Origin of the sequence: Mammaliicoccus sp. D-M19 (genome assembly GCF_022386695.1) — a bacterium.
GTDB classification, from domain to species: Bacteria; Bacillota; Bacilli; order Staphylococcales; family Staphylococcaceae; genus Mammaliicoccus; species Mammaliicoccus sciuri.
The window spans coordinates 1-57,671 of sequence record NZ_JAJNHW010000006.1 but is presented as its reverse complement, the minus strand read 5'-3'; the positions used below and the strand labels follow the sequence as shown (position 1 = coordinate 57,671).

The following is a 57,671-nucleotide window of genomic DNA, read 5'->3' as shown; positions in this document are numbered from 1 at the left end:
TATGTCGGTAAAGAATTAGCAGAAAAAATTTATAAACAAGACACAACATTAGAAGAATACTTTGATTACGGTAAATAGAAGTTGTGGTTGAGATTATATAGTCATGAAAGTGTGGAAGTTGTGGCTTAATGGGTGAATAAAGCCATGAGATAGCAGAAGTCATGGCTTAATGTATGAATAAAGCCAAGAGATCATCCAAATCGTGGCTTAAGTCCTGAGTAAAGCCAAGAGATAGCCCAACTCACACCTCACAACTTCACCTTAACCTTAACCGTATCTTAAACAATGTAAGAAGCGAAATTTTTCGCTTCTTTTTTTATGATAATTGTCCTATTTCATTTCGGAATTTAAACTTAAAAATGCTATAATTAATCTTATGATAATTAAAGGAGTTTAAGTATGTACGATATAAATTTGTGGAGTCACGTATTTAAATTAGATCCAGCGAAATCTATATCAGATGAGGACTTAATGAAAATATGTGAATCTGGTACGGATGCTATTATAATTGGTGGTACTGATAATGTTACGGAAGATAATGTATTAAATTTAATGAGCAGAATTAGACGTTATCCACTACCATGTGCACTTGAAATTTCTAATATTGAAAGTGTTGTGCCTGGTTTTGATTTTTATTTTGTACCGAGTGTTTTAAATAGTAATAATGTTGACTACCATAATGGTCTGCTTCAAAAAGCTATTAAGGAATATGGCTATATGATGGATTTTGATGAAATTTTCTTAGAAGGCTATGTTGTTATGAATGAAGACAGTAAAGTAGCGCAATTGACAGGTGCGAATACAGATTTAGATGAAGAAGATTTAATCAGTTATGCAAGAATGGTAGATAAACTATATCATTTACCTATATTTTATTTAGAATACAGTGGTAAATATGGAAAAGTGGAAGAGGTTAAAGCTGTTAAAGAACATTTAGAAAACGCCCAACTTATTTATGGTGGCGGTATAGATAATTTAGAAAAAGCAAAAGAAATGGCAGAATATGCTGACATAATTGTAGTCGGTAATGCCATTTATGAAGATTTGAAAAAAGCTTTACAAACTGTAAAAGTAAAACAATAAAGGAAGGTTTTTATGAACGCATTGTTAGATAGAATGAATGACGAACAGAAACAAGCAGTCAAAACAACTCAAGGGCCATTACTTATTATGGCAGGTGCAGGTAGTGGTAAAACGAGAGTATTAACGCACAGAATTGCGTATTTATTAGATGAGAAAGATGTTTCTCCTTATAATGTTTTGGCGATTACATTTACTAATAAAGCAGCTAAAGAGATGAAAGAAAGAATTAGCCATTTAGTTGGTCCTGAAGCTGAAAGTATTTGGATATCTACATTCCATTCAATGTGTGTAAGAATCTTAAGAAGAGACATTGACCGTATTGGAATTGAAAGAAACTTTACAATTATAGATCCGACTGACCAAAAATCAGTTATTAAAGAAATATTAAAGAAACAAAATATAGATAGTAAAAAATATGACCCAAGAACATTTATTGGTGCAATTTCTAATTTAAAAAATGAATTAAAAACAGCTGAAGATGCTGAAAAAGAAGCAAGTGATTTTTATGCCAATATGGTCGCTAGTGTATACAAAGGATACCAAGATAAATTACTTAGAAATCATGCATTAGACTTTGATGATTTAATCATGATGACGATTCAATTATTTAATAGAGTGCCTGAAGTATTGGAATACTATCAAAATAAATTCCAATATATTCATGTCGACGAATATCAAGATACTAACAAAGCACAATATACGCTCGTTAATTTATTAGCAAGTAAATTTGAAAATATATGTGTCGTAGGTGACTCTGACCAATCTATTTATGGTTGGAGAGGTGCAGATATTAAAAATATTTTATCATTTGAAGAAGACTATCCAAATGCACAAACAATCTTCTTGGAGCGCAACTATAGATCAACAAAGACTATTTTAACTGCAGCAAATGAAGTAATTCGTAATAATGCTGAACGTAAACCTAAAGCATTATGGACGGATAATAACTCAGGTGAAAAGATAAAATATTATGAAGCAACAACTGAAAGAGATGAAGCAGAATATGTCATTCGTCAAATATTAAAGAAAAAACAAGATGGCTATAAAAACCAAGACATAGCTGTGTTATATCGAACAAATGCTCAATCACGTGTACTTGAAGAAACGTTTTTGAAATCTAATATTCCTTATACAATGGTTGGTGGAACAAAGTTCTATGATAGAAAAGAAATTAAAGATATTTTGAGTTATTTAAGATTAATTTCAAATAGCAATGATGATATCAGTTTTGAAAGAATCATTAACGTACCTAAAAGAGGTATTGGGCCGACATCTGTTCAAAAAATTGCTCAATATGCAGCGATGAATCAATTGAGTTACTTTGATGCTTTAGGAGAAGTTGATTTTATCGGTTTATCTAAAAAAGTTACTGAAGAAGGCGCAGCATTTTATGAGATGATGAACAACTTTATGCAGCAACAAGAATTCTTATCTGTAACTGAAATTGTAGAACAAATATTAGAAAAATCTGGTTATAGACGTATGTTAGAGAACGAACAAACGATTGAATCGCAAAGTAGACTTGAGAATATTGATGAGTTCTTATCTGTACCAAGAGACTATGAAAAAAACACACCAGTTGAAGAACAATCATTGATGAACTTCTTAACAGATTTATCACTCGTTGCAGATGTTGATGATGCAGATTTAGAAGCGGGTGTAACATTGATGACAATGCACTCAGCGAAAGGTCTAGAGTTCAAAGTTGTATTTATCATTGGTATGGAGGAAAGTATTTTCCCACACTTTAGAAGTCTTCAATCAGGTGAAGAACATGAAATGGAAGAAGAACGCCGAATTGCGTATGTGGCTATTACGAGAGCCGAAGAAGAGTTACATTTATCTCACGCGACAACTCGTACATTGTTTGGTAGATCTCAAGCGAACTTAAAATCAAGATTTTTAAAAGAAATTCCAGAAGATTTACTAGATGGCGTGAAACCAAAAACATCATTTAAGCAAAAACAAACTTCCACACCTAAACGTAGTTTTGCAGGTCGTATGAATACGAAGCAGAAACCAGAAACATCATGGAATGTTGGGGATAAAGTAACCCATAAATCATGGGGTGAAGGTATGGTAAGTGCTGTAAATGATAAAAATGGTTCTGTTGAATTAGATATCATTTTCAAAAAAGAAGGACCAAAACGTCTATTAGCACAATTTGCACCAATTGAGAAGAAAGGGGAGTAAACTATGGAAGATTTAAAATCAAGAGTTAAAGAACTTCATCAATTGTTACATCGTTATAACCATGAATATCATGTGTTAGATAATCCAACTGTTCCTGACAGTGAATATGATCAATTATTGCATGAGTTAATCTCTATAGAAGAAAAGCACCCTGAACTAAAAACGGACGATTCACCAACTGTTAGAGTTGGTGGACCACCGTTATCTCAATTTGAAAAAATTAATCATGACACACCTATGTTGTCATTAGGTAATGCTTTTAACGAAGAAGATTTAAGAAAATTTGATCAAAGAGTTAGAGAAAAAGTAGACAGTGTTCGATACACATGTGAATTAAAAATTGATGGTTTAGCTGTATCGTTAAAGTATGTAAACGGACGATTTGTTCAAGGATTAACGCGTGGAGACGGTACAACAGGTGAGAATATCACTGAAAATTTAAAAACGATACATGCCATTCCTTTAACAATTAAAGAACCTCTTTCTATTGAAGTTCGTGGTGAAGCATACATGCCTAGAAAATCTTTTGTTTCTTTAAATGAACAAAAAGAACAAAACGGGGAACAACTATTTGCAAATCCTAGAAATGCCGCTGCAGGTTCATTGAGACAGCTTGATTCAAAATTAACTGCTAAAAGGAAGCTCGATATTTTCTTATATAGTGTTAATGACTTAACTGAAATAGAAGCGGATAGTCAATCAGAGGCATTAAACAATTTAGATGAACTAGGATTTAAGACAAACAAAGAAAGAGAAACTTTTGATGATATAGAAGGCGTATTATCTTTTATAAGTAAGTGGACTGAACAACGCAATAATTTATCATATGATATAGATGGCATTGTTATTAAAGTTGATGATTTAAGTCAGCAAGAAGAACTTGGTTTTACTCAGAAATCACCAAGATGGGCAATTGCGTACAAGTTCCCAGCTGAAGAAGTCTTAACAACATTAACAGATATAGAATTAAGTATAGGTAGAACTGGTGTTGTGACACCAACTGCGATATTAGAGCCTGTTAAAGTGGCAGGAACTACTGTTTCTAGAGCATCATTACATAACGAAGACTTAATCCATGAGAAAGATATCCGTATAGGAGATAAAGTTGTCATCAAAAAAGCAGGTGACATTATACCTGAAGTCGTTAAAAGTATTGCTGAAGAAAGAAGCGATGATAGTGAAATTTATCATATGCCAACACACTGTCCAAGTTGTGAGCATGAATTGGTTAGAATAGAAGGTGAAGTTGCATTAAGATGTATTAACCCTAAATGTTCTGCACAATTAGTAGAAGGTATGATTCATTTTGTATCACGACAAGCAATGAATATTGACGGTTTAGGAGATAAAATAATCGAACAACTTTATCAAAACGATAAAATTAAAGATGTTGCGGATTTATATTATTTAACGAAAGATGATTTATTACCATTGGAAAGAATGGGTGAGAAGAAAGTTAATAATTTATTAACAGCAATCGAAGCTTCTAAAGCAAAATCACTAGAGCATTTATTATTTGGTTTAGGTGTAAGACATTTAGGTACAAAAGCAAGTCGTGTAATAGCTGAAAAATATGAAACAATTGATCGCTTATTCGAAGTAACGATAGAAGGTTTAACTGAAATACCAGATGTTGGTCATAAGATGGCTCAATCACTTGTTACTTATATGGAAAATGATGATATAAAAGTATTAATCGATAAACTTAAACAGAAAAATGTTAACATGACTTATACAGGTATTAAGCAATCTGAAATTGAAGGTCATCCAGATTTTACTGGAAAAACATTCGTATTAACTGGTAAAATGACAGAGATGACAAGACCTGAAGCAACAAAAGTAATCCAATCATTAGGTGCAAAGGTAACAGGAAGTGTCACTAAAAATACAGATGTTGTTATTGCTGGTGAAGATGCTGGATCCAAACTTGAAAAAGCTGAAAAATTAAATATAGAAGTTTGGTCAGAAGAAGATTGGTTAAACAAATATCGTAATATCAATGAATAGAGGTTAAAGATATGAAAAAAGGATTTCTTATTTTAGCGTCTGTAATATTGCTTACAGCATGTTCATCAGATACTACCCAAAAAGATAATCAAGATAAATCAGATAAAGAAAAAGAGCAAACAAAGCAAATTTCTACAGGTATGCAAATTTCCAGTGATTATTATCGAACATTACTACCATTTAAAGTAAGTGCTGCAAGAGGATTAACGCAAGATAATATGATTTCTAGTTATAACAGTGAAGCATTTGAAAGTGGATTGTTAGATATAAGTAAACAAACATTTTCACCTGATGATTACTTATACAGAGATGGCCAGTTCTTAGATAAAGATACTGTGAGAGCATATTTAGCACCTAAATATACAAAAGCAGAAATTAAAGATATGAGTGATGATGAAAAAGAACAAAATAATGCAAGAGAAAACTTAGGTTTGAATCCAACTCATAAAGGAGAAACAGATCCTGAAAAAATAGCTGAGAATTCACCTACATATTTATCACATATCATCGAACAAGATTACTTCACAGAAAGTGATGCTAAAAAACAAAAGATTTCTGGTATGACGATTGGCTTAGCCATGAATAGTGAATATGTTTACCAAAAAGAAGAATACGGCGAAACATATACTAAGAAACTTGATAACAAAGAAGTAGAGAAAAAAGGTAAAGAGATGGCTGAAGAAATCCTTTCACGTCTTCGTGTAAGAGATGACCTTAAAAATATTCCGATTAACTTTGGCATATTCATACAGTCGGGAGAAGGTGACATCAAACCAGGTAAATTTGTTTATTATGCCTCTAGTGAAGGCGGTAAGCGTAACGTTAAAAGTTGGGAAAAAATGAATCAAAAATATGTCACAATCCCATCAAGTGATGCATCAGATTTAGATGAAAATTTAAATTCTAATTTTGAACAGTTTAATCAAGACTTACAAAAATACTTCCCTAACTTCACACAATCAGTAGGAACAGGTAAATTTGATGATGATAAACTGACAGAACTAGAAATAAAAGTACCACTTGATTATTATGGAAAAGCAGAAGTAATTGGTGTGACTCAATACGTAGCAGACCTATCTCAAAAATACTTTAAAGGTATAGATGATTTAGAAATCTCTATCGTAGACGGAGAAGAACCACAAGCATTAATTACGAAGACTAAAGACGATGACGAACCACAAATTCATATTTATAAATAGTTAAAAAGTGAGTCTGGAACAGAAATGTTCTAGACTCTTTTTCGTATTTTTAGAAATATAGGTCTGAACATTGCAAGTGAGGTATGACAAGCAATGTTCAGCACCTTGTATTTATCAAGACTAATGAAACAAGATAAATAGGAGCTGTGTATTTATCAAGACTGGTGAAACAAGATAAATAGGAGCTGTGTATTTATCAAGACTGGTGAAACAAGATAAATAGGAGCTGTGTATTTATCAAGACTGGTGAAACAAGATAAATAGGAGCTGTGTATTTATCAAGACTAGTGAAACAAGATAAATAGGAGCTGTGTATTTATCAAGACTAATGAAACAAGATAAATAGGAGCCCTCTATGTTGCAAGACACTCCAAACAAGCAACATAGAACTCACATATGTTGCAAGACTCCCCAAACAAGCCATATACCCCAAAAAAATTACAGCTATTTTTCCATATAAAAAAGACTGGCACATTTTATGTACCAGTCTCTTCCATATTAATCTTCATTTAAGATACGTTTCATACGATCTAAGTTATCAATAACTTCTTTGTCTGGCTTCTTAGTAAATGAACTTACAATAACTGTAACGACGATGTTTGTGAAGAATCCTGGGATAATTTCGTATAATTCGAAAATACCGCCATGACTTTTCATCATAATCCAGAATAGTACGACGATTGAAGACATCACCATACCTGCGATTGCACCGTTTTTCGTTAAACCTTTCCAGTATAATGACATTAATACAAGTGGTCCAAATGCTGCACCGAATCCTGCCCAAGCATTACCTACAAGATTAAGTATAGTGTCATTTGGAGTCCAAGCAAGTAATATTGCCATAATTGCTACAGCTAATACTGCAAATCTACCTACCATAACAAATTCTTTATCTCTATCTGGTTCATAACCACGTTTTTTAGTTATGATTTTATAAAAGTCTTGTGTTAAAGCACTTGATGTAACAAGTAATTGAGATGAAATTGTACTCATAATAGCCGCTAAAATTGCTGCTAAGAAGAACCCGCCAACTAATGGATGGAATAACACTTGACTCATTAAGATGAAGATTGTTTCTGGGTTATCAATTGTTTGGCTTGTATCATGAATGTATGCAATACCAGTTAAACCAACTAAACATGCACCTAATAATGAAATAGCCATCCAACCAATACCGAATCTTCTTGCTGTTGGTAATTGTTTATGTGATTTAATAGACATAAATCTTACAATAATATGTGGTTGTCCAAAATAACCAAGTCCCCATGCAATTAATCCTATGATACTTACAACTGAAGTTCCTTTAAACCAATCTAAGTTAGTTGGTTTAACTTCTGCTACAGTGTGGAAAGTATCTAACCCGTTTAAAGTTAATAATGCCGCGATAGGTACCATAACCATCGCTATTAACATGATCACACCTTGGAAGAAGTCTGTTAGTGAAACAGCTAAATATCCTCCGAAGAATGTATATAATACAACGATACCACCAGTTAAAATAATACCAAGACGATAATCCATACCGAATGCACTTTCGAATAAAGTACCACCTGAAACCATACCAACTGAAGTATATAGCGTAAAGAATACGACAATGATAATACCTGAAATAATTTTTAAAGCATGTGTATTATCTGCAACACGTTTCTCGAAGAAATCTGGAATCGTAATCGCGTTTCCAGTATGTTCAGTATATACACGTAATTTCGGTGCTACTAAAATGTAATTTAACCATGCACCTACTGTTAAACCGATAGCAAGCCAAGTTGCCGATAATCCAATACTGTAAACTTCACCAGGAAGTCCCATAATCATCCAACCACTCATATCGGATGCACCAGCGGATAATGCTGTTACATAAGGACCTATACTACGGCCACCTAACATGTACTCATCTAAATTGCTTGTTGATTGTTTATAAGCATAGTAACCAATTGCTAATAGAACAAGAAAATAGACTATAATCATGAAATAAGTTTGCCAGCCTGAAGCAACTCCAGCACTCGCATCAATTTGTCCTAAAATAAACATAATCCCGCTCCTTTATTTTATGTATTTTAAAGTTGCACGTTGACCATTATACACAAATGAAATAATAATCAAAGGGTAAAAAGTAAATTATCCGTATATTCAGTTTATCATTTATATAGAATGGTGTCACAATTTGTTCATATTTTGTGTTTGATAATATTGCTCTATGCCTTGCGGTGTAAATGTTTACAAAGGATATGATTATGACTTATTTTGCTCATAAAATGACGATGTAAACTTTTTTAAAAATTTTTAGCTTTTTAAAATTTGTTCCATGTCATCAAACTTTTTTAGGTCATTTTCAACAGGTGGTTTCGTCATTAAGCTCACAATAACTGTTACAATAATACTTGAAATAAATCCAGGTATGATTTCATAAAATTCAAAAATACCACCATGATTTTTCATGAGTATCCAGAAAATAACGACTAATGAACCAGTCAAAATTCCTGCAATCGCGCCGTATTTAGTTAGACGTTTCCAATATAGTGATAATAATACTAAAGGTCCAAATGCTGCGCCAAATCCAGCCCAAGCATTACCAACTAAATTTAAAATTGTATCATTTGGATTCCACGCGATGTACATTGCAACGATTGATACAAGTAAAACAGATAAGCGTCCTACAAGAACGAATTCCTTTTCATGACTTTTATCTTGTAATGTTTTTCTGCGCAATAACATGTAGAAGTCTTGCGTTAATGCACTAGATGTTACAAGAAGCTGTGAAGAAATTGTACTCATAATCGCAGCTAAAATTGCTGCTAAGAAGAACCCTGCAATGAGTGGATGGAATAAAATTTGACTCATTACGATAAAGATTGTTTCTGGGTTTTTAACTTCTATATTAGTATGTTCAACAAAAGCTATACCAATTAACCCAGTCACACAAGCACCTAATAAAGAAATCGCCATCCATGAAATACCAATTCTACGTGCTCTAGGCATTAGTTTATGTGTTTTAATAGACATAAAACGTACTATAATATGTGGTTGACCGAAGTATCCTAATCCCCAAGCTAGTAAACTGATGATACCAACTGTAGTTGTTCCTTTGAACCAATCTAAATTCGTAGGTTTTAAATCACCAACTTCACTAAACGTGTCGAGACCATTTAACTTTAACAACGCAACGATAGGCACTAATACCAATGCTAAGATCATAATGACACCTTGGAAGAAGTCTGTTAATGATACAGCTAAATAACCGCCGAAAAGTGTATACAAAATAACAATACTAGCGGCTATAAATAAACCAACATGATAATCTAGTCCAAATGCACTATTAAATAGTACGCCACCAGCTACCATTCCAGAATGTGTGTATAACGTAAAGAATACAACGATAACTAACCCTGAAATGACTTTAACGATTCTTGTATTATCTGATAATCTTTTTTCAAAAAAGTCAGGTAAAGTAATAGCGTTATCAGTCAGTTCAGTATAAATTCTTAAACGCGATGCTACGAGTATGTAATTAAGCCAAGCACCAATTGTAAGGCCAATGGCAATCCAAGTTGCTGATAGACCGATACTATATACAGATCCTGGTAACCCCATAATCATCCAACCACTCATGTCTGAAGCACCTGCTGATAGGGCAGTAACAAGTGCACCTAAATCTCTGCCGCCTAACATATATTCATCAAGCGTACTTGTCGAACGTTTGTAAGCATAAAATCCAATTGCTAATAAAATGGCAAAATAAATAGCAATCATGACGTATGTTTCCCAAGAAGTTTCGACTTTAACATTCTTAAAAGTATTTCCAAGAATAAACATGAAAAACCACCTCTCACTCATTGACATAAAATTCAGAAAAAATTCTGATAATTTATTATACACAATGTATGCGCTTTCATGTAGTTAATTTTTAATAACTTTAGATTTTTATATGAAAATTTGTTAAAATTATATGATGTTAGATTAACTAAGGAGGCGTCGCACATGACGAAGGTAACATCTGAACAAGTTGAACATGTTGCTAATTTAGCTAGACTTGAAGTTTCACAAGACGAAGTCAATGAATTCACACAATCTTTAGAGAAGATCTTAAACTTTGCAGGACAATTAGATGAAGTTGATACTGAAAATGTTGAACCAACATTCCACGTATTAGACTTACAAAATGTTCTAAGAGAAGATAAGAGTGAATCAGGAATTCCTCAAGAACAAGCATTACTTAATGCGAAAGAAAAAGAAGCGGGGCAATTTAAAGTTCCAGCAATTATGAACGAGGAGGACTAAAGCATGACAATTCGTTATGAAACAATTGAACGTTTATCAGAAATGATTAAAAATAATGAAATTAAGCCATCTGAAATTGTTAGAGATATTTTTGATGCGATAGAAGCAGACGACGCAAATATTAAAGCATTCTTAGCTTTAGATAAAGAACAAGCAATTAAAAAAGCTGAAGAACAAGATAAATTACAAGCTGAAGGTAAAATGGAAGGTAAGCTATTTGGTATTCCAATGGGTATCAAAGACAATATTATTACTGAAGGTGTAGAAACTACATGTGCAAGTAAAATGTTAGAAGGCTTTATTCCTATATATGAATCAACAGTTATGAATAAATTAAATGCTGAAAATGGTATTTTAGTTGGTAAACTTAACATGGATGAATTTGCTATGGGTGGTTCAAATGAGAACTCTTATTTCAAGACAACTGTTAATCCATTTGACCATAAAGCCGTACCAGGTGGTTCATCAGGTGGTTCAGCAGCAGCTGTTGCAGCAAGCTTAGTACCATTTGCATTAGGTTCAGATACTGGTGGTTCAATCCGTCAACCAGCATCATACTGTGGTGTTGTTGGTATGAAACCTACATATGGCCGTGTATCACGTTTTGGTCTAGTAGCATTTGCTTCTTCATTAGATCAAATTGGACCTATTACACGTAGTGTTAAAGATAACGCATTAATTTTAGAAACGATTTCTGGACATGATTCACAAGATTCAACAAGTGCACCGATCGAAGATGTAGACTTTACGTCTGAAATTGGTAAAGATATTAAAGGCTTAAAAGTAGCTGTACCAGAAGAATTCATTGGCTCTGGTGTATCTGAAGAAGTTAAGAACTCAGTTAATGAAGCTGTTAAAACTTTAGAATCTTTAGGTGCTACAGTTGATCGCGTATCATTACCAAATACTAAGTATGGTGTAGCAAGTTACTATATTATTGCATCTTCTGAAGCATCAGCTAACTTAGCTAGATTTGATGGTATCCGTTATGGTTATCATTCAAAATCAGCAAATACACTAGAAGAACTATACAAAAAATCTCGTGGTGAAGGTTTTGGAGACGAAGTTAAACGTCGTATTATGCTTGGAACATTCGCATTAAGTTCAGGTTATTACGATGCTTACTACAAAAAAGCTCAAAAAGTTCGTACATTAATAAAACAAGACTTCGAAAAAGTATTTGAAGACTATGATGTTATCGTAGGACCAACTGCACCAACGACAGCATTCAATATTGGTGAACAAATTGATGATCCATTAACAATGTACGCTAATGATATTTTAACTATTCCAGTTAACTTAGCAGGTGTACCATCAATCTCTATTCCTTGTGGTAAATCAAATGGTCGTCCAATTGGTTTACAAATTGTTGGTAAACCATTCGATGAAAAAACGATATACAAAGTTGCTTATCAATATGAAACACAATATAACTTACATGATGACTATAAAACTTTACAAGGAGTGTGAAACTGAATGCATTTTGAAACAATTATCGGCTTAGAAGTTCACGTCGAATTAAAAACAGAATCAAAAATGTTTTCACCATCACCCGCTCATTTTGGTGCGGAACCTAATACAAATACAAACGTTATTGACTTAGCATACCCAGGCGTATTACCAGTTGTAAACAAGACAGCTGTTGATTGGGCTATGCGTGCAGCAATGGCATTAAATATGGATATTGCGAAAGAATCTAAATTTGATAGAAAAAACTATTTCTACCCAGATAATCCAAAAGCTTATCAAATTTCTCAATTCGATCAACCAATTGGTGAAAATGGTTGGATTGATATTGAAGTAGATGGAGAAACTAAACGTATTGGTATCACTCGTTTACACATGGAAGAAGATGCAGGGAAATTAACACATAAAGATGGGTATTCTTTAGTTGATTTAAACCGTCAAGGAACACCATTAATTGAAATCGTTTCTGAACCTGATATTCGATCTCCTAAAGAAGCGTATGCATACTTAGAAAAATTACGTGCAATTATTCAATATACAGGCGTATCAGATTGTAAAATGGAAGAAGGTTCATTACGTTGTGATGCCAACATTTCATTACGTCCATATGGTCAAGAAGAATTCGGTACAAAAGCAGAGCTTAAAAACTTAAACTCATTTAACTATGTCCGTAAAGGTCTTGAACATGAAGAAAAACGCCAAGCAGAAGTATTATTAGCTGGTGGAGAAATTTTACAAGAAACACGTCGTTTCAACGAATCAACAGGCGAAACAATTTTAATGCGTGTTAAAGAAGGTTCAGATGACTATCGTTACTTCCCAGAACCAGACTTAGTACCATTATATGTTGATGATGAGTGGAAAGAACGTGTACGTCAAACAATCCCAGATTTACCAGACGTACGTAAAGAACGTTATGTTAATGAATTAGGATTACCAGCTTATGATGCACATGTATTAACATTAACTAAAGAAATGTCAGATTTCTTTGAAGCAGCAATTGAACATGGTGCAGACGTTAAATTAACATCTAACTGGTTAATGGGTGGCGTTAATGAATACTTAAATAAAAATCAAATCGAATTACAAGATACTGCATTAACACCAGAAAACTTAGCAGGTATGATTAAACTTATTGAAGATGGCACAATGAGTAGTAAAATTGCTAAGAAAGTATTCCCTGAATTAGCTGAAAATGGTGGAGACGCACATCAAATTATGAAAGACAAAGGTCTTGTACAAATATCTGATGAAGCAACACTATTAGGATTTGTTACAGAAGCATTAGATAACAATCCACAATCAGTAGAAGACTTTAAAAATGGTAAAGGCAAAGCGATGGGCTTCTTAGTAGGTCAAATTATGAAAATTTCAAAAGGCCAAGCAAACCCACAAATCGTGAACCAATTACTAAAATCAGAATTAGAGAAAAGATAATAAATATAATGAAAATCTCGTCACAGAGTGAAGTACTCGTGACGAGATTTTTTTGTAAAAGAAGGTGGCGTATCGTTAGGGACAGAATTCTGAGAAATGTCCACCAAATGAGCGCCTTCCTAATTGCCAGAATTCGGAATAATGGAAGTTACACCACAGTTAATTCTTGATCTTATTAAATTGCAAATTCTATATCTAATTACTTGCATGGTTGGTGTGTTGAAGTACAATAGTATTAAATCTTAATGACGATGGAGGCGTAACTACATATGACGCAAATTAAAATAGCTAAAAATGAAAATGAAATTAATTTAGAGTTAGGTCAAGCTAATAGACATGGTTTGATTGCTGGTGCTACTGGTACTGGTAAAACAATCACTTTAAAAGTATTGGCTGAACAATTTTCTAAAGCTGGTGTTCCGGTCTTTATGTCAGATGTTAAAGGGGATATCTCAAGTATTGCTGAGGCTGGCTCTATCAATGATAAGATTCAAGAACGTATTGATATGATGAAAATTGATGATTATGAAAATAATGCTTTCCCTGTAACGTTATTTGATGTATTTCAAAAAACGGGTGTACCTGTTCGTACAACAATTACAGAAATGGGTCCGCTATTAATTGGTAAGTTATTAGATTTAAATAATACTCAATTAGGTGTGTTAGATATTGTATTTAAAGTTGCTGATGAAAGTGGTCTGCTTCTGATTGATATGAAAGATTTTAAAGCACTTTTAAAAGAAATTAATGAAAATAGAGCGGAGTATGCTGAGAAGTATGGAAATATTTCCTCTGCATCAATTGGTGCTATTCAACGTGCATTATTAAGATTAGAAACTGAAGGTGCTGAAACGTTCTTCGGAGAACCTGCATTACAATTAGAAGATTTTATTAAGTTTGATGATTCAGGCAGAGGTATGATCAATGTACTTGATGCATCTGTTTTATATCAAAAGCCTAAATTATATGCAACGTTCTTATTATGGTTATTATCTGAACTATTTGAGAGTCTTCCAGAAGTAGGAGATCCCGAAAAACCAAAAATTGTATTCTTCTTTGATGAAGCCCACCTTTTATTTAATGACAGCTCTAAAGAGTTAATTGAAAAAGTTGAACAAGTTGTACGTTTAATTCGTTCTAAAGGTGTAGGTATTTATTTCGTAACTCAAAATCCAATTGATATTCCAGAGTCAGTTCTCGGACAACTAGGAAATAGAGTACAACATGCACTTAGAAGTTATACACCTAAAGATAAAAAAGCGATTAAAAGCGCTGCACAAACTTTCCGTCAAAATGAAAGCTTTGACACTGCTCAAGTAATCGGAGAATTGAAAACTGGGGAAGCGTTGATTTCATTCTTAAATGATGAAGGGCAACCGAATGTTGTTGAACGTGCATTTATTCGTCCACCTGAAAGTAAAATTGGTGTAATCGATGAATCTGTTAAAAAAGATTTAATTGAAAATGCGTCATTAAATGAAACGTATAAAGAAACATTTGATCGTGAAAGTGCATATGAAATGTTACAAAATAAAATTGAAAAGCAACCTGAAGAAGAACAAAAAACTAAGAAATTACAGTCAACTAAGAAAGAAACAACATCTAAGAAGAAAGAAAAACCTTCACAATTCCAAAAAGAAACGTCTAAATTCTTATCAACAGTTGGAAGACAAATTGGTAGAGAAATCGTACGTAATATATTTGGAACGAAAAGACGCTAATTATTTTTTGCTTTCTTATATTTAGTATATGCTTTAATATAAAGATATAAGAATATACAAGAGGGATCATAATGAAGAAAAAAGCTAGAATCATTTACAACCCTACATCAGGAAGAGAGTTATTTAAAAGAGCATTACCTGATGTATTAATTAAGTTAGAACAGGCTGGTTATGAGACAAGTGCTCATGCTACAACAAGTGCTGGAGATGCGACACATGCTGCTAGGGAAGCTCTAAAATATGATTATGATGTTATCATTGCTGCTGGTGGAGACGGTACTTTAAATGAAGTTATCAATGGTATTGCAGAAGCAAAGAAACGACCTAAACTAGGGCTAATTCCTATGGGGACAGTTAACGATTTTGGTAGAGCACTTCTTATTCCAAACAATATAATGGAAGCTGTAGATACAATCATTAAAGGTGATCTTGTACCAGTAGATGTTGGTAAAATGAACAATCGCTATTTTATTAATATTGCTGGTGGTGGTAAAATAACAGAAGTTTCTTATGAAGCGCCAAGTAAATTGAAAACAATGGTTGGACCACTCGCTTATTACATTAAAGGCTTAGAGATGTTACCACAAATTAAAGCGACTGATATACGTATCGAATATGATGGTAATGTATTCCAAGGCGAAGCGATGATGTTCTTAATTGGCTTAACGAATTCAATAGGTGGCTTTGAAAAGCTAGTACCAGATGCTGATATTAATGATGGTAATTTTACTTTGCTTATATTAGAGAAAGTGAATATAGCTGAGCTTGGTCACATTATGACATTGGCTTCTAGAGGTGATCATATCAATCATCCGAAAGTTCATTACACTAAAGCTAAAACAATTAATGTCTCATCATTTGAGCAAATTCAATTAAATGTTGATGGTGAATTTGGTGGTGTATTACCTGCTAATTTCTTAAACTTAAAACAACATATACAAGTCTTTTCTAAACTTGAGAGGGTTAAGAGAGAGCACGGAATTGAAACAGTAGAAAGAGAACGAGAAAGACTACACGAAGAACAAACAGAAGAATAAATACATAGGGACATTATTTTGTCCCTTTTTTCTATGTTTATCGTGAAAGAGGGAGTTAATATGGCAAGAGTCGTAAATAAGAATGAAATATATACTGGAGAGGTTATCGATTTTACACATGAAGGGCATGGTGTAGTTAAATTCGATCGTTATCCAATTTTCGTACCAAATGCAATTAAAGATGAAACCATTTCATTTAAAGTTATCAAAGTGAAAAAACAATTTGCTATTGGTAAGTTAATCTCCATTGAAGAAGCATCAAAGAACAGAATTGAACCACCTTGTGAATATTATAAAGTTTGTGGTGGATGTCAACTTCAACATTTAAGCTACACAGCGCAATTAGAAATGAAAAAAGAACAAGTGATTAATCTATTCAAGAGAAAATCACATTTTGAAGATACAATTATTCACGATACAGTTGGAATGAAGAATCCTTGGCATTATCGTAATAAATCACAAATACCAGTCGGGAAAAATAAATCTGGTGAAATTGAACTAGGATTCTATAGACAAAGAAGTCACGATATCGTAAATATAGATCATTGTATGATTCAAGATGAAAAACATGATTTAATTATGAAGAAACTTAAACGACTTTTAGACGAAACAAACATCAGTATTTATAATGAACAAAAGCACAAAGGTGAATTAAGACATATCATCTTGAGAACTGGTTATTATACTGGAGAAACAATGGTTATATTCGTAACGAATAGTAAACAACTTAGCCATAAAAATAAAATAATTGATTTTATTCAAACTGAATTTGAAAATGTGGTCAGCATTAAACATAATATTAATCTAGAAAAATCAAATGTTATTATGGGACATACGTCATATACTTTATACGGGAAAGATACCATTACAGATAAACTTTCTGAATATGAATTTAAAATATCCGACACTTCTTTCTATCAAATCAACCCAACACAAACAGAAAAACTTTATCATAAAGCGCTAGAATATGCACAATTAGATGGAGAAGAAACAGTCATTGATGCATATTGTGGTATTGGGACAATCGGTTCATACATGTCACAAAAAGCGAAACACGTTTATGGTGTGGAAGTCGTCGAACAAGCAATAGAAAACGCAAAAGAAAATGCGCAAATCAACCATATAGATAATGCGACATGGGAAGCAGGAAAAGCAGAAGAAATCATCTTAAAATGGCAACAAGAAGGTATTAAGCCAGAAGTTGTAATGGTCGATCCACCAAGAAAAGGATGCGATCAAACATTTATAGAAACTTTAATCGAATTATCACCAAAAAGAATCGTATATATTTCATGTAACCCAGCAACACAAGTTAGAGATTTAGAATTGTTGAAAAATAGCGGTTATCAACTAAAAGAAATCACACCAGTAGATATGTTTCCACATACAACACACGTCGAAACAGTTGCTTTAATCGAAAAAATAACTGAATAAAATTAACTAAAAACCTAAGCCAACGTATAAGTTGGCTTGGGTTTTTGAGCGTTATGGTTGTGTGAAAGTGTTTGCAACTGTATAAATAATGTAAGGAGGGTTGTTTATGAAGCGACTAATGATCAGTGCGATTTCGGCTAGTTTTATTTTATCTGCTTGTAGTAATGATTCGAAAGAAGAAACTGAAGATAAAGGTAAGCAAACTCAGAATGAAATGGAACATGAACAGAGTCAGTCAGATGACAACCAAGAACGTAAAGAAACTAAAGGGATTGAAACGGTAGCTCAAGGTTTAGATACACCTTGGAGTATTGCGAGATTAGATGATGTGTTTTATTTATCAGAACGCCCTGGTAAAATTATTAAAATTGATGGCAATAAAAAGACTGAGCAACAAGTGGATTTAGATAAAGAAGTTTCTACTGCTGCTGAAGCGGGTTTATTAGGATTTGTGCTTGCGCCTGATTTTAAAGATTCTAAAGAAGCATATGCTTATTACACATATGAAGATAATGGTCAGTTTAATCGTATCGTAAAATTAAAATTAGAAAATGATACGTGGAAAGAGGATGAGGTATTAATTGATAAAATACCAAGTGGCCAATATCATCATGGTGGTCGGTTGAAAATTGGACCGGATGATAAATTATATGCGACTACTGGAGATGCTTCAGACGAACAAAATGCACAAGATAAAGATACTTTAGGTGGTAAAATTTTAAGAATTAATCTTGATGGTAGTAAACCTAAAGATAATCCGATTTCTAATTCATATGTTTATAGTTACGGTCATAGAAATCCACAAGGAATTGTATGGACACCTGATGGACAGATGTATGCGAGTGAACATGGTAATCAAGCTAATGATGAAATAAATGAGATTAAAGAAGGTCAAAATTACGGTTGGCCAGTGATTGAAGGTAATGAAGAAAATGATAATATGGAAACACCGATATTTACTTCAGGATCAGATGATACTTGGGCACCTTCAGGCATAGCATTTAAAGATGGTATCATTTATTCAGCTGCGTTACGTGGAGAAGGTATTATGAAATTTGATGTAGAAAAAGATGAAATGAAAAAAGTGGCGACTAAATATGGAAGAATTAGAGATGTTTACAACGTAAATGATGATTTATATTTTGTAAGCAACAATACAGATGGTAGAGGTAATCCTTCCCAAAATGATGATAAGATGTATAAAGTTTCGCTAAGTCAATTAAATTCATAACTCAAACCTGAGCATAAAATCATTAGTATAAATTGAATTTATATTTTATAATCATTATGTAAAGGTTATTAAGAAATGGTTTCTCGGGGGTATTGGATGCTTAAAATTGACTTAGTTAACAATATATCTGTATTAAAGAGGTTAGCACTTTTACAATTTGTTTTATTTCTTTCATTAATATTAATTAGCTTTAAGTTAATTGCGAATATCATATATATTTATGAAGAGGGCTTTGTAAGAAATATCATAGTTGGGTTAGTTGGTTTAATTATATTAGTGTTTATCCATGAGTTAATACACGGTATTTGCTTTAAAATATTTAATCCAAAGGGAAAAGTTAAATATGGATATATGAAAGGCATGTTTTATGCAACGATGCCACATGCTATTTTTACAAGAAAACAATTTTATATCATATTATTAGCACCATTTGTATTAATTAGTATGGGATTATTAATTGTATTATTATGGCTTCAAGTCACTTCTATTATTTATGTATTTGCTTTTCATGGTGCTGCATGTATCGGTGATTTTTACATGGCACAAGTGATTTATAGTAATAAACAGATGAATTATGTAGAAGATACAGAAGTCGGCATTAATTTATTTACGGATAATAAAGATGTTCAATCAACAAGTTAAAAAGATTTTTGATATAATATATAGGAATTTGGGCAACCAACTTCCTATTTTTTTGTAGAGGTGTTTAGAATGGAACGGCGAATCATTCACATTGACATGGATGCTTTCTTTGCTCAAGTTGAAATAAGAGATAATCCAAAATTAAAAGGAAAACCAGTTATTATAGGAGGACGTGCTTCAGGTAGAGGCGTTGTTTCAACGGCTAGCTATGAAGCTCGGAAATTTGGTGTTCATTCAGCTATGCCCATGGCTCAAGCACATCAACTTTGTCCGGATGGTTATTATGTACGCCCAAGAATTAATTATTATCGTGAAGTATCTAATGAAATAATGGCGATTTTTAAAAGTTATACAGATATTGTTGAACCATTATCGTTAGATGAAGCTTATTTAGACGTTACTGAACTTGTGAGAAGAGACTTATCTGCTTCAACGATTGCTCAATATATTCAACGGGATATTTATGATAAGACGCATCTTACATCTTCAGCAGGTGTTTCTTATAATAAATTTTTAGCAAAGCTCGCTAGTGGTATGAATAAACCGAGTGGTCGGACAGTGATAGATTATGAGAATGTACATGATTTATTGATGTCGTTGCCGATAGGAGATTTTGCAGGTATTGGAAAAGTAACCGAAGAAAAGATGAAATCATTGGGAATCAATAGTGGTAATGATTTATACGCATATGACCAAATGGAATTGATTCAATTATTCGGTAAACGTGGTGTAAGCTTTTATAATAAAGTACGTGGTATCGATCATTCTCCAGTGAAACCAACACGTGTTAGAAAATCAATCGGTCGAGAAACAACTTTTGAAACAGATCAAAATGATGATGACTTTATTCTCAATACGATTAGAAAATTGAGTACTGAAGTTGCCAATAGAGCTGATAAACATGAACTAGCAGGGCGAACAATAACAGTTAAACTAAAAACACATAACTTTGAAACATTATCTAAACAAACAAGTAGTCATACACCAGTCTATGACGAAGTTGAAATATATAATATTGCATATGATTTATATAATTCATTAAAAGATCCGGATACTTCTATACGTTTAGTAGGTGTATCTATCGGGAATTTAGTTTCGAGAACATATCGCAATTTAACAATATATGATTTTATTTAAACAGGTTTACTTGATATCGTCATGTATCCTTAGTATTCTGGATATTGTTGAATGCGCGTTTCGGCTATACGAGAAGTGGGTATTTATTAATACTTATAATAAGAAAGTAGAGATTGATATGAAATTTAAATTTTCAATTATTGCAATTACAGTATTATTAATCATTTTATTTATTAAAAGTTCCATTGAAACAGGTTCATTCGATATTATCAAATTACTAGGTATTATTGCGATAGCAATATTGTTATTCTGGGTTGATAGAAAATTAGAAAGACCTGTTAATAAAGCAAGTTTAAAAAGAGACATAAAAAAAGAATTCCAACACAAAGAGTAAATAAAAGAATAAAAGCTTCTAGGATGCGTCATAATATCCTAGAAGCTTTTAATTATACATATTTTTTATCGGTTAATGTTTTGCCATAAATACTTAATACAGAATCTAAGTCTGGATAATGTTTTAATAATCGATACGTAATAATTGCGCATGCTTTAGCATCATTTAACGCATGGTGGTGACCTTTAAAATCAATATTATAATAATCCATCATTGGCGCAAGTCCATATCTATGATTGTTGACTGTTTTTCTAGCTAATATACATGAACAAAAATACGTTAATTCAGGAATTTCGATTTGGTGTTTAATGAGTGATTTAAACAATACAGTCATATCAAATTTAGCATTATGTGCTACAACTGGTAGTGTACCGATGAAATCCATCATATATGGAAACACGACATCGAAAGTAGGTGAATTTGTCACATCAGAAGGTTTTATTTTATGGATTTTAATATTTATATTTGAAAAATAATCTTCAGGATTCACTAATGTATAAAAAGTTTCTGTAATTTGATGATCAATTACTTTGACCATTCCGACAGAACAAATGCTTTCCGGACTTCCATTTGCTGTTTCAAAATCAAGTGCTACAAATGAAGACATGCCATCACTTCCTTTAGAAAGTTATTATAAACATTTGTCGGAATAATGTAAATGATGATGGTATGTAGAAAGAATGAATAAAGACCATCTGCCATGAATAGTTCATGGAGATGGTCTTGTTTAAGTATTGTAAGGCTATAAATTATTCAGCATCTTCATCGAAGTGACGAGAAGCTAAATCTTTTTCATAGATAAATAATGCGTTATTGTCTTCTTGAATTCTTTCTAAGTAGTCAATATGTGTTTCAAACATAGACTCTTCTTCAACTTGCTCATCTAAGAACCAGTTTAAGAATGAAATTGTTGCAAAGTCTTTTTCTTCTTTAGCAATTTCAGATAAATTATAGAATCGACGTGTAACATCTTGTTCTTGAGCTAATCCATCTTTAAATGTCTCCAATAAAGAACTGAATTCAGTCTTAGGAGCATCTAAAGCTGTGAAAATAGCTTTTTCACCACGATCGTTAATATAGTCATATATTTTCATACCATGGAAACGTTCTTCTTTAGCTTGTTGAATATAGAAGTTTGCAAATCCATCGTAACTCTTATCTGCACAATAAGCTGCCATTGCCATATATGCATGTGCTGCGTAAAATTCATGATTCAATTGATTGTTTAAAGCATCTAAAATATTTTTAGATAACATAGAAATCTTCCCTTCTATAATAATTTTAACTTACATTTTTATTATACAATAACAATAAAATGAAACCAACGATTTGATACAGTTAAACACTTTTTTTAAAGCTTTTGAACGTGGTATAATGATGTGACAGAACAAGGAGGTAACGTATGAAGAAGTATGTTGCGAAAAATATAGCAAAGCTAGCACGATATGCTAGTAGAAAAGTAGGTAAACAAGGTACGGATCTTCCGGGACAAATAGCTCGAAAAATAGACCCGCTTATTTTAAGAAAGTTAGCGAATGAAGTAGATGAAATCGTGATGATTAGTGGTACGAACGGTAAAACGACGACATCGAACTTAATAGGTTATACATTAAAGAAGAACAATATTGAAATTATACATAATACTGAAGGTGCCAATATGGCAGCAGGGATTACTTCAAGCTTTATTGTTCAATCTAATAAAAATACTAAAATTGCTGTTATAGAAATAGACGAGGGTTCTATTCCAAGAGTGTTAAAAGAAATGACACCTTCTATGATGGTAGTGACAAACTTCTTTAGAGATCAAATGGATAGATTTGGTGAAATCGATACGATGGTAGATAATATCGCCAACTCAATCAAGGATAAAGGAATTAAACTATTACTGAATGCAGACGATCCTTTCGTTAGTCGTTTGAAAATAGCAAGTGATGACATTGTTTATTATGGTATGCAAAAAGGGATACATGACTTTGAACAAAGTACAATGGTTGAAAGTAAATATTGTCCTAATTGTGGCAGATTATTAAATTATAGTCATATTCATTACAATCAAATTGGTCATTATACATGTGAATGTGGATTTAATAGAGCGACTCCACAATATGAAGTGACAGCATTTAAACAAGAACCGTTTATACATGTTGGCTTAAATGATGCACATTTTGATATGAAGATTGCTGGTGATTTTAATGTGTTTAATGTCATTGCAGCTTATTCAGTATTAAGAGAATTAGGTTTAAATGATCAATCTATAAAAGCTGGTTTTGAAACGTATACTTCTGATAATGGACGTATGCAATACTATAGAAATAGTAAAAAAGAAGCGCTTATTAACTTAGCTAAAAACCCTGCAGGCCTTAATGCAAGTTTATCTGTTGGTGAACAAATTGATGGGGAAAAAGTTTATTTAATCAGTTTGAATGATAACGGCGCAGATGGAAGAGATATTTCATGGATTTATGATGCAGACTTTGAAAAATTATCTAGACAAAATATCAAAACTATCATCTGTACAGGACAAAGAGCTGAAGAATTAGCATTAAGACTGAAATATGCTGAAGTTGAAGCGGAAGTTATTATAGAACATTCAATAGAAAAGGCAACGGAACTATCAATGACTTACAATCAGTTTACAGTTGCAATTCCTAACTATACATCTTTGTCACCAATGCATCGAACATTGAATAAAGCCTTTAAGGAGGAAGCATAATGTCATCAATAAAAATATTTCATTTTATGCCAGATAAATTAAATTTGTACGGCGATATTGGCAATATCATTGCACTAAAACAACGTGCGAAATGGCGTAATATAGAAGTAGAAGTAATAGATATAACAGATACAGATCAATTAAGTTTAGATGAATGTGACATTTTCTTTATAGGCGGTGGAAGTGATAGAGAACAAAGTTTAGCTACAGAACAATTAAAGAAAATTAAAACACAACTTAAAGATGCAATTGAAGACGGCATGCCAACTTTAACAATATGTGGCGGCTATCAATTTTTAGGATCTGAATATGTAACACCTGATGGAACAAGATTAGAAGGTTTAAACATTCTTGATATTTATACAGAATCTAAGAAAGACCGTCTAATAGGAGATATTGTTATTGAATCAGAAACATTTGGACAAATCGTCGGTTTCGAGAATCATGGTGGAAGAACATATCATGAATATCCTACATTAGGTAAAGTCGTTGATGGTTATGGTAACAATGATACAGATAAGAAAGAGGGTATCCATTATAAAAATTTATTGGGTACATATTTACATGGACCAATTTTACCTAAAAACCACGAAATCACAGATTACTTATTAAAACAAGCATGTATCCGAAAAGGTATAACATTCGAACCAGAACAACTAGACAATACAGTTGAAGAAGCAGCAAAACAAGCTATTATAAAAAGGTTGTTAAAAGCAAAATAATAAAAAAATGTGAGTTAAAGAGGTAGTAACCTTCACATCATTAATAAATAATAATAAAAAGCGGCTGGGACATATTTTAGTGCCCTAGCCGCTTTAGTAAGTTTTAGTTTAGTTATTTTGTTAATCTTGAATATCTGTCGTTTAAAATTTTATTAATCATGAGTATTTCATAAATAATGTGACTTTTTATTTGGTTTTCATCAAATTCATTCAATCCTTTAACACTATTTTTTAATGTGGATGCAGCATTTTTTTGTTTTTTATATTCATTTGCTTTTATTAAATGTTCATATGATTTGATGAAATTTGAGATTGCTGTGCGTTCTTTTTCAGTAAAGACGATGTGCGTATTCTCTGGTAAATATACTAGGTTTAATAAATGTGCATTTAGTAGTCGGTTAATGTGATATTTCATTTCGACTTTTCTAATGTGAGATTTAGATTCTTTTTTTGCTCTATGGTAATCGTATTCTTCTTTTTGATATTTTATAAGTTGTTCAATTTTAGTGGCTTGCTGTTGTAATGTTGATACTTTTTTCATGGATAGGGCAGATTCATATTCACCTAGTAATAGTTCTTTAAGTCTAGATATGTATATTTCTAAAATACTTTGATCCATTTTATGATTGATGTCTTCTATTTGATTTATATATTTAGGTGGCAAAATAATAAAATTGACGATGCCTGCGGTTGCAAGACCAATTGTAGTAGTTGCTAATCGTGATACGAAATTATATACAAATGCTTCATGGATAACAGGGACCATTGCGACAGCTGTAATGGCAGCAACTAACATTCCATCAAATAATTTAAGTTTATAACATACTAAAATCGTGACGGTTGCTGCTAATGAATAACTTAAAGGTGATTCTCCAAAGAAGTATGTACTAATAACGGCTATAAATGCACCGAGTATTGAAGCGGGGAACCTTACAAAAGCTTTCTTTAAGGATGCTTTAGCTGTAGGTTCTATTGTCACAATTGATGTGATAACCGCAAATATAGGGTTTAAATTTAAAGACATACATATTAAACCTGTTAAAAAAGTTGCTAATCCAGTTTTAATAATTCTTGCACCGATAATTCGAGATAACCAATTTTCTTTCATATTCAAAACTCCGAAATCATTTTTTTATAGTATAACATGCATTTTCTGATATAATGATAAACGACAAAAAAATTTTAAAAGAAAGAACGGGATTTAAATGATAATTCAAAACAATGAAGAACTTGATGGCCTAAAAGAAATAGGTAAAATTTGTGCAATAATTCGTGATGAGTTGAAAGAAGCAACTAAACCCGGAGTGACAACTAAAGAATTAGATAACATCGCAAAGGAAAGATTTGCTGAATTAGAAGCAGAATCAGCACCTATTGCAGAGTATGATTTTCCTGGTTACACATGTATAAGTGTTAATGAAGAGGTTGCGCACGGTATACCTGGTAAACGTGTGATTAAAGAAGGCGATCTTGTAAACATAGACGTATCAGCACGTAAAAATGGCTATTATGCAGATACAGGTATTTCATTTGTTGTTGGTAATGCAGATGACCCGAAAAAACAATTAGTAGTAGATGTAGCGGCTATGGCTTTTGAAGAAGCAATGAAGAAAGTTAAGCCAGGTGCTAAATTATCTCAAATTGGCAGAGCAGTTAATGCTACAGCACGTAAAAATGGCTTAAAAGTTATTAAAAACTTAACAGGTCATGGTGTTGGACGTTCATTACACGATTCACCACAACATGTTATGAACTATTATGATCCATTAGAAAAACAATTGCTTAAAGAAGGTATGGTACTTGCAGTAGAACCATTTATCTCATCAAATGCAACAATCGTTAGCGACGGTAAAAATGATTGGGCATTTGAAACGAAAGATAAAAGTTTCGTCGCTCAAATTGAGCACACAATTGTTGTCACTAAAGAAGGACCATTATTATTAACTAAATTAGAAGACTAAAAATATAAGTGGAGTGGATAGAATTGATTAAACATACAAGATTCTATACTACTCCTTTTTATTTTTCTAAGACTAAGGTCCTATTGAAAATTCAATCCTAGGTCCATTTTTAGATTTGAAATAACATTTTATAATAGAGTTTAATATGACAGAAGTAGGTGATTCTATGTTTAATGTTGTTTCAGATCAATTAAAGCAATTGATTCTTGTTTCGTATTATGAAAGTTTAGATACATGTGCAAAGCGCTTAGATGTTAAAATTAAAGCTATGAAACAGTACATCACGTATCTTGAACAAAAACGTTGTCAATTAAGTAAATTAATTGATAAATATACTTTAGAATTAGACAATAAGTATATGGACAAGATTGAAGATTTTAAAATTAAATGTGCTAAAAAATTAGAAGATCATGATTTACAATGGTTACAAAAGCAAATTAATATGTTAGAAAGTGAATTAGCGAAAATTGACGAAGCTATGAAAAGCACTTTAGATAAAATTGCTGATACGATAGCTGAGCGTACGATGCTTACTCAGATGAATTCACTTCTCTAAAAAAGGAGTGGTATGTTGAAGAATAAATTTATATCAACTGAATTGTTGATCGTATTATCTGTATTGATTTTGTTATCAAACATTTACTATATTTTCTTTGAGAAAATAGGCTTATTACTCGTTGTTGTAATGGGTACGATATTTATATATGTAGGGTATTTATATTTTCATAAATTACGGGGATTAATTATATTTTGGATAGGCGCTATTTTAATGATTTATGCATTACTTTCTAATCCATACATGCTTGCCATTTTATTTTTATTCTTAGTATTTTTAGTTATTAGATATTTTCTATATCGTAAGAAACCATTAAGAGTAGAACATATCGACCAAACGTCAAATGAAAATATTAACGAGTCATTTATAAAACAGCGATGGTTCTCTCCTCAAAAGACACCACACTATATTTATAAATGGGAAGATATACAAATTCAACAAGCAATTGGAGATATTGAATTAGATTTATCTTTAGCTGCTAATTTATCTGAGCATAATGTTATTGTCGTGAGACAATATATTGGAAAGACACAAATTATTGTTCCTTATAATTACCATGTACATGTACATATAACTGCTTTATATGGCAGATTATATATGAATGATCAAGTGTATAGAGTGAAAAATGAAACGGTACATTATGAGGAAAATAGTCACAAAAACTCATTTAAAGTTAATATATTCTTCTCAACATTTATGGGAGATGTTGAGGTGATTTATCGATGAATAACTACACAAGAATTATAGGTTCAATGCTTATACTTGTTTATACAATTGTTGGTATATTATTTTTCTTAGATCGAATTTTTATTAATATTATATATTTTCAAGGTATATTTTATACTCAAATATTAGGTGTACCAGCATTCCTATTTATCAACATTGTAGTTATTTTGCTATGTATTATAATAGGGACTGCAGTCGCCTACAAAATTAATCAACAGCATCATTGGATTAAAGAACAAATCGAAAGATCTTTTCAAGGAGAAATGTTAGGTGTAAATCACCATGAAATTGATTTGCACAAAGAAACTTTAGAAATTTATCAAACATTAATTCCGTTGCACGAAGAACTATACACATTGAGATTAAAGTCTCAACAAATTATTAATGAATCGTATCAAATGCAAGATTCCGTCGTTAAAAAAATCATAGAAGATGAGCGACAAAGGTTAGCAAGAGAATTACATGACTCAGTAAGTCAGCAATTATTTGCGGCAAGTATGATGTTATCTGCAATTAAATCATCAGAATTAAAAGAGCCATTAGCAAAACAAGTAGACTTATTAGAAAAAATGATACAAGATTCGCAATTAGAAATGCGTGCTTTATTATTACATTTAAGACCTCTAGGATTAAAAAATAAATCGCTTGGTGAAGGGATTAAAGATTTAGTAGTCGACCTGAAACAAAAAATACCAATGAAAGTTGTTTATGATATAGAAGATATAGAAATAGCCAAAGGTACAGAAGACCATCTATTCCGCATAACTCAAGAGGCAATATCTAATACGTTACGTCATTCTAAAGGTACAAAAGTTTCAATAGAGTTAATAGATACGAATGATTATGTTATATTACGTATACAAGATGACGGTGTAGGTTTTGACACATCTAAAAGAGATCCACAGAGTTATGGGCTAAATACTATGAACGAACGCGCATTAGAAATTGGAGCCACTCTCAATATTATTTCAATGCCTGAATCGGGAACGCGTATTGAAGTTAAGGTACCAAATAATAAGGAGGAACAATATGACAATTAGAGTATTATTTGTAGATGATCATGAAATGGTTCGAATCGGAATCTCTAGTTATTTATCTACACAAGAAGATATTTCCGTCATAGGGGAAGCAGCATCAGGTAGAGAAGGTATTGAAAAAGCTGAAGAATTAGAACCCGATGTCATTTTAATGGATTTAGTGATGGATGATATGAATGGTATAGAAGCAACACAACATATAAAAAAGCATCAACCAAGTGTTAAAATCGTCATGTTAACAAGTTTCATTGAAGATAATGAAGTCTACCAAGCCTTAGATGCGGGTGTTGATAGTTATATATTAAAGACGACTTCTGCGGATGATATCGCAAATGCGATACGTAAGACGTACAATAAAGAGTCTATTTTCGAACCAGAAGTACTTGTAAAAATGAGAAATAGAATGAACCAGAAAGCTGAATTATTCGAAATGTTGACTGAACGAGAAATGGAAATATTATTATTAATCGCTAAAGGTTATTCTAACCAAGAAATAGCAAGTGCTTCCCATATTACAATTAAGACAGTTAAAACGCACGTTAGTAATATATTAAGTAAATTAGAAGTACAAGATAGAACACAGGCTGTTATATATGCCTTTCAACATAATTTAATATCATAAAAAAGAAGTTGAGCTTCCAGAAAGGAGCTCAACTTCTTTTATTTAGTAAATTCATATCCATTTTGAATCACTTCTAAATCACCATTGTGTGGATCAATAACAAGTCCATGTATAGGAACGGATTGATCAAATAAAGGATGGTTATATACTTTTTGTATATTTGTTTGAACATTTTCAGTAACATCATCAAATCCTCTTAAGAATTGGTGAATATTAATACCTGAATGCTCGATTGTATTAAGCGTATCATCTGTGATACCACGACTTTTCATTGTATCTATTACTGAGTCCACATCCAAATTCCCCATTCCACAGTCTTTATGACCCATGATAATGATTTCTTCAGCACCAAGTGCATAAATCGCTACTAATAAGCTTCGCATAGTAGACCCATATGGATGAGAAATTGTTGCGCCAGCATTTTTAACAACTTTAATATCACCATTTTTAAAGCCTAATGCACGCGTAGAAAGTTCTGTTAATCGCGTATCCATACAAGTAAGCAATACTGCTTTAGCATTAGGTGTCTTCGTTGTTATAAGATTTTCATATTCCTTATTTTCTATGAAAGCTGCATTATATTCTAAAATATCATTCAATAGAGGCATTAGTCATATCACCGTTTTCTGTTAAGTTATTAAATGCTTGCTCTTCTGGTGATCCATTTTTAAGCATTTTCTTCTGATGTAATACTGCGTTTATTTCTGCACCTATGATAATAATTAATCCTGTTAAGAATAACCAAATCATCAATACGATAATACCTCCGATACTACCATATGTCTTAGAGTAGTTAGCGAAATTATTAACATATAAACCAAATAGTGCACTTGAGCCTAACCATGCAATTGTTGTAAAAGCTGCACCAGGAACAACTGATAATAATTTAATTTTGATGTTTGGTGCGAGTGTATAAAGTGTGATGAACACGATAAACGTCACAATTAATGGTAATACGACTTTAATTAAACTAAATATCCAACGTAATTCAGATTCTAATCCTAAAGGACCGAATAATAAATTGCCGATTTGTTGTCCAAATATAGGTAGTGCTATTGCAATACCGAATACAACAACCATAATAACTGTGAAGAAGACACTCATGATTTTAAGTATGATGGCATTTCTTCCATCTTCAACATCATAAGCGACATTAAATGCGTTCATTAAAGCAGTCATACCATTTGAAGCAGACCATAATGCTGCAATTAAACCGAATGAGAATAAGCCACCACTGGCATTATTCATAACGTCATCAATTATGCCAGTAATTAATTTTGCCGTATCGCCAGGTGCATTTTCTGATATCATATTTGTAATTGTATCAGGATTGACTTGGAATAATGGTATCAACGTTAACACAAATATTAGAGTAGGGAATAATGCAAGTAAGAAATAATATGAAAGCTGTGCTGCAAGTCCTGTAGCATTATCCTTACCAATTCTGTATATTAAAGTTGATAAAATATTACCGTCTTTCGTAAATTTGGCTGGTTTATTGATCTTTGAAACGTAAAATATTTGATTATCCTTCTTTGCTGTTTTAGATTCAAATTTTTGTGGTGGAATATAATGTTCTTTCTTAATAGACTTTTTTTGTTCGTCTTTAAAATGTTTAGCTTGTTCTAAAAATTTTGAGCTCGATTTATCATTTCCCATATAAATTCTCCTAATTTAATATGATGTTAAAAAAGACTAGGTTAGTTGAATAAGCCTAGTCTTTAATATAAATTATGAATGGTTTGAACCTGAGATTTGTCTTTGATTCTTTTTCTCAATGAATGTATCTTTAGCATCCATAATTGATTGTTCTAATTCTGGATTTTTACGACGAATTTCTTCGATTACATCTTTCCAGTATAGAACTTCATCTTTAATTTGATCTAATTTAGAAGGTTCTCTTGAAGTGTTGCCTTCTTTAATGTTTTGTACTTGGTTTGATAATGATTGGCGAGTGTTTTTATCAGCTAATGCAATAATTGCGCCAATTGTACCACCTATTAAAATAGCAGGAACTAATTTGTTTTGCATAATGTTTTTCCCCTTTCCAGAATATAACTTTAAATTAACATTGACCTACATATCATATCACATATGAATCTTAAATTAGAGAATATAGGCGTTAATATATGTTATAAATATCACTAATGTTGTTTATTCCCATTAATTTAGAGATATAAACACAATTGTAGTTTATAATAGTGCATTAGACAATAGCTTTTCAATAGGCATAATATCTAAATTTCTACCTATTTTAATTTTAAAATGCCCAGCTCTCGTCTATAATGTGATTTCACCGTTTAAATCAAGTAGTTTACCAGCATTCTCAGTAGACCACATCAGTATAATATTATAAGGTATAGAGTAAGTTTCTATTTTCTTACCGGTGATACCTTGCATATCACGAATGATAATTCGTTTGTTTGTAAATACGGCAGTATCTCTGAATGTCTTAAAAGCACTATAAGCTTCTTCGCCATCAACAAGATATTGTGAAATATTATCTGGTACTGCAACTTGTTCAAAAAGGGTCCATGAAAGTATATCTTGAACAGCCACTAGAATCACTCCTCACCTTATAATTCATGTTTATTGTATAAAATATTCATATAAATTGTAAAGTGAATATATAAGTTTGATAGTTTTAATTATAATTACTTTTTGCTAAACTAAATTTTGAAAGGATGATAAAAAAGATGACTGAATCAATAGAACAAATGGTAGATGATTTAAAAGGCAAGTTACGATTAGTAAATACAAGTGTATTGAATAAAGATGCAATACCTGAAGAAAAGAGAGAAGAATTAAAAGAAATACATACTATGGTCATGTCTAGAAAAAATATATCAGCAAGTGAAATGTCTGCCATTACACAAGCTTTAGGTGACCTTAGAAAATAAACAAAGGTGGTTATACAAATGGGTTATGAAAAACAGCTTCAAAAATATGCAGAGTTATTAGTAAAAGTTGGTTTGAATGTTCAGGAAAAAGAACCTGTATATATTCAAGCTTCAATTGATGCAAGTGAGTTTGTACATTTAGTTGTTGAGGAAGCGTACAAAATAGGGGCAGAAGACGTAAAAGTTAGGTACAACGATGATAGAATTGCACAGCTTAAATACCAATATGAACCTGAAGCATTTTTTGAGAATGTTAAACAATATGATATTGATGAAAAAATGGATTATTTAGATAGAAAAGCAGCGTTCTTATCAATTGTTTCATCTAGTCCAGATAGTTTGAAAGATGCTGATCCTAACAAAATTCGCAAATCAATGGCAGCAAACGGGAAAGCATTTAAAGACTATATGGTTGCTGTACAAAGTGATCGCATGAGTTGGTGTGTAGCTTCATATCCATCAGTAGGTTGGGCTAAAATGATGTTCCCTGAATTAAGTGATAATGAAGCGGTCAATAAATTACTTGAAACAATTTTAAAAACAGTACGAGTTGATCAAGAAGACCCAGTTAAAGCTTGGGAAGAACATGATCACTTATTACATGAAAAAGCTGATTATTTAAATAACAAAAAGTATAAAGCATTGCATTACAAATCAGCAGGTACTGACTTAACAATTGAATTACCAGACGGTCAATATTGGTCTGGTGCTAGTTCTGTAAACTCAAAAGGCAACAGCTTTGTAGCAAATATGCCTACTGAAGAAGTATTTACTGCACCACATAAAAATGGTGTTAACGGAACAGTCAGTAATACATTACCTTTAAGTTATTCAGGTAATATTATTGATGACTTTACTTTGACATTTAAAGATGGTGTAGTAGTAGACTACAAAGCCGGTGTTGGAGAAGAAATTTTGAAATCGATTCTTGAAACAGATGAAGGTTCAAAACGACTAGGTGAAGTAGCCTTAGTACCTGTTGATTCACCAATTTCTAACATGAACACGTTATTCTATAATACATTATTTGATGAAAATGCATCATGTCACATTGCATTAGGTTCAGCTTATGCGTTTTGTATTGAAGGTGGCAAAGATATGTCAGCAGAACAGTTAGCAGAAAATGGTTTAAATGATTCAACTACACATGTTGACTTTATGATTGGCAGCAAAGATTTATCAATTGATGGCATTTTGGAAAATGGTGAGAAAGAACCAGTATTTAGAGATGGTAATTGGGCATTTTAAAAGATAGCCATTTAAGAATACATCATGTATAATAAAGATAAATAAAGTCTTTATAGTCATTCAAAGGAGGGGATATCATGAGTACACCAATGGAATGGAGCGTAATGATCGCATTTGTGTTCGCAATTTTTACATTTGGCGGCGCTTTAATGATGTATCTTGTTCAAACATTCGATAGTAGAGAGTCTGTACGAATTGATACTGCTGAAGAAGCACTAGAGAAGAAAGTCTTTGATGATGAGGAACATTATCATTAATAAGAATGGAAGAGACTGGGACATAACGGAATGCCTCAGTCTTTTTTAGTATCTTGGCAGTAGATGACTGAATTGAAAATGCGCTTTTATAAAGCTTTTTCCAACTCTAGTCATCCTTGCCGGGGCGGGACTACGAAATCTTTTTATATAAATTAGATTTCTGTCCCGCTCCCTATTTTTTTCAATAAAAATAAGCAAAATTGAACGGGGTTATAATATGAAAACGAAGAAACCAATGAAAGAATCAAGAAGTGTAAAATCCATTCAAATATTTCCAGAGGACACTAATCATCACAATACGATGTTCGGTGGTAAATTAATGGCGGAAATTGATGAAATCGCAGCAATCGCAGCGATGAGACATAGTGGGAATTCAGTTGTAACAGCATCTACTGATTCAGTAGATTTCTTACAACCAATCGGAACGGGTGAAGTGATATCGTTAGTTTCATTTGTTACTTATGCAGGTAAATCATCTATGGAGATTTGCGTAAAAGTTATTAGTGAAGACAATATTAATCAAAAGAAACATTTAGCAGCGTATAGCTTTTTAACATTTGTAGCTTTAGATAAAGATGGGAACAAAGCAGAAGTTCCAGCAATCTATCCTGAAACAGATGATGAAAAATGGTTCTATGAAAGTGCGCAAGATAGAGTGAAACTACGCCAAGAAAGAAGAAAAGAAAGCAAGAAAACATTAGACTTCATGTCTACAAAACTATATATCTAATTTAAATAAATGGCTAGGACAACAATCGTTATCCTAGCCATTTTTTGTATTATTGATTCATTCTAAATTCGTTTGCTTTAAAGTCAACATCTTTATAGTACATATCTTTTACGAGTAGATTTGGACCTAAACATCTCACTTTAGGACAGTGACAGTTAAGTGATTTTGCTAAAGATGAATTCATCCATGTTTGATAAACATCTTCAAGTTTATCTTGTTTAATATTTGCGATAGATCCCGTTTCATCGCCGAAGTCTGTAACAATCACATCTCCAGAAAATACATTAACATTTAATCTGCTTCTTCCATCTGGGTCATTTCTTAAACTTACATTTTTAGATGATTTTAATCTAGATAATAAGTTCTGGTCAGATTCATTCATGAAACAAGGGTAAAAAGGTAACGTACCAAATAACATCCATGTATCTTCATCTCTAAAGTCTAAAATCTCATGAATAGTATCTTTCATTTCATTTAAACTCATAATATTTAACTGACTCGCAAAGTCAGAAGGGTACATAGGATGTATTTCATGGCGACTACATTTCATATCATGAACAATTTCATTATGGATTTTTTGTAAATAAGGTTTAGTACTTTTATTTAACATCGTTTCAGCAGATACAAACATACCTTGTTCTGATAGAGTGGCAGAGTTTTGAATCATTTGATCGTATAGTCGATATCTTGCTTTTAAAGGTGGTTTCTTGTCCATCACATGGAAACCAACTTCACTGAATTCATCGATTGTTCCCCAGTTGTGTGAAATATGCATAACATCAATATACTCAGCAATTTCTAAATAACGATCAAGTGGTAGCGTTAAATTAGAATTCATTTGCGTGTAAATGCCTCTTTTGTGTGCATATTTTAATAAAGGAACGACTGTTTCTCGAATTGATTTTTTACTGAACATTGGTTCTCCACCAGTAATCGAGATTGTTTTTAAGTAAGGTACTTCATCAAGTCTCTTTAAAATTAAATCCATCGGTAACGTGTCAGGGTCTCGTAATTGCAACGTATAACCTACTGCACAATGTGCACAACGCATGTTACAGAGTGTAGTAGTTGTAAATTCTATATTACTCAGTTGTAATGAACCATGTTCATCTATATCGTTATAGGCTTCCCACGGGTCGTTTTTTATTGAAATAGGACTTTTCAAGTCGTATATCATGATATATCCTTCTTTCTGATTTTTTTCCTATCTATGAGCGTAACACTTGTTATCAAATTTTCCAATACTGATTTATGATTGTTTTTATACTTGTTATCATTCATAATAATATTATTAAAAATAAAGGAGTATTCAAATGAGTAAAAAAACATCACTTAATGAAATCAAACAAAGGTTATCAGACTTTTTAGATGAAATGGAAGCAATGAACCCTGAAGATATGGAAGTATCTGATGTAGATGAATGGATTGCTTTGCTTGATGAACTTGAGAAAAAAGTTCAAGCTATGCATGATTAATGGTGGCCATACATGAATGTTTCAGTAAAAGTAGGACAGAAGTTTCCTTTAACGATCAAACGATTAGGTATTAATGGTGAAGGTATTGGCTATTATAAGAAGAAGATAACATTTGTAGAAGGTTTATTGCCGGGAGAAGTTGGACTTGTCCAAGTAGTAAAGGCGAAACCAAATTTTATCGAAGCGAAAGTAGTCAAAATCCGTGAACGTAGTAAAGAAAGGGTTAAACCTAAATGTAAAGTTTATGATATTTGTGGTGGATGCCAACTGCAACATTTAAATTATGATGCGCAACTTTTATTCAAATCACAAATTGTAAAAGATGCGTTAACTAAATATGCAAAAAATATCCCAACAAAAATTGTAAAACCTACAATCGGTATGGATAATCCTTGGGGATACCGTAATAAAAATCAATTTCCTGTTCAGAAGAAAGGAAATCAACTCATTGCAGGCCTTTATGAAAAAGATAGTCATCAATTAATCGATATTAAAAAATGTCCAGTTCAAGATAAACGTACGATTCAAGTTACGAATGAATTGAGAAATATTTTGATGAATTTACAAGTTAAAGTATGTAGAAATCCAAATAAAGAACAAGGGCTAAGATATATTGTTACGAGAGTGGCAAAGCATAGTCAACAAATACAAGTTACGTTAGTTTGTACGGACGATCAATTGAAATATAATCAGTCTCTTATTGATCAAATCATGAATTTGTCTTTCGTGGAAAGTTTATCCATCAATATTAATAAAGAGAAGACATCACGAGTACTTGGAAATCAAACGATTCATGTAAGTGGTAAACAACAAATTACAGAAACGCTTGGTCAATACTATTATGATTTATCGCCAGATTCATTTTTTCAATTAAATCCAGAACAAGCTACAAAAATGTACGGTGAAATTGAAACTCAGGCGAATTTAACAGGTAATGAATCAGTTGTAGATGCATTTTGTGGAACAGGTACAATTGGTATTTGGATTTCTCAAAATGCGAAAGAAGTGAGAGGTATGGATATTATTAAAGAAGGTATTGATGACGCTAAGAAAAATGCTGAACTCAATAATCGTCATAATGTACACTATGAAGTTGGTGATGCATATAAAGTTATGGATAAATGGATTAAAGAAGGCTTTAAACCAGACGTGATAACAGTTGATCCGCCAAGAACTGGATTAGGTATTAAAGCTGTTGAACTTATCAAATCCGTTCATCCAAAAACATTTGTGTATACAAGTTGTAATCCATCAACTTTAGCTAAAGATTTAGCACACTTATCTAAAAAATATAAAGTCGTAAGCATGCAACCTATTGATATGTTTCCACAAACAGCACAAGTAGAAGTCGTAGCAAAATTAGTTGCAAAATAAGTTTAAAACCTTTCAAAAGTGGTATATAAATATTAGACATACTATGAAAGGAAGAGATTGATATTATGAGTAAAAAAGTAGCAGCAGTTGTAACAGATTTATTCGAGGACGTTGAATTAACAAGTCCACAAAAAGCATTAACTGATGCTGGACATGAAGTTGTTATTATTGGTGAAGAAAAAGGAAAAGAAATCACTGGTAAAAAAGGCGAAAAAGTTATAGTAGAAGTTGGTATTGATGAAGCAAATGCTGCAGATTATGATGCAGTCTTAATTCCTGGCGGATTTTCACCAGATTTATTACGTGGGGATGAACAAGGACGTTTTGGCGAATTTGTTAAACATTTCGTACAAAATGAAAAACCTTCATTTGCAATTTGCCACGGACCTCAATTATTAATTGATACAGATTTATTAAATGGCAGAACTGTTACTAGTTTCTTGTCAGTTAGAAAAGACTTACAAAATGCAGGTGCAAAAGTCGTTGACGAATCTGTAGTCGTTGACAATGGCATCGTCACAAGTCGAACTCCAGACGACTTAGAAGACTTTAACCGTGAATCACTTGCATTGCTTCAATAGATGCTTTGATTAGCCACTCACTTTTATAGTGAGTGGTTTTTTTGTGCAGGCTATTATATAATTTTTTTATAATATATAAGGAGCGTGGTTTATGGAAAGTAAGTATGATACAAAGTATTTTCAATCATTAATAGGGCGCGCTGAATTAACCGAAAATATTTTGAAATCAATTCAAAATAAATCAAGTGGGAACGATGGTGAAAATTATTTTAATGCTATTTTAAATTGTGATACGGATATCGTATATATGAATGACTTTCAATTTACATTCAACAGTCAAGTTCAAATAGATGCAATCGTCATCGATGATCATGCAATATATTTGTTCGAGATAAAAAATTATAAAGGCATTTATTATTTGGAAGACACGCTATTAAAAAATAATTTTGGAAGTTCATTTACCTCACCGTTCATACAAATGGAAAGAGCTAGAAATGAATTTAATAAACTATGTCGCTATTTAGAAATTGATAAACCCGTTGTTTCAAAATTAGTCTTTACAAATCCTTACTTTAACTTCAATAATAAAAACCTCTTAAAAGATCAAGTTATCTTACCCTCAGAATTAGGCTCTTTTACCCAACTTTTTAAAAATCAAAATCAATCAGAAAATATCAGAATTAAACAGAAACTATTAACAGTAAGAAATTCATTTGATGCGCAATACACTAAAGGTGTGACAATACCGTTTGAACAAATCAAACCAGGTATCAAATGTCCTAGATGTAATCGCATGTTCACAGTAAAAATTGAACAAGACAAACAGAAATGTACGTGCAAATATTGTGAGTCCGAAATGGATAAAAAGTATGTTTATGAATATAATTTGCAAGAACTGTATTATTTAAAGCAAGAGCCATTCACAATCACCGAAGCAGTATGGTGGTTAGGAGGGAATAGTAAAACTATTAGACGAATTTGTGATAAATGTTTCTTAAGTAAAGGTGCAAGAAATAAAAAATACTTTTTAAAGTAATAATATGAATTTTGATGTACGGTATTAAGGGACAGAATTCTGAGAAATGTCTGTAAGGGGCGTCGTTAGGGACAGAATTCTGAGAAATGTCTGTAAGGGGCGTCGTTAGGGACAGAATTCTGAGAAATGTCCGTAAGAGGTGCTGTAAGGGACAGAATTCTGAGAAATGTCTCTAAGAGGTGCTGTAAGGGACAGAATTCTGAGAAATGTCTGTAAGGGGCGTCGTTAGGGACAGAATTCTGAGAAATGTCCGTAAGAGGTATCGTTAGGGACAGAATTCTGAGAAATGTCCGTAAGAGTGGTCGTTAGGGACAGAATTCTGAGAAATGTCCGTAAGGGGCGTCGTTAGGGACATAATTCTGAGAAATGTCTCTAAGAGGTGCTGTAAGGGACAGAATTCCGAGAAATGTCTGTAAGAGGCGTCGTTAGGGACATAATTCTGAGAAATGTCCGTAAGAGGTATCGTTAGGGACAGAATTCCCAAAAATGTCCCTTACATCCGTTATCAATCCCCATCACAATCTACAAAATTCCACATCTCAGCGCGCTATTTTAAAATTTTTATTGAAAATACTTAAATTTAACCTAACACAAAAAGCAGTGAAGTTCGTCATAAACTTCACTGCTTCTTTATTTTTATTAGAAGAATCTTCTTATAAGTGTTTTAAGTGGTGGCATTTTTTCGAGTCTGTTCTCTTCTAATGCTGTTCTAATTTCGAATTTTGCATATCCTTTTGCTTCGTCCCATATTATTTTACCTGGTAATGGGGCGGCATCTGGATCTACTTTTACGTTTACAACAACAGGTTTATTTGCATTTTTAGCTTTTTCAAGTGTAGGGGCAATATCTTCTACATCTACGACATTATAGCCTATACCGCCACAACTATCTGCAAATTTAGCGAAGTCGATATCGCCTAAATCAATAGCGTATTCTAATTCACCGGCTGCTTGTTGTTCATATTTTATGAATGCTAATTCTTGGTTATTCAGAACAACGACGATAATTGGTAGTTTATATTGTACCGCTGTAACGAAGTCTTGCATAACCATCGCAAATCCACCGTCACCAGTGATAGCAATGGCTTGCTTATCTGGATTTGCGACTTTACTTGCTATTGCACCTGGTAATGCACAGCCCATCGTGCCTAACCAAGATGATGTGATAAATTTGTGGTTGTGACCGAGTTGTAAATATCTTGTACTCCATACTGTTGAAGTTCCGACATCAACTGAAAATACAGTGTCATCTGTTGAAATTTTTTCTATTTCAGACATTAATAATTCTGGTCTGATCGGTTTGCTGTCATTATTTCTATCTTCTTCTAACCATCTGTTCCATGCTTTCATATTTTCTTGGCATGCTTTTAAGAATTTACGGCCAGTTACTTTTTCAGACGCTTCTGTTAAAGCAGATAGTACATTTTTTGTGTCGCCAATTAATCCGACATCGACATTAAAACGTTTGCCGATATTTGTTTGATTAATATCAATTTGTATACATGGTATATCTTTATCAGGTAAATAATCTACATATGGATAATTCGTACCGACTAAAATTAATAAATCAGCATCTTTAGATGCTTCAAATGCTGGTTTAGTACCGATTTTACCTAAGTTACCCATGAAATTAGGATGTTTATCCGGTATGATACCTTTTGCTGGTAATGTAATTAAACCAGGCGCATCGATATGATCTAAGAAATTAAGTAATTCGTCTTTGGCATCTTTAGCACCAACACCAGTTAAGACGACCGGTTTTTCACTTTTATTTATAAGTTCTGCAGCTTTTTTAACGTCTTCATCTTTAGCGTAAGTTACTGCATTTTCAAATTTATAAGTTTCTCTAGGAACATTATCTTCAATTTTTTCACCTAGAACATCACTTGGAATCGTCAATACTGCAACGCCTTTTTTAGCATATGCAGTTTTGATTGCTTCATCTACAATTTCATGTACATTTTCAGCAGATTCTAATTGTTTATTATAAACGGCTACATCTTCGAAAAGGGCTGTTAAATTAACTTCTTGGAAGAATTTTGTGCCCAATAATTTTGAATCTGTTTGTCCTGCTAAAACGAGCATAGGGACATTATCCATTTTAGCGTCATACATACCATTTAACATATGTATTGCGCCTGGACCACCAATACTTAATGCTACTGCTATTTTGCCTGTTAATTTGGCATAACTACTAGCAGCTAAAGTTGCAACTTCTTCATGTCTTACATCATAGAATTTAATGTTATCTTCTTCTGTTTTAAGTGCATCTACGACTTTATCTATTGAATCACCAGGTATGCCATATACGTGGTCAATTTGCCAATTCTTTAAGACTTGTACGAGTGCTTTGTTTGCTTTAATTTTTGCCATATAAAATTCCTCCTTATCGTTATCTATACCCAAATACGCTAAAAGTTATACTTATAAATAAGACTCAGGACTGATTTTGTCGTTTTTCAGTAAAAAGAAGTGTTTAAAATCATTATTACAAGCTATAATGATGTAAGAAATATGAATAAGGGAGAATATAGATGGGGATATTTAAGAATAAGAAGAATGAAATACCACAACCTAATTCAGAAGAAGTTCAATATAGAAGATATCAACATTATTATCAGGAACCTGTACAGCCGAGAAAGAGAAAAAGAATTTCAAAGCTATTTGGTCTTGTAACAATACTTATTATACTAGCGATTGTTTTTTATTTAGCAGTAATGTATATGTGGTCAAGAACATCTGATGTAGATGATTTAGTTAAAATTGAAGATAAACAATCTTATGTTCAAGTTGAAGATATGCCAGATTATACTAAAAATGCTTTTGTAGCGGTCGAAGATAAACGATTTTATGATCATGATGGAATTGACTTAAGAGGTGTATCACGTGCACTTGCTGTAAGTTTGAAAAATGGTGAACTTACGCAAGGTGGTAGTACGATTACGCAACAAGTCGTTAAAAACTATTTCTATACGAATGAAACGCAACTGACAAGAAAAGTGAAAGAGATGTTTGTCGCGAAACGTGTTGAAGATAAGTATAGTAAGAATGATATTTTGAGTTATTACGTTAATAATATCTATTTCGGTCAAAATAATTATACGATTGAAGAAGCGGCAAATTATTACTTCGGTGCGACAGTCGATAAAAATAATCCAAACCTTCCTCAAGTATCGGTATTACAAAGTGCAATATTAGCAAGTGTCGTTAATGCACCATCCAATTTCGATATTAATAATATTAGTGATAGTTACATGACACGTATCAAAACAACACTCGAAAAAATGAAACAACAGAATTATATTTCTGAATCAGAGTATACACAAGCTATAAATGAATTAAATCAATAATAAACACACTGAGTTAAGAGATTAAACTTTTAAACTCAGTGTGTTTTATTGTATCCTATATATATGTGTGGAGGGATGTAAAATGCTTAAAATAACTAAACTTGAAGTACAAAAGAAAAACAAAGAACGTTTAAATTTATTTATTAATAATGAATTTGAAATGGGTATTGATCAAGCAACATACATCTACTTTAATTTAAGAAAAGATTTAGAAATTACAAAAAGTAAGTTACAAGAAATTAAGGACTACGATCAATATAGACAGGCACTTAATCAGGCGATTGTCTATTTATCACATAAAAAGCGTACGAAATATGAAGTAGAAAAATATTTAACAGACAAAGAATATGGCAGTGACTTAATTGATAGCGTGATAGAGTATTGTCAATCTAATAAATACATAGACCATAATGACTATATTGAAAGTTTAAAAAACACCATTTTAAAAACAACTGATAAAGGTCCTGACCATTTTGAAAGAGTTGCTAAAGAAAAAGGTATCGAACAAGATTTAGTCTACGAATTCAAAGAAAAGTTTGAAATGGAAATGGCAGAAGATCGAATTCCGAACATCGCCAAGAAGATTATGCAAAAAAAGAAACAACCTCCTAACCGTTTAAAGCAAACGATTGTCCAAACACTTCAACAAAGAGGCTATGCTTTTTCACTCATCAATGAACATCTAACAGATTTGAATATTGAACCGACATCTGATGATGTTGAAAATATTTTGATGAAAGATTTGGAAAAGGTATATAATAAATATCAAAAGAAATATAATGGATATGAACTTAAGTCACATGTTATTCAAGCACTCGTAAGAAAAGGGTATACATTTGAAATGATTAATGACAAATTAGTAGAAAGTGGTATTGTAGATGAATAATGATAAAAAATTTGTTGAAATGACAGAATATGAACTTAAAAACGCAATTGCTGAATATCGCGAAAAGATGAGAAAATCAGAAATGATGGGTATACTAAATGAATATGAAGTATATAAGAGAAAAGCGCTCATAGCAGAAAGTTACCTTGTCGACACTTCAAAAATAGAAGTAGGAAAAGTATATGGCTTAGTAGGTGACACACCTAGTTACTTTAAAGTAGAACGCATTAATGGTGTATTTGCTTGGGGATTTAGATTAAAAGGATCAAAAATTGAAGAAGGCATTCCTGTAAGTCTTCTACAACTATAATGGTGGTGCAGAATGACACAGCAAATATTACTAAGAGTTGTTAACGCAACTAAATATTATTATATAAGCAAAGAACAGAATAAATTTAAATCATTATTTAAGTTAAAGCACCTTAATAAAGACATTGTACTTAAAAATGTTACCGTGCATCTTTATAGAGGTGAAGTGCTAGGTATTATCGGTGATGATCAATCTGGTAAAGAAATGATTAGTAAATTAATGATTAAAGAAGTTGCACCTAATTTAGGTAAAGTAACAAATCATGCCCAAACATTTTTAGCAGATGTTAGGCATAAAGCTGATGATCATCAAACTTTAAATGAAATGATCATTCGTACTTTGAGTTTATCAGGTGTAGAAATTAGAGATATTACGACGATTCAAAGACAAATATTAAGCTTTGCAAAATTATCGGATAAAGCTTCAAAGACGTGCCAAGATATAAATGAAGCGGAATATGCTCAATTATTAGTTAGTATAGCCAAATATATGAGACCTACTGTTGCAATTTTTACTAACATCATTCAATACTTAGACGAATCATTTCAAAAGAAGTTCCATGAATTTTTAAATGAACAAAAAGAATATGATCGTGCAGCTGTCGTAATTGATGACCATATTCATTCAATAGAGAAGATGAGTAATTATCTTATCTGGTTAACTTATGGTCAAGTTAGAAAAGAAGGTACCGTAAAAGAAGTGTTGGGTTACTACCGAGAATATCATAAGAAATATAATCAAATTCAAGATAAAGACCAAAAAGAACTTTACGATCTAAAATGGAAGATGGCTCAACAAGAACTACCTATAGCGCATGGCGAAGGTTATAAAAGAATGCGTAAATATCAATACGGTAGAGTGCCGAAATCTATTGAGAAAATGATATTTTATGGCTTAACATTTATCTTTGGTGCTACATTAGCAGCACTATTTATGTTTATAGGTGTAGGAAGCTCTCCGACAGAAAAAGAAGTTACATCCAAACAGGTCATCACAACAAACAGTGAACCAAAATACATAGATAAGTCAGCTTATGTCCTATCGTTGAAACATGATACAGAACTTACACCTTCATCCAAAGGTTCAAAGTTGAAATTACCTCAGTATAGTTTTGTAGATGTAACAGGTGAAAATCAATCTAATTATAGACTTGAAGTAGATGATAAGACTTATATCTCTAAGAAGAATAACTTGTACTTTTTCAATCCGGCTGGACTATATGAAGACGTTGATTGGTCAGATTTAGAAGATTATGTTGATGATAGTTATTTAAATTATATTGATTTTTATAATAGTTTTATGCATAAATCACATAAGAAAGTTTCTGAGACGATCACAGCTGATAAGGCAAACCGATTTAATGAACAAATGGAAGGCCAAAAAGTACATATGGTTTTCGACAGTGACAATCAATTAACTGGTTTTACATTTGATATGAAAAACAAAGCAAAATTAGTTAAGAAATATAATATTTCAAGTGACACTTGGGTAGTTAAATCAAGAGATGGCTTTATGATAGCAGACTTAGCAGAAAACAAATGGATTTTTATACAATTATAGGAGGTCAATATGAAAGAATTATTTGAACAACATATTAAACATTTTCCACATATGCTTAAATATTGCTTCTATGAAGTTAAAACTCATTATAAATATTATGTATCTGCTTTTGCTATCATGTTAGTATTATTGATCTTCACATATTTGAAGTTACGGATTACTGATGCGATAGATGTACAACAATCAACATCTTATTATAAGTTGATTGGCTTTTTCGCTTACATGTGGGTCTTTTTATCACTTTTCAATTCTGAAAAGACAGTCAGAAAGCAAGGGGCACTTTATAATAGATTGTCGGTACCATACTATGTAGGTGCTTCTTCACAAGTATTTTTAACGATGATTATGTTCTTAATTGTTGTAACACTTACAGGGATAGTTTCAACTTTTTCGACATCAAATTTAATCGAAATTAACCATTTAGGCTTTTTCTATTATTTAGTTATGGCATACATATTACTTGTACCAGTAGCATCTATTATTGGCGTGTTTGGTAAATATGTATATTCTGCACGATTTATTGTTTTCGGATTATTGATTGTATTATTATTTGTCGTACCGATATTGTACGTACCTAATAATATGTATGCAGTTTGGGTCAATGTCTTAAAACTCAATCCATTATTCTATATTATTAATGGATTCCAACAATCAATGGTGTTAGGTAACGCATCCGTTACGAATTTGCCATATCATATTCTATTCTATTTTGAAGTAGCATTTATTTATTTAGCTTGGATCAATATTAATAAAGCTTATAAAACTGAATACTTTAAATAAAAAAATTAAGGCTGAGATGATTTAATCGTCTCAGCCTTAATTGTATTTCTAAGCTTCAAGTTTTTTCATTAATTTTTCTTCGGTAAATACCCAACCAATATATGAGTTTGTCACTTTCATATCATCGTCTAAATGCAAAATAGCTACAAATGGGTAATGACCATTCTTCAAATATCTTAAATCAATAAATCTTAGTTCTGTTGTTTGTTTATCTATTCTTGTAACTTCCCATCGATAAATAGAACTGAAACTTAAGAAAGATCTTAAATTCTCATCATATTTAGCATAAGCCATTATATGGTCATTCGGGAATGCTTGTCTTTTGAATACATCATTAAATGCTACGTTTCGACCATAACTTCGGCCAACATAATCATGCGTTTCAGTTTGAATGGCAATACGCCATTCCATAAATCGTATTGTAGGTGCAACAAATATTTTAACAGGATTATCTTCTTGTTGTATTTGTTTTAAAGCTTGGTCTTTTATCGCTTTTTGTAATATAAATCGAACAATATAATAGAATATTAACAAGAAGTACAATGTACCAAAGGCAATGCCAGCATTTACACCAAGTGTCCAGAACAGTATTGCAATTAAGTGTGCTACAAAGATAATGGGGTCGAACGTATTAATAATACTTAACTGAATCCATTTATTAGATATCGGTCTAAGCGCCTGAGTACCATATGAATTAAAAATATCTACAAAAACATGAAAGAATACGGCGAATTGCGTCCATAACCAAATATGCAAGACATCTACTCCTGGAAAGATAACAAATATTAGAAACGTTAATATTAATGGCCATAATAGTGTAAAAGGTATAGAATGTGTGATACCTCTATGATTTTTAACATATATCGCATTATTTTTTAATTTTAATACTGTATCAATATCAGGTATTTGTGATCCAACCATTATACCAGTTGCCACTGCAGCAAATGTAGGTGTAACATGTGGATCTAATGTCGCAAGACCAGTTAACGCAACACCCATAACAACGTGTGTACCAGTATCCATAAAAATCACCACTTTACTTTAATCTATATGATATATATTATATAGCATATGCATAGTAATCTGAAAGCAATTCACAAGAAAGTAGTGTCATAAATGATAGAAACGAAACAATTTAAAGACGATTTGCTTAATTGGTTTCATAAAAATAAACGACAAATGCCATGGAGAGAAACATCAAATCCATATTATATTTGGTTAAGTGAAGTAATGTTACAACAAACACAGGTTAATACTGTTCGACCATATTACAAAGCTTTTATTGAGCGTTTTCCAACTATAGAAAGTTTAAGTGAAGCAAACGAAGAAGATGTACTTAAATATTGGGAAGGTTTAGGTTATTATTCTAGGGTTAGAAATTTTCAAGAAGCGGTTAAAGAAGTGCACCATAGTTATCACGGAGTAGTTCCAGATAACCCAGATGATTTTAAAAAATTAAAAGGCGTTGGCCCATATACAAATGCAGCAGTTATGAGTATCGTCCATAATCATCCGATTCCAGCAGTTGATGGTAATGTGTTAAGAGTGTGGAGTAGATTGACTGGTAATGACAGTGATATAGCTGCGCCGAAGACTAAAAAATTATACGAAGATGAATTACAGCCATTTGTAGAAGAACATTCTGGAGATTTTAATCAAGCAATGATGGAATTGGGCGCAACCATTTGTACACCTAAAAAGACTTTATGTATTATGTGTCCTGTTCAAAAACATTGTTATGCATTTGCTAATGGTGTAGTAGAGGAATTACCAGTTAAAAAGAAAAAAATAAAGAAAAAGACAATTGACTTTAACGTATTATATATCACGAATCGTTCTGGAGAGATATTAGTACGCCAAAGAGATACGAAATTATTGAATGGCATGTGGGAATTTCCAATGTTTGAGGCTGATGAAAGTATACACAGCATTGAAGAAACATTAGATGCAGTCATTGATATTGATCAAACGGCTGAATTTACAACTAAGCATGTTTTTACACATATGACATGGAATATGAATGTATACCGTGCCCATACTCAAAAAAGTGAATTTGATTACCCATATAAATGGATTAAAAAAGAAGAAAAAGACCAGTTATCATTTTCAACATCTATGAGTAAAATTTTTAATCAACTCAACGGATAAAGGATAAGAAACATAATTTTAGCTTATTTATTTAAATATGATATAATAACTTGGTAAATATTTAAAAGGTGGTGTGGAACATGGTCAAAGAATCCATACCAAAAGAAGGCCAAGTAATTAAAATACAAAGTTATAAACATGATGGTAATATACATCGTGTGTGGTCTGAAACAACAATTCTTAAAGGTACGAGTCATGTTATTATCGGTGGAAATAATCGTACACTCGTAACAGAAAGTGATGGTAGAACTTGGGTGACAAGGGAACCAGCGATTGTTTATTTCCATTCAGAATATTGGTTTAACGTCATTTGTATGTTCCGCGAAGACGGTGTTTATTATTATTGTAATTTATCATCACCATTTGTTTGTGATGAGGAAGCGATTAAATATATCGATTATGATTTAGACATTAAAGTTTATCCAAGCGGCAAATATCATTTGTTGGATGAAGACGAATATAAACAACATATGAAGCAAATGAATTATCCTAAAGACATTGATGTAATACTTAGAAGAAATGTTGATATTCTACAACAATGGATTGAACGCAAGAAAGGACCATTTGCGCCAGACTTTATTAAAGTTTGGCAAGAAAGATTTCATTCAATTGATAGACGTAATTCTTGAGAATGAAAATATCACAGCCTAGCTAAAGCTAGGCTGTTTCGTTTGGACTAAGATTGGGGGAACGGTAATGATTAAAAGGTATTTACAATTCGTAAAACCATACAAATGGCATATTGTAGGTACGATTATCATTGGAATTTTAAAATTTGGTATCCCGTTATTACTTCCATTACTGATTAAATATGTAATTGATGATGTAATTAATAATGGCGCACTATCAATTGGACAAAAAACAGAAAAATTAACATATGCAATGTTAATTATGGGATTCATATTTGTTGTACTAAGACCACCTATAGAATACTTTAGACAATATTTAGCACAATGGACATCTAATAAAATTCTGTATGATATTCGAAAAAAATTATACACACATTTACAAGCATTAAGCTCAAGATTTTATGCTAATAATAAAGCAGGGGAAGTTATATCACGCGTGATTAATGACGTAGAACAAACTAAAGACTTTATTCTTACAGGACTTATGAATGTTTGGTTAGATTTAGTAACTATCGTCATCGCATTAAGTATTATGTTTGTTTTAGATATTAAATTAACATTTACGGCAATTGCGATTTTCCCAGTATTTATATTTAGCATTTATTACTTCTTCGGAAAATTACGAAGTTTGACGAGAAGAAGATCGCAAAGTTTAGCAGAACTTCAAGGATTTCTTCATGAACGCGTTTCAGGGATGTCTGTTATCAAAAGTTTTGCTATTGAAAAAAATGAAGAAAAACGATTTGATAAAAGGAACCAAAACTTCTTAACTAAAGCAACTGATCATACGAAATGGAATGCTAAATCATTTGCAGTTATTAATACAGTTACAGATATAGGTCCATTATTAGTAGTAGGTATCGGTGGTTTTCTTGTTATTCAAGGGAATTTAACTGTTGGGACATTAGCAGCATTTGTAGCATATCTTGAACAGTTATATGGACCTTTAAGAAGATTGGTTTCATCATCTACAACTTTAACGCAAAGTATTGCTTCAATGGACAGAGTATTTCATTTGTTTGATGAAAAATATGATGTCAAAAATGAAGATGACGCACAAGACATTGTCATTAAAGAAGGGCACATTACATTTGATGACGTATCATTTAAATATAATGATTATGAAGATGAAGTACTTAAACATATTAACTTAGATATTAATAATGGTGAAACGGTCGCATTTGTAGGTATGAGTGGTGGCGGTAAATCAACACTTATTAGTTTACTGCCTAGATTCTATGATGTGACGAAAGGTAGCATTAGTATTGATAATCATAACGTTAAAGATTTCACAACTGAAAGTCTTAGAAATCAAGTAGGTATGGTAGAACAAGATAATATTTTATTCTCTGATTCAATAAAAGAAAATATCTTATTAGGTAAACCAGATGCATCTGACGAAGAAGTTATAGAGGCAAGTAAAAAAGCGAATGCACATGACTTTATAATGTCGCTACCAAATGGTTATGATACAGAGGTCGGCGAACGTGGTGTGAAATTATCAGGTGGACAAAAACAAAGAGTTTCTATTGCAAGAATATTCTTGAATAACCCTCCTGTATTAGTACTTGATGAAGCGACGAGTGCACTTGATTTAGAAAGTGAAAAAATTATTCAAGATGCACTTGAAATATTAAGTACTGAAAGAACGACTTTAATAGTTGCGCATCGATTATCAACGATTACACATGCAGATAAAATAGTTGTTATTCAAAATGGACAAATTGAAGAAGTTGGTTCACATAAAGAATTAATGGCAGCACAAGGCAGTTATTACAACTTATATAATATTCAATCATTCGGGTAAAATTACAACACCCCCTCATTCTATGCTATTATTAATTTAATAGAGATAGACTGAGGGGGAATTTTTATGACTTTTTTAAGCATACTACAATTGATTGTGAATATTTTATTCTTTGTCATCATTATTGGTGGTATTATTGCTTGTATTTCTTTGTATGTGATAGATAAAAGACAAAAGCATCATAGTGTTTTAAGAAATTACCCGGTTCTTGGTAGAGTAAGGTATTTTTTAGAGAGTATAGGACCAGAACTTAGGCAGTATTTAATACTAAATGATAATGCTGGAAAACCATTTTCAAGAAAACAGTATTTAAATATCGTCATGCCAGGTAAATATAAAAATAGAATCGAAAGTTTTGGATCGTTGAGAAAATTTGAAGAGCCAGGATTCTATTTACAAAATACTATGTTTCCAGTAGACCATGATGAATTAGAAATTAACCAAGATGAACAAATGTCTACTTTTATTTATGAAATTTCTAATGAAGGGCTTTTTGATCGTAAAGAAGAACAAAAACAAAAAGATGTTGATCCATATAAATTAACATCAGACAATCAAATTATTATAGGTGATGACTTAAAACATCCGTTTATCGTTAATAGATTGATTGGACAATCAGGTATGAGTTATGGGGCACTCGGTAAAAATGCGATTACTGCATTGTCAAAAGGATTGGGCAGAAGCGGTTCATGGATGAATACAGGAGAAGGAGGATTAAGCGATCATCATTTAAGTGGAGGTTGTGATATCATCTTTCAAATAGGACCAGGTTTATTTGGTGTTCGCGATAAAGAAGGGAACTTCGATGAAACAGAATTTATTGAAAAAGCCAACATGAATCAAGTTAAAGCATTTGAATTAAAGTTAGCACAAGGGGCAAAAACGAGAGGCGGACATATTGAAGGGGCAAAAGTAACAGAAGAAATTGCTGAAATTAGAAATGTAACGCCTTTTGAAACAGTTAACTCACCCAATAGATTTGAATTTCTTCATAATAATAAAGAGTTGTTACAATTTGTCCAGAGGTTGAGAGAACTATCTGATAAACCAGTTGGTATTAAATTAGTTGTCGGAAATATAAATGATTTAAAGAAATTAATTCATGAAATGGTTTCATCAAACATTATTCCTGATTTTATTACAGTTGATGGTGGAGAAGGTGGAACAGGAGCGACTTATCAAGAGCTTGTCGATACTGTTGGTTTGCCATTATTTTCAGCATTGCCAATATTAGATGTAGAACTTAAAAAATTTAAAATAAGAGATAAAGTGAAAGTTTTTGCATCTGGAAAACTCATCACACCAGATCAAATAGCGATTGCTTTAGCATTAGGCGCGGATCTCGTTAATGTAGCAAGAAGTTTAATGATTAATGTTGGTTGTATTATGGCTCAACAATGTCATACAAACAATTGTCCGGTAGGTGTAGCTACTACAGATCCAAAAAAAGAATCAGCCTTAGTTGTATCTGAAAAAGAATACAGGGTTTCAAATTATATTGTGAGTTTACATGAAGGATTATTTAATTTAGCTGCAGCAGTAGGTGTGAAAAGTCCAAATCAAATAAATGAAAACCATTTATTATATAGAAGTGCTAATGGAAATGTAATGAATGTTAAACAATATAAAAAATCTATATATAAAGAGCAGTAAAAATAGACCTGAACAGATAACTGTTCAGGTCTATTTTTATAAATCAAAATCTTCATCTTCAATTTGAATGTCGCTATCTTCTGGATGAAATTTGAAATAACTAGAAGATAATTTGTCTAAATGTAAAATAGTCGCTTTATAATCTAACATAGCTGAAATAACTTGCATGACATTCTCAATATAGTAATCTTCTTGATCAGGATTGTCCATAATATCTTTAATAAATATTTCCATTAAATCTTCTTTATATGGTTCTACTAAATAATCTGGAACTTGATCAATTTCGTGTTTAGCTTTTTGTGATATTCTTACTAATATTTGTTCATGCTGCGCCATTAGTTCATCCAGTTCAAACTTCATTTGTACTTTGAGATCATCATTTAAGTTATGAATATCGTTTTCGTAACGATTCATTTTTCTTAAAACTTCGTATGCTCTTCGTGTTGATGCAATAATCTCTTTGAAAAGAATCTTCTTACGCATTTGGCTAAAAGCTTGTTTCTTTGTGTAGGCTCTTTCTTCTTTATAATATAAATAAAATTGCTCAAGCTTTACGATACGTGTTCTAATTGTTTCTAAATCTTGCTTTACGTAGTGAAATTCAGTTGTACCATTTAACACTAATCTAAACCATTTAAAGATGTCAGTAGAAATATTGAGTGAGTTATAATACATTTTAGTTTCGAATTTCGGTGGTAGAAACGTAAAGTTAACAAGGAAAGCACTTAATACACCAATCATAACTAAGACGAAACGATAGAATGCAGAGATATAGAAATCTCCTTCGTGATGCCCAAGTATGATTAAAGCTGTAACAACTGCTAAGTTAGAAACATGTTGTAGATTAAATTTGTAAAGTATTGAAATAATGATAATCGCTGTTAAACCGATAAATACAACATTGTTCCCAAATATAGAGAATATGGCAACAGCTGTAATCGCACCAATAACATTACCTTGAAACTGTTCTACAATCGTTTTGAACGAACGATAGACACTTGGTTGCATGGCGACCATTGCAGCAACACCAGCTATTGATGTTATCATTGCTGGTCCTGGCAGTAAATTAGCTATAAATATTGCTAGGACAATCGCGATACCAGTTTTAAATATTCTTGCCCCAAATTTCATAAAACCATTCCTTTTTGTTTTTAAAACAGGGTTGTAACAAATATCACAAGCCTAGTATATATTGGTTATACAACGTTTTGGCTAACTTTTCAAGTTTATAATTGAGAGAAAGCGTAATCAACTGCATTTAATGTTTGATTTATGTCTTCTTCAGTATGTTCAGTCGTTAAGAACCATGCTTCATATTTAGAAGGTGCTAAATTAATACCTTGATTTAACATTAACTTAAAGAATTTTGCGAACTGTTCACCGTCAGTATTTTCCGCTTGAACATAATTTTCAACTTTTTCGTCTGTAAAGTAAAGTGTTAAAGCACCCTTGATTCTATTAACTGTTGCTTTAACGTTATGTTTTTTAATTAATTCTAATAAACCTTCTTCTAATTGTTGACCTAATTGATCTAATTTATCGTAAACACCAGGTTGTTCTAATATTTCTAATAATGCAATACCAGCCCTCATAGAGAGTGGGTTACCTGCCATTGTACCTGCTTGGTATGCTGGACCAAGTGGTGCAACATGTTCCATGATTTCTTGGCGTCCGCCGTATGCACCGATTGGTAAGCCGCCTCCAATAACTTTACCAAACGCTGTTAAGTCAGGATAAACACCTAATAAATCTTGTGCAGCACCATAATGGAATCTAAATGCTGTAATGACTTCATCATAAATGACTAAACCACCGTATTGATGCGTTACTTCATTTACTGCTTCTAAAAAGCCTTCTTTAGGTTCCACCATACCAAAGTTTCCGACGATTGGTTCTACTAATACACCAGCAACTTGATCTCCCCAATGTTCCATAGCTTCTTTAAATGAATCTATATCATTAAATGGAACTGTAATAACTTCTTGCGCCACACTTTTTGGTACACCAGCAGAATCAGGTGTGCCAAGTTGAGATGGGCCACTTCCTGCAGCAACAAGCACTAAGTCAGAATGTCCGTGATAACATCCTGCGAATTTAATGATTTTATCTCGCTTAGTATATGCACGTGCAACTCTAATTGTTGTCATAACAGCTTCAGTACCAGAGTTTACAAATCTAATTTTTTCTAACGATGGAATAGCGTTACGTAGTTTTTTAGCAAATGTAATTTCATATTCAGTAGGTGTACCGAATAATACACCATCTTCAGCTGCAGCTTTAATGGCTTCCGTAATATGTGGATGTGCATGTCCAGCTATGATTGGTCCATATGCTTGAAGATAGTCAATATATTTGTTGCCATCAACATCGTAAAAATACGCACCTTTACCTTTTTGCATAACTACAGGTGCGCCACCACCTACAGCTTTATATGAACGAGATGGTGAATTGACACCACCAAGAATATATTCATTTGAAAGTGTTTGTAAGTACTCACTTTTTGTAAATTCCATATTATCAACCTCTTTTAATTTAATTATTTTCATTTATATCGTATCATAAAATTAAACATCTATCGTTTATAAGGAGTGTAAAATATGATACAAATTGGTGAAAAATTTCCGGATTTCAACTTAAAGAATCAAAATGGTGAATTAATTAGTAATGAGGACTTAAAAGGATCTAAAGTCGTTGTTTATTTTTACCCTAGAGATAATACACCGACATGTACGACAGAAGCATGTGATTTTAGAGACAACTTAGAAGATTTTAATGAGTTAAATACGAAAGTTTATGGTATTAGTGGAGATAGTGAAAAGAAACACGCTAATTTCTTTAATAAACATAATTTGAATTTTGATTTACTAGTAGATGAAGATTATAAGCTTTCTGAAGAAGTAGGCGTATATCAATTGAAGAAATCATTTGGTAAAGAATCAATGGGTATCGTTAGAACGACTTTTGTTTTAGATGAAGAAGGTACTGTCATACATAAAATAGACAAAGTGAAAGTTAAAACTCAAATTGAAGACTTAAAAAACTTTATAAAGGAATGATATAAATGAAAGTCGTTACTTTAATGAGGCTAAAAGAACAGGAAGAGAGATTAAAAGAAACGTTTCCTAATGTAGATTTTATATTTTATAAGCATCCGAACGAAGCTCGCGATGAAGATTTAGAAGATGTAGATATATTAGTTAGTTATCATGGAGAAGTAAATCCTTCATTTTTAGATAAATGTAAAAATATAAAACTTATCGCATGGTTTGCAACAGGCGTGAATCAATTACCTTTAGATTATATACAAGATAGAGGAATTAAATTAACTAATGCAAGAGGGGTACACGCTATTCAAATCGCTGAATTTATTTTTGCATATATTTTAAATGATATTAAACTATTCAGAACTTCATACGAGTCTCAAAAGAAACGTGAATTTAATCATAAGCTTAAACCTGATTCTATAAATGAGAAGACGATTTTATTTTTAGGTACAGGTAAGATTCCTCAAAGAACTGCTGAAGTAGCTAAAGCATTTAATATGAAGGTTATTGGCATTAATACAACTGGACATGTAGTACCTGGATTTGATGAAGTTTATTCTATAGAAGAAAGACGTCATGTATATCATAAAGCTGACTTTATTGTGAATGTATTACCTGAAACAGAAGAAACGATACATTTACTTCAAAAAGAGGACTTTAAGCAAATGAATGAAGATACACATTTTATAAATGTAGGTAGAGGTACAGTCGTATCAGAAAGTGTCTTATATGAAGCTTTGAGTAGTAAAGATATTAGATATGCTTCTATAGATGTATTTGAAGAAGAACCATTACCTGAAAACTCTCTACTATATGATTTAGATAATGTGTTTATCACAGCTCATATTACAGGTAATGATCTTAATAATTTAAAGAGAAGTACAGATATTCTAATTGAAAATCTCAAACATATTAAAAATGATGCGTCAGATAAGTTAATAAACATTGTTAACGCAGAAGCGGGATACTGATTAATTGTTTGACAAAATGCTACTAAAAGGGATATATTATAAATAATAATCATTATAAATTAGAAGGTGGGTGTAAGGATGCAACAAAATATTGAGAATGTTGAACATATGTTAGACGATGCAATAGGTACTTTAAGAAGTACTGGTGTTCGTATTACACCACAACGTCAATCGATACTTCAATATTTAATCGAAACAGATAGTCATCCTACTGCTGATGAAATTTATCAGTCACTTTCACCACAATTTCCAAATATGAGTGTTGCTACAGTTTATAATAACTTAAAAGTTTTTAAAGAAACTGGGCTTGTTAAAGAATTAACTTACGGTGACGCTTCAAGTCGTTTTGATTTTGAAACACATAATCACTATCATATTATCTGTGATCAATGTGGTAAGATATCTGATTTTCATTATCCACGATTAGATGAAGTAGAACAATTGGCACAACATGTCACTAGTTTTTCAGTAACGCACCACAGAATGGAAATATATGGTGTTTGTCCAGAATGTCAAAACAAGAATAAATAATACAAAAAGCTAAAGGCTGTTGCCTTTAGCTTTTTTTCTTTTCTTCAGCATGTTCTTCAGTTTGCTGCTCTTCTAATTTCTTAGATTTGCGCTTATTATTATAATCTTGATTAAAGGCTTTACCCTCTAAGTTCTTATCTAATGTAAGAGGTTGGTTACAATTAGCACAAATATCTGCTCGTCCTAACATCTTTGTATAATGATCACAGTTTGGACATTGCACTTGTATAGTTCGAGAACTTAACATGCCAATCCAAAAGTAAACTATAAATGAAAGACCAAGAGCTAACATTCCTAAAACTAAGAAAATACTAAATACAATTTGGCTCTTAAAATAGTAAAAGAAGAATACACCTATGTACATAACAATCATACCTAAGAAGATTAATCCTAATGCAAAAGATCTAATTCTATTAATTTTACTAGTAGGTTTTTTGCGAAATAGCTTCAAATCTATTCCCTCCATACTTATTAATACTGATAAAGTATAGCATAATTTCTATTAAAATATATAGTCCCTAATAAAGCGAAATAATACACAATTTTGTTTGTATAAATCGTTGACGTAAACTATATATCTTGATATTATATAAAAGTCGTCAAAACAGACAGACATCGCAAAATAAAACGATTGTTAAAAAGGTTAATAAAGTGTAAATTTAACGCTTGAAATTAACTAAATAACAATGTAATATAAATTATGCAAGTTAATTGAAACGGAAACGACCACTTGAAAAGCTGAGTCAAACCGAACAAAACAAATTATTATTTTTTAAAAATAATCCTTGACTTGATATTCAATAACGAGTATAATTGTTTCTTGTAGCGATTAAAATGAACATTGAAAACTGAATGACAATATGTCAACGTTAATTCCAATAATTGAGTACTGAAAGTACTTCAGAGTGATTGGCTTAACCAATC

General features: G+C 32.1%; 57 protein-coding genes (1 of these 57 running past the window's edge). 42 read left to right on the top strand and 15 right to left on the bottom strand.

Annotated features, from left to right (window positions below; translation table 11 throughout):
• The 5 genes from LQ675_RS11380 to LQ675_RS11360 form a co-directional block, all read left to right on the top strand.
• Positions 1-78: the end of a M15 family metallopeptidase gene (locus LQ675_RS11380; RefSeq protein ID WP_048540656.1), read on the top strand. Its footprint begins 621 nt before the window's first position; only the last 78 of its 699 coding nucleotides appear in the window; the start codon falls outside the window, past its left edge; it ends in the stop codon at positions 76-78.
• A 321-nt stretch (positions 79-399) separates the two neighbouring features.
• Complete coding sequence (gene pcrB, locus LQ675_RS11375; RefSeq protein WP_048540657.1) at positions 400-1,083, top strand: heptaprenylglyceryl phosphate synthase; 684 nt, start codon at positions 400-402, stop codon at positions 1,081-1,083.
• Between the two features lie 12 nt (positions 1,084-1,095).
• Complete coding sequence (gene pcrA / locus LQ675_RS11370; protein ID WP_048540658.1) at positions 1,096-3,276, top strand: DNA helicase PcrA; 2,181 nt, start codon at positions 1,096-1,098, stop codon at positions 3,274-3,276.
• Positions 3,277-3,279: 3 nt separating this feature from the next.
• On the top strand, positions 3,280-5,283 hold the full coding sequence (ligA, locus tag LQ675_RS11365) for an NAD-dependent DNA ligase LigA (RefSeq protein ID WP_048540659.1): 2,004 nt from the start codon (positions 3,280-3,282) through the stop codon (positions 5,281-5,283).
• 11 nt (positions 5,284-5,294) lie between these two features.
• The gene (locus tag LQ675_RS11360) at positions 5,295-6,482 is read left to right on the top strand and encodes a CamS family sex pheromone protein (RefSeq protein ID WP_048540660.1); all 1,188 of its coding nucleotides are present in this window, start codon (positions 5,295-5,297) and stop codon (positions 6,480-6,482) included.
• A 498-nt stretch (positions 6,483-6,980) separates the two neighbouring features.
• On the opposite strand, the gene putP (LQ675_RS11355) is transcribed toward LQ675_RS11360, so the two are convergent.
• Both putP (LQ675_RS11355) and putP (LQ675_RS11350) read right to left on the bottom strand, forming a co-directional pair.
• Positions 6,981-8,513, bottom strand: a complete 1,533-nt coding sequence (gene putP / locus LQ675_RS11355) for a sodium/proline symporter PutP (protein ID WP_275590083.1) — start codon at positions 8,511-8,513, stop codon at positions 6,981-6,983.
• Positions 8,514-8,765: 252 nt separating this feature from the next.
• Positions 8,766-10,295 carry a sodium/proline symporter PutP gene (gene putP / locus LQ675_RS11350; protein ID WP_048540662.1) on the bottom strand — a complete coding sequence of 510 codons (1,530 nt, stop codon included), beginning with the start codon at positions 10,293-10,295 and terminating at the stop codon, positions 8,766-8,768.
• 165 nt (positions 10,296-10,460) lie between these two features.
• Here putP (LQ675_RS11350) and gatC point away from each other — a divergent pair, with 165 nt between their 5' ends.
• The 10 genes from gatC (at position 10,461) to LQ675_RS11300 (ending at position 21,200) form a co-directional block, all read left to right on the top strand.
• Entirely contained in the window at positions 10,461-10,760 is a 300-nt protein-coding gene (gene gatC / locus LQ675_RS11345) for an Asp-tRNA(Asn)/Glu-tRNA(Gln) amidotransferase subunit GatC (RefSeq protein WP_025905135.1), read from the top strand.
• A gap of 3 nt (positions 10,761-10,763) precedes the next feature.
• Positions 10,764-12,230 (top strand): Asp-tRNA(Asn)/Glu-tRNA(Gln) amidotransferase subunit GatA, encoded by a 1,467-nt coding sequence (gene gatA / locus LQ675_RS11340; RefSeq protein ID WP_048540663.1) that lies wholly within the window; start codon positions 10,764-10,766, stop codon positions 12,228-12,230.
• A gap of 6 nt (positions 12,231-12,236) precedes the next feature.
• Positions 12,237-13,664, top strand: coding sequence for an Asp-tRNA(Asn)/Glu-tRNA(Gln) amidotransferase subunit GatB (gene gatB / locus LQ675_RS11335; RefSeq protein ID WP_037590579.1), 1,428 nt, complete (start codon positions 12,237-12,239; stop codon positions 13,662-13,664).
• A gap of 269 nt (positions 13,665-13,933) precedes the next feature.
• Positions 13,934-15,385, top strand: a complete 1,452-nt coding sequence (locus LQ675_RS11330; RefSeq protein ID WP_239728279.1) for a helicase HerA-like domain-containing protein — start codon at positions 13,934-13,936, stop codon at positions 15,383-15,385.
• A gap of 71 nt (positions 15,386-15,456) precedes the next feature.
• A complete protein-coding gene (locus tag LQ675_RS11325; protein ID WP_025905139.1) occupies positions 15,457-16,422 on the top strand; it encodes a diacylglycerol kinase in 966 nt (321 codons plus the stop codon).
• Positions 16,423-16,482: 60 nt separating this feature from the next.
• Positions 16,483-17,856, top strand: a complete 1,374-nt coding sequence (rlmD, locus tag LQ675_RS11320; RefSeq protein ID WP_075578454.1) for a 23S rRNA (uracil(1939)-C(5))-methyltransferase RlmD — start codon at positions 16,483-16,485, stop codon at positions 17,854-17,856.
• A gap of 106 nt (positions 17,857-17,962) precedes the next feature.
• A complete protein-coding gene (locus LQ675_RS11315) occupies positions 17,963-19,087 on the top strand; it encodes a PQQ-dependent sugar dehydrogenase (protein ID WP_048540666.1) in 1,125 nt (374 codons plus the stop codon).
• A gap of 96 nt (positions 19,088-19,183) precedes the next feature.
• Positions 19,184-19,729: a DUF3267 domain-containing protein gene (locus tag LQ675_RS11310; RefSeq protein WP_048540667.1), complete on the top strand. Its 546-nt coding sequence runs from the start codon at positions 19,184-19,186 to the stop codon at positions 19,727-19,729.
• Positions 19,730-19,798: 69 nt separating this feature from the next.
• Positions 19,799-20,866 carry a DNA polymerase IV gene (gene dinB, locus LQ675_RS11305; protein ID WP_048540668.1) on the top strand — a complete coding sequence of 356 codons (1,068 nt, stop codon included), beginning with the start codon at positions 19,799-19,801 and terminating at the stop codon, positions 20,864-20,866.
• A 118-nt stretch (positions 20,867-20,984) separates the two neighbouring features.
• Positions 20,985-21,200, top strand: a complete 216-nt coding sequence (locus tag LQ675_RS11300) for a hypothetical protein (RefSeq protein ID WP_048540669.1) — start codon at positions 20,985-20,987, stop codon at positions 21,198-21,200.
• A gap of 52 nt (positions 21,201-21,252) precedes the next feature.
• Here LQ675_RS11300 and LQ675_RS11295 read toward each other — a convergent pair whose 3' ends face one another.
• Together LQ675_RS11295 and LQ675_RS11290 are read right to left on the bottom strand one after the other, a co-directional pair.
• Positions 21,253-21,807, bottom strand: a complete 555-nt coding sequence (locus tag LQ675_RS11295; RefSeq protein ID WP_048540670.1) for a 3'-5' exonuclease — start codon at positions 21,805-21,807, stop codon at positions 21,253-21,255.
• A gap of 142 nt (positions 21,808-21,949) precedes the next feature.
• Positions 21,950-22,456, bottom strand: a complete 507-nt coding sequence (locus tag LQ675_RS11290; protein ID WP_025905146.1) for a ferritin — start codon at positions 22,454-22,456, stop codon at positions 21,950-21,952.
• Between the two features lie 146 nt (positions 22,457-22,602).
• Here LQ675_RS11290 and murT point away from each other — a divergent pair, with 146 nt between their 5' ends.
• Complete coding sequence (murT, locus tag LQ675_RS11285; protein ID WP_037590447.1) at positions 22,603-23,913, top strand: lipid II isoglutaminyl synthase subunit MurT; 1,311 nt, start codon at positions 22,603-22,605, stop codon at positions 23,911-23,913.
• Positions 23,913-24,635 carry a lipid II isoglutaminyl synthase subunit GatD gene (gatD, locus tag LQ675_RS11280; protein WP_048540671.1) on the top strand — a complete coding sequence of 241 codons (723 nt, stop codon included), beginning with the start codon at positions 23,913-23,915 and terminating at the stop codon, positions 24,633-24,635. The genes murT and gatD overlap by 1 nt, the downstream gene beginning before the upstream one ends.
• 112 nt (positions 24,636-24,747) lie before the next feature.
• On the opposite strand, the gene LQ675_RS11275 is transcribed toward gatD, so the two are convergent.
• A complete protein-coding gene (locus LQ675_RS11275) occupies positions 24,748-25,743 on the bottom strand; it encodes an FUSC family protein (protein ID WP_048540672.1) in 996 nt (331 codons plus the stop codon).
• Between the two features lie 97 nt (positions 25,744-25,840).
• On the opposite strand from LQ675_RS11275, the gene map reads away from it, so the two are divergent.
• From map to LQ675_RS11250, 5 genes are all read left to right on the top strand, one after another.
• Complete coding sequence (map, locus tag LQ675_RS11270) at positions 25,841-26,596, top strand: type I methionyl aminopeptidase (RefSeq protein ID WP_048540673.1); 756 nt, start codon at positions 25,841-25,843, stop codon at positions 26,594-26,596.
• A 145-nt stretch (positions 26,597-26,741) separates the two neighbouring features.
• Positions 26,742-27,152 carry a hypothetical protein gene (locus tag LQ675_RS11265; RefSeq protein ID WP_227532160.1) on the top strand — a complete coding sequence of 137 codons (411 nt, stop codon included), beginning with the start codon at positions 26,742-26,744 and terminating at the stop codon, positions 27,150-27,152.
• Positions 27,153-27,167: 15 nt separating this feature from the next.
• On the top strand, positions 27,168-27,878 hold the full coding sequence (liaF, locus tag LQ675_RS11260) for a cell wall-active antibiotics response protein LiaF (protein WP_048540674.1): 711 nt from the start codon (positions 27,168-27,170) through the stop codon (positions 27,876-27,878).
• Entirely contained in the window at positions 27,875-28,918 is a 1,044-nt protein-coding gene (locus LQ675_RS11255) for a sensor histidine kinase (RefSeq protein ID WP_048540675.1), read from the top strand. Before liaF ends, LQ675_RS11255 begins: the two co-directional genes overlap by 4 nt.
• Positions 28,908-29,537 (top strand): response regulator transcription factor, encoded by a 630-nt coding sequence (locus LQ675_RS11250; RefSeq protein ID WP_025905154.1) that lies wholly within the window; start codon positions 28,908-28,910, stop codon positions 29,535-29,537. Before LQ675_RS11255 ends, LQ675_RS11250 begins: the two co-directional genes overlap by 11 nt.
• 38 nt (positions 29,538-29,575) lie before the next feature.
• On the opposite strand, the gene LQ675_RS11245 is transcribed toward LQ675_RS11250, so the two are convergent.
• The 4 genes from LQ675_RS11245 to LQ675_RS11230 form a co-directional block, all read right to left on the bottom strand.
• Positions 29,576-30,145: a beta-class carbonic anhydrase gene (locus LQ675_RS11245; protein WP_025905155.1), complete on the bottom strand. Its 570-nt coding sequence runs from the start codon at positions 30,143-30,145 to the stop codon at positions 29,576-29,578.
• Positions 30,129-31,196 carry a YihY/virulence factor BrkB family protein gene (locus tag LQ675_RS11240; RefSeq protein ID WP_048540676.1) on the bottom strand — a complete coding sequence of 356 codons (1,068 nt, stop codon included), beginning with the start codon at positions 31,194-31,196 and terminating at the stop codon, positions 30,129-30,131. Before LQ675_RS11240 ends, LQ675_RS11245 begins: the two co-directional genes overlap by 17 nt.
• 72 nt (positions 31,197-31,268) lie before the next feature.
• The gene (locus LQ675_RS11235; RefSeq protein ID WP_025905157.1) at positions 31,269-31,568 is read right to left on the bottom strand and encodes a YtxH domain-containing protein; all 300 of its coding nucleotides are present in this window, start codon (positions 31,566-31,568) and stop codon (positions 31,269-31,271) included.
• 249 nt (positions 31,569-31,817) lie between these two features.
• Entirely contained in the window at positions 31,818-32,096 is a 279-nt protein-coding gene (locus LQ675_RS11230; protein WP_331463223.1) for a PH domain-containing protein, read from the bottom strand.
• Between the two features lie 137 nt (positions 32,097-32,233).
• Between LQ675_RS11230 and LQ675_RS11225 the strand changes: the two genes are divergently transcribed.
• The 4 genes from LQ675_RS11225 (at position 32,234) to LQ675_RS11210 (ending at position 34,672) form a co-directional block, all read left to right on the top strand.
• On the top strand, positions 32,234-32,437 hold the full coding sequence (locus LQ675_RS11225; protein ID WP_048540677.1) for a DUF1128 family protein: 204 nt from the start codon (positions 32,234-32,236) through the stop codon (positions 32,435-32,437).
• Between the two features lie 18 nt (positions 32,438-32,455).
• Complete coding sequence (locus tag LQ675_RS11220; protein WP_048540678.1) at positions 32,456-33,685, top strand: aminopeptidase; 1,230 nt, start codon at positions 32,456-32,458, stop codon at positions 33,683-33,685.
• Between the two features lie 77 nt (positions 33,686-33,762).
• Positions 33,763-33,942, top strand: coding sequence for a hypothetical protein (locus LQ675_RS11215; protein ID WP_048540679.1), 180 nt, complete (start codon positions 33,763-33,765; stop codon positions 33,940-33,942).
• 217 nt (positions 33,943-34,159) lie between these two features.
• Positions 34,160-34,672 (top strand): acyl-CoA thioesterase, encoded by a 513-nt coding sequence (locus tag LQ675_RS11210; protein WP_025905162.1) that lies wholly within the window; start codon positions 34,160-34,162, stop codon positions 34,670-34,672.
• A 49-nt stretch (positions 34,673-34,721) separates the two neighbouring features.
• Here LQ675_RS11210 and yfkAB read toward each other — a convergent pair whose 3' ends face one another.
• Positions 34,722-35,849, bottom strand: coding sequence for a radical SAM/CxCxxxxC motif protein YfkAB (gene yfkAB, locus LQ675_RS11205; protein ID WP_075578453.1), 1,128 nt, complete (start codon positions 35,847-35,849; stop codon positions 34,722-34,724).
• A gap of 136 nt (positions 35,850-35,985) precedes the next feature.
• On the opposite strand from yfkAB, the gene LQ675_RS11200 reads away from it, so the two are divergent.
• The 4 genes from LQ675_RS11200 to LQ675_RS11185 all read left to right on the top strand — a co-directional run bounded on the left by LQ675_RS11200 (position 35,986) and on the right by LQ675_RS11185 (position 39,078).
• On the top strand, positions 35,986-36,147 hold the full coding sequence (locus LQ675_RS11200; protein WP_049320382.1) for an SE1561 family protein: 162 nt from the start codon (positions 35,986-35,988) through the stop codon (positions 36,145-36,147).
• Between the two features lie 12 nt (positions 36,148-36,159).
• Positions 36,160-37,521, top strand: coding sequence for a 23S rRNA (uracil(1939)-C(5))-methyltransferase RlmD (gene rlmD / locus LQ675_RS11195; protein ID WP_048540681.1), 1,362 nt, complete (start codon positions 36,160-36,162; stop codon positions 37,519-37,521).
• Between the two features lie 65 nt (positions 37,522-37,586).
• Positions 37,587-38,102, top strand: coding sequence for a type 1 glutamine amidotransferase domain-containing protein (locus LQ675_RS11190; RefSeq protein WP_048540682.1), 516 nt, complete (start codon positions 37,587-37,589; stop codon positions 38,100-38,102).
• Between the two features lie 91 nt (positions 38,103-38,193).
• Positions 38,194-39,078, top strand: coding sequence for a nuclease-related domain-containing protein (locus LQ675_RS11185; RefSeq protein ID WP_075578452.1), 885 nt, complete (start codon positions 38,194-38,196; stop codon positions 39,076-39,078).
• A gap of 639 nt (positions 39,079-39,717) precedes the next feature.
• Here the strand turns inward: LQ675_RS11185 and LQ675_RS11180 are convergent.
• A complete protein-coding gene (locus LQ675_RS11180; RefSeq protein WP_048540684.1) occupies positions 39,718-41,451 on the bottom strand; it encodes a pyruvate oxidase in 1,734 nt (577 codons plus the stop codon).
• Between the two features lie 161 nt (positions 41,452-41,612).
• On the opposite strand from LQ675_RS11180, the gene sgtB reads away from it, so the two are divergent.
• The 5 genes from sgtB (at position 41,613) to LQ675_RS11155 (ending at position 45,964) form a co-directional block, all read left to right on the top strand.
• Positions 41,613-42,428: a monofunctional peptidoglycan glycosyltransferase SgtB gene (sgtB, locus tag LQ675_RS11175; RefSeq protein WP_048540685.1), complete on the top strand. Its 816-nt coding sequence runs from the start codon at positions 41,613-41,615 to the stop codon at positions 42,426-42,428.
• Positions 42,429-42,510: 82 nt separating this feature from the next.
• On the top strand, positions 42,511-43,314 hold the full coding sequence (gene recX, locus LQ675_RS11170) for a recombination regulator RecX (protein WP_048540686.1): 804 nt from the start codon (positions 42,511-42,513) through the stop codon (positions 43,312-43,314).
• Positions 43,307-43,624 carry a YfhH family protein gene (locus LQ675_RS11165; RefSeq protein WP_048540687.1) on the top strand — a complete coding sequence of 106 codons (318 nt, stop codon included), beginning with the start codon at positions 43,307-43,309 and terminating at the stop codon, positions 43,622-43,624. The genes recX and LQ675_RS11165 overlap by 8 nt, the downstream gene beginning before the upstream one ends.
• Before the next feature lie 12 nt (positions 43,625-43,636).
• A complete protein-coding gene (locus LQ675_RS11160; RefSeq protein ID WP_048540688.1) occupies positions 43,637-45,184 on the top strand; it encodes an ABC transporter ATP-binding protein in 1,548 nt (515 codons plus the stop codon).
• A 9-nt stretch (positions 45,185-45,193) separates the two neighbouring features.
• On the top strand, positions 45,194-45,964 hold the full coding sequence (locus tag LQ675_RS11155) for an ABC transporter permease (RefSeq protein WP_048540689.1): 771 nt from the start codon (positions 45,194-45,196) through the stop codon (positions 45,962-45,964).
• A 48-nt stretch (positions 45,965-46,012) separates the two neighbouring features.
• Here the strand turns inward: LQ675_RS11155 and LQ675_RS11150 are convergent, their stop codons facing one another.
• Positions 46,013-46,987 carry a metal-dependent hydrolase gene (locus LQ675_RS11150; RefSeq protein WP_048540690.1) on the bottom strand — a complete coding sequence of 325 codons (975 nt, stop codon included), beginning with the start codon at positions 46,985-46,987 and terminating at the stop codon, positions 46,013-46,015.
• A 93-nt stretch (positions 46,988-47,080) separates the two neighbouring features.
• Between LQ675_RS11150 and mutY the strand changes: the two genes are divergently transcribed.
• The 4 genes from mutY to LQ675_RS11130 all read left to right on the top strand — a co-directional run bounded on the left by mutY (position 47,081) and on the right by LQ675_RS11130 (position 52,201).
• Complete coding sequence (gene mutY, locus LQ675_RS11145; RefSeq protein ID WP_107602219.1) at positions 47,081-48,112, top strand: A/G-specific adenine glycosylase; 1,032 nt, start codon at positions 47,081-47,083, stop codon at positions 48,110-48,112.
• Positions 48,113-48,192: 80 nt separating this feature from the next.
• On the top strand, positions 48,193-48,741 hold the full coding sequence (gene ntdP, locus LQ675_RS11140; protein WP_025907189.1) for a nucleoside tri-diphosphate phosphatase: 549 nt from the start codon (positions 48,193-48,195) through the stop codon (positions 48,739-48,741).
• Positions 48,742-48,808: 67 nt separating this feature from the next.
• Complete coding sequence (locus LQ675_RS11135; protein WP_239728268.1) at positions 48,809-50,548, top strand: ABC transporter ATP-binding protein; 1,740 nt, start codon at positions 48,809-48,811, stop codon at positions 50,546-50,548.
• Between the two features lie 66 nt (positions 50,549-50,614).
• Positions 50,615-52,201, top strand: a complete 1,587-nt coding sequence (locus LQ675_RS11130; protein WP_048540692.1) for an FMN-binding glutamate synthase family protein — start codon at positions 50,615-50,617, stop codon at positions 52,199-52,201.
• Positions 52,202-52,237: 36 nt separating this feature from the next.
• On the opposite strand, the gene LQ675_RS11125 is transcribed toward LQ675_RS11130, so the two are convergent.
• Complete coding sequence (locus tag LQ675_RS11125) at positions 52,238-53,332, bottom strand: FUSC family protein (RefSeq protein WP_048540693.1); 1,095 nt, start codon at positions 53,330-53,332, stop codon at positions 52,238-52,240.
• A 95-nt stretch (positions 53,333-53,427) separates the two neighbouring features.
• Positions 53,428-54,714 (bottom strand): glutamate-1-semialdehyde 2,1-aminomutase, encoded by a 1,287-nt coding sequence (locus LQ675_RS11120; RefSeq protein WP_048540694.1) that lies wholly within the window; start codon positions 54,712-54,714, stop codon positions 53,428-53,430.
• An 84-nt stretch (positions 54,715-54,798) separates the two neighbouring features.
• Between LQ675_RS11120 and bcp the strand changes: the two genes are divergently transcribed.
• The 3 genes from bcp to perR all read left to right on the top strand — a co-directional run bounded on the left by bcp (position 54,799) and on the right by perR (position 56,747).
• Positions 54,799-55,257, top strand: a complete 459-nt coding sequence (bcp, locus tag LQ675_RS11115) for a thioredoxin-dependent thiol peroxidase (protein WP_048540695.1) — start codon at positions 54,799-54,801, stop codon at positions 55,255-55,257.
• 5 nt (positions 55,258-55,262) lie between these two features.
• Positions 55,263-56,216 (top strand): phosphoglycerate dehydrogenase, encoded by a 954-nt coding sequence (locus LQ675_RS11110; RefSeq protein ID WP_048540696.1) that lies wholly within the window; start codon positions 55,263-55,265, stop codon positions 56,214-56,216.
• A 78-nt stretch (positions 56,217-56,294) separates the two neighbouring features.
• On the top strand, positions 56,295-56,747 hold the full coding sequence (perR, locus tag LQ675_RS11105) for a peroxide-responsive transcriptional repressor PerR (RefSeq protein WP_025907200.1): 453 nt from the start codon (positions 56,295-56,297) through the stop codon (positions 56,745-56,747).
• 25 nt (positions 56,748-56,772) lie between these two features.
• Here perR and LQ675_RS11100 read toward each other — a convergent pair whose 3' ends face one another.
• Positions 56,773-57,213: a YgzB family protein gene (locus LQ675_RS11100; protein WP_048540697.1), complete on the bottom strand. Its 441-nt coding sequence runs from the start codon at positions 57,211-57,213 to the stop codon at positions 56,773-56,775.
• Positions 57,214-57,671 lie beyond the last annotated feature (458 nt).

What these genes read in the sequence shown, in the direction of transcription:
- map (WP_048540673.1), top strand. Translation starts at nt 25,841, where the DNA reads ATGATAATTCAAAACAATGAAGAACTTGATGGCCTAAAAGAAATAGGT.
- pcrB (WP_048540657.1), top strand. Translation starts at nt 400, where the DNA reads ATGTACGATATAAATTTGTGGAGTCACGTATTTAAATTAGATCCAGCG.
- murT (WP_037590447.1), top strand. Translation starts at nt 22,603, where the DNA reads ATGAAGAAGTATGTTGCGAAAAATATAGCAAAGCTAGCACGATATGCT.
- ligA (WP_048540659.1), top strand. Translation starts at nt 3,280, where the DNA reads ATGGAAGATTTAAAATCAAGAGTTAAAGAACTTCATCAATTGTTACAT.
- LQ675_RS11275 (WP_048540672.1), bottom strand. Translation starts at nt 25,743, where the DNA reads ATGAAAGAAAATTGGTTATCTCGAATTATCGGTGCAAGAATTATTAAA.
- LQ675_RS11110 (WP_048540696.1), top strand. Translation starts at nt 55,263, where the DNA reads ATGAAAGTCGTTACTTTAATGAGGCTAAAAGAACAGGAAGAGAGATTA.
- LQ675_RS11295 (WP_048540670.1), bottom strand. Translation starts at nt 21,807, where the DNA reads ATGTCTTCATTTGTAGCACTTGATTTTGAAACAGCAAATGGAAGTCCG.
- LQ675_RS11300 (WP_048540669.1), top strand. Translation starts at nt 20,985, where the DNA reads ATGAAATTTAAATTTTCAATTATTGCAATTACAGTATTATTAATCATT.
- LQ675_RS11135 (WP_239728268.1), top strand. Translation starts at nt 48,809, where the DNA reads ATGATTAAAAGGTATTTACAATTCGTAAAACCATACAAATGGCATATT.
- LQ675_RS11235 (WP_025905157.1), bottom strand. Translation starts at nt 31,568, where the DNA reads ATGCAAAACAAATTAGTTCCTGCTATTTTAATAGGTGGTACAATTGGC.
- LQ675_RS11360 (WP_048540660.1), top strand. Translation starts at nt 5,295, where the DNA reads ATGAAAAAAGGATTTCTTATTTTAGCGTCTGTAATATTGCTTACAGCA.
- LQ675_RS11210 (WP_025905162.1), top strand. Translation starts at nt 34,160, where the DNA reads ATGAAAACGAAGAAACCAATGAAAGAATCAAGAAGTGTAAAATCCATT.
- ntdP (WP_025907189.1), top strand. Translation starts at nt 48,193, where the DNA reads ATGGTCAAAGAATCCATACCAAAAGAAGGCCAAGTAATTAAAATACAA.
- LQ675_RS11155 (WP_048540689.1), top strand. Translation starts at nt 45,194, where the DNA reads ATGAAAGAATTATTTGAACAACATATTAAACATTTTCCACATATGCTT.
- recX (WP_048540686.1), top strand. Translation starts at nt 42,511, where the DNA reads ATGCTTAAAATAACTAAACTTGAAGTACAAAAGAAAAACAAAGAACGT.
- LQ675_RS11125 (WP_048540693.1), bottom strand. Translation starts at nt 53,332, where the DNA reads ATGAAATTTGGGGCAAGAATATTTAAAACTGGTATCGCGATTGTCCTA.
- LQ675_RS11100 (WP_048540697.1), bottom strand. Translation starts at nt 57,213, where the DNA reads ATGGAGGGAATAGATTTGAAGCTATTTCGCAAAAAACCTACTAGTAAA.
- gatD (WP_048540671.1), top strand. Translation starts at nt 23,913, where the DNA reads ATGTCATCAATAAAAATATTTCATTTTATGCCAGATAAATTAAATTTG.
- LQ675_RS11215 (WP_048540679.1), top strand. Translation starts at nt 33,763, where the DNA reads ATGAGTACACCAATGGAATGGAGCGTAATGATCGCATTTGTGTTCGCA.
- gatA (WP_048540663.1), top strand. Translation starts at nt 10,764, where the DNA reads ATGACAATTCGTTATGAAACAATTGAACGTTTATCAGAAATGATTAAA.
- LQ675_RS11150 (WP_048540690.1), bottom strand. Translation starts at nt 46,987, where the DNA reads ATGGATACTGGTACACACGTTGTTATGGGTGTTGCGTTAACTGGTCTT.
- LQ675_RS11250 (WP_025905154.1), top strand. Translation starts at nt 28,908, where the DNA reads ATGACAATTAGAGTATTATTTGTAGATGATCATGAAATGGTTCGAATC.
- LQ675_RS11240 (WP_048540676.1), bottom strand. Translation starts at nt 31,196, where the DNA reads ATGGGAAATGATAAATCGAGCTCAAAATTTTTAGAACAAGCTAAACAT.
- bcp (WP_048540695.1), top strand. Translation starts at nt 54,799, where the DNA reads ATGATACAAATTGGTGAAAAATTTCCGGATTTCAACTTAAAGAATCAA.
- LQ675_RS11165 (WP_048540687.1), top strand. Translation starts at nt 43,307, where the DNA reads ATGAATAATGATAAAAAATTTGTTGAAATGACAGAATATGAACTTAAA.
- rlmD (WP_048540681.1), top strand. Translation starts at nt 36,160, where the DNA reads ATGAATGTTTCAGTAAAAGTAGGACAGAAGTTTCCTTTAACGATCAAA.
- gatC (WP_025905135.1), top strand. Translation starts at nt 10,461, where the DNA reads ATGACGAAGGTAACATCTGAACAAGTTGAACATGTTGCTAATTTAGCT.
- LQ675_RS11290 (WP_025905146.1), bottom strand. Translation starts at nt 22,456, where the DNA reads ATGTTATCTAAAAATATTTTAGATGCTTTAAACAATCAATTGAATCAT.
- LQ675_RS11180 (WP_048540684.1), bottom strand. Translation starts at nt 41,451, where the DNA reads ATGGCAAAAATTAAAGCAAACAAAGCACTCGTACAAGTCTTAAAGAAT.
- LQ675_RS11310 (WP_048540667.1), top strand. Translation starts at nt 19,184, where the DNA reads ATGCTTAAAATTGACTTAGTTAACAATATATCTGTATTAAAGAGGTTA.
- LQ675_RS11120 (WP_048540694.1), bottom strand. Translation starts at nt 54,714, where the DNA reads ATGGAATTTACAAAAAGTGAGTACTTACAAACACTTTCAAATGAATAT.
- LQ675_RS11325 (WP_025905139.1), top strand. Translation starts at nt 15,457, where the DNA reads ATGAAGAAAAAAGCTAGAATCATTTACAACCCTACATCAGGAAGAGAG.
- putP (WP_048540662.1), bottom strand. Translation starts at nt 10,295, where the DNA reads ATGTTTATTCTTGGAAATACTTTTAAGAATGTTAAAGTCGAAACTTCT.
- rlmD (WP_075578454.1), top strand. Translation starts at nt 16,483, where the DNA reads ATGGCAAGAGTCGTAAATAAGAATGAAATATATACTGGAGAGGTTATC.
- LQ675_RS11185 (WP_075578452.1), top strand. Translation starts at nt 38,194, where the DNA reads ATGGAAAGTAAGTATGATACAAAGTATTTTCAATCATTAATAGGGCGC.
- dinB (WP_048540668.1), top strand. Translation starts at nt 19,799, where the DNA reads ATGGAACGGCGAATCATTCACATTGACATGGATGCTTTCTTTGCTCAA.
- pcrA (WP_048540658.1), top strand. Translation starts at nt 1,096, where the DNA reads ATGAACGCATTGTTAGATAGAATGAATGACGAACAGAAACAAGCAGTC.
- LQ675_RS11315 (WP_048540666.1), top strand. Translation starts at nt 17,963, where the DNA reads ATGAAGCGACTAATGATCAGTGCGATTTCGGCTAGTTTTATTTTATCT.
- LQ675_RS11265 (WP_227532160.1), top strand. Translation starts at nt 26,742, where the DNA reads ATGACAGAAGTAGGTGATTCTATGTTTAATGTTGTTTCAGATCAATTA.
- LQ675_RS11160 (WP_048540688.1), top strand. Translation starts at nt 43,637, where the DNA reads ATGACACAGCAAATATTACTAAGAGTTGTTAACGCAACTAAATATTAT.
- LQ675_RS11200 (WP_049320382.1), top strand. Translation starts at nt 35,986, where the DNA reads ATGAGTAAAAAAACATCACTTAATGAAATCAAACAAAGGTTATCAGAC.
- LQ675_RS11245 (WP_025905155.1), bottom strand. Translation starts at nt 30,145, where the DNA reads ATGCCTCTATTGAATGATATTTTAGAATATAATGCAGCTTTCATAGAA.
- putP (WP_275590083.1), bottom strand. Translation starts at nt 8,513, where the DNA reads ATGTTTATTTTAGGACAAATTGATGCGAGTGCTGGAGTTGCTTCAGGC.
- mutY (WP_107602219.1), top strand. Translation starts at nt 47,081, where the DNA reads ATGATAGAAACGAAACAATTTAAAGACGATTTGCTTAATTGGTTTCAT.
- perR (WP_025907200.1), top strand. Translation starts at nt 56,295, where the DNA reads ATGCAACAAAATATTGAGAATGTTGAACATATGTTAGACGATGCAATA.
- LQ675_RS11130 (WP_048540692.1), top strand. Translation starts at nt 50,615, where the DNA reads ATGACTTTTTTAAGCATACTACAATTGATTGTGAATATTTTATTCTTT.
- LQ675_RS11225 (WP_048540677.1), top strand. Translation starts at nt 32,234, where the DNA reads ATGACTGAATCAATAGAACAAATGGTAGATGATTTAAAAGGCAAGTTA.
- gatB (WP_037590579.1), top strand. Translation starts at nt 12,237, where the DNA reads ATGCATTTTGAAACAATTATCGGCTTAGAAGTTCACGTCGAATTAAAA.
- LQ675_RS11190 (WP_048540682.1), top strand. Translation starts at nt 37,587, where the DNA reads ATGAGTAAAAAAGTAGCAGCAGTTGTAACAGATTTATTCGAGGACGTT.
- sgtB (WP_048540685.1), top strand. Translation starts at nt 41,613, where the DNA reads ATGGGGATATTTAAGAATAAGAAGAATGAAATACCACAACCTAATTCA.
- LQ675_RS11330 (WP_239728279.1), top strand. Translation starts at nt 13,934, where the DNA reads ATGACGCAAATTAAAATAGCTAAAAATGAAAATGAAATTAATTTAGAG.
- LQ675_RS11220 (WP_048540678.1), top strand. Translation starts at nt 32,456, where the DNA reads ATGGGTTATGAAAAACAGCTTCAAAAATATGCAGAGTTATTAGTAAAA.
- LQ675_RS11255 (WP_048540675.1), top strand. Translation starts at nt 27,875, where the DNA reads ATGAATAACTACACAAGAATTATAGGTTCAATGCTTATACTTGTTTAT.
- yfkAB (WP_075578453.1), bottom strand. Translation starts at nt 35,849, where the DNA reads ATGATATACGACTTGAAAAGTCCTATTTCAATAAAAAACGACCCGTGG.